Here is a 57,671-nt window from a genome sequence, read left to right on the forward strand (position 1 = left end):
ATAGAAAATCTACGGTTTCACCGATAGGTTATTGTCCGAATGCTTCGCCCCTACAGGACGCGGGCCGATGAAGACGCAAGGTTTTGAACGACGATTCTCTCAAAATCTTGCACCTGTGAGAGCAAAACAGAACCCTAAAACCCTTACCTCGTCTATATTTTACATTTATTCAGCAAGCCCTAAGTAATCAATATCCCCTAGTTTAACTAAAAACTAGGGGAACGTATTTTTTATAGGGAGTTTGCTAATTTTTCGAGATGATGCTCTAAAGGGATATAATCATTTTCCGTCCATTCACATAGGGTTTTCAATGCAGAAATAAATTTACCTTTAATCTCGTTTCTATAAACCTCATCTACGCTTTGATCTAGATTAATCCTTTGAGAATTGCTGCAATAGCTAACCTTGTCTTCAAGATACTTTCTTAATTCCTCGGGATCGGTGAGATAAAGAATCATTTCTTCTTTTTTTACTCCCCGTAAATTGTGCATTAGTTGGTTACGGCGATCAAATTCATGCTCTCTTTTTTCTGTGGATGACCAAATTAATAATTGCCAATAATCATTATCTACAGTTTTCGTAAATTCTTTGAGTAAAGGAAAAAGTTTATGAGAATTCTGAAATTTATGATTGTCACCTTTATCTAATTTAAGTTGCTTAATCACTTCCTGGATTTTTGTTTCTTTTAAGTTAAGTAATAATCCTTTCTCGTTCCATTCTTTAAAACCTCCTGGTATATGTTTTTGTAAATAGAGTGAAATAGAAGCTTTTAAAAACGTTTCTTGAGCGGCAGATAATAGAATAATTGCTTGAAGATAGTTTTCTTGTTTCAAGAAATATTCGATTAAATCTAAGGTTTTACGAACTCTCTTGATCGCTTGTGTCGGCTCGAATTCATCGCCAGTATCTATGGTTTTAATATTAAAAAGATCGATGTAGCTTTCTAGCTCCTTAATTTCTTCTGAGTTATTGTATCCTACCTCTTTTAATAATGCCAATGCCGATCCCGGAAAACCATCTGTGATTAATTTTTTAGCCTTCTGTATTTGTAATTGTTTCCAATAGCTAGAAATCGGAATAATTTCGGGGCTTGTTTTAATCTTATTTTCTTGATAATATCGATTAACTATCAAGAACTTGACGTTAGAGAAGTAACCAATACTGACAAATTGAACGGCCGAGGAAATAGCGGGGGTACTAGCTTGATGACTGATGTAAAAAACATCATCTGGCTGTATTTTTGTTAACTCTTCGGTGACAAGAGTTAACACTTGATCCCAGTGATCTAGTCCTCTATTATTAACAGAAGGCTGTAAAGTGATAAAATCCGGTTTTAGCTTAAGTTTGGTCTGGAAGTACCATTCAAAAAGCGGTTCTAAGGTACAGGTATCTTGCCAGAAAGGACAGGAAGAATTTTTGATGTCCGATGTTTTAAAAAGCTCTTCTTGATCGGTTAGGATGATATAAACTCGATCGGGAGATTTTTTATCTTGAAATGCTTTAATTAAAACATCAAGCAAAGGGAATACTAAATCTGAATAACAATGTTCATGATCTTGATAAACTAATCCCAAAACTCTAGCGGCAACGGGAAAACACTTAGTATCGTTTTCTCGTTTAAGATTGGCAAAATCTTTACCTTCTCCCTGGCAATTACAGAGAGGTTTGTTGTTTTTAGCCTTCTCAAATAATCCCTTCCCTCTCGTCCAATTGGCATCGGTATTTAATTGAATATCGCTGTTTCCCGTTGTGATAATCCAAGTAGTCATGGTTTTACCCGATAAATAGGGTTTGCTGAATAAATGAGCAATATGGACGAGGTAAGGGTTTTAGGGTTCTGTTTTGCTCTCACAGGTGCAAGATTTTGATCATCGTTCAAAACCTTGCGTCTTTATCGGCCCGCGTCCTGTAGGGGCGAAGCATTCGGGCAATAACCTATCGGTGAAACTGTAGATTTTCTATCCGAATGCTTCGCCCGTACTTTTTCAGCATACCCGATAAATATGACAAATATTACCAAATTTTTACAAAGTCCGATCGCTCGTTGAGAAAAGCGATAAAATGAGCGCTACCCTCGGTTGTTTCGGGAAAGAAAGTCAATAGTTCGATCGGTGGTTTCTGTCGTTGCAGTTTACCTTCAGAATTCAAGTGATAATAAGGGTAAATTCGATGCCAAAGTCTTCCAGTTTGCGAGTCCCGTCCGATGCTTCCTTGTAAGTTCCGCAGGGTGTGGGTTCCCTCGTAAGGTTGATGGAACCATTTGATAGCTTTAATCCGATCCTCGACAATTCTTCCCCAGACTTGCACCCCACCTTGATTATCGTAAGGATACCAAGCTTCTCGCCAATCACAGTGTACAGGATTATCAGGATGAATCGTATAGCCTTGTTTAGCTGCGTAATTCTGGAATCGTATCCGAAGGCGATCGATAAATTGCGATAGATCTTGTTGTAAATCGGTGATAGGAAGATAAAGAGATTTTGAAGAGTCTATAAATTCCCAATGACACCCGATCATCGGTTTATTGCCTTTTTTAAAATAGGGACAGAAAAAGAGACGGTGATCCGCTCTTCGCCATGATTTGCCGAATCCACCGAGTAAAAGAGCAAATTGCACTATTGCCTTGGCTAATTGCGCGAGTTCTTGCCGATCTTCCGAGGAAGTGCGACGATTCATACAGGAAATTTGTAAAGTTCCCCGTTTGAGATTGTATAGAGGCATAATTTGCTTGCTTTTACCCGGGGGAGTGTAGGGATGCTCGCCAAATTTTAAATCATCATCATGGTAGGTGAAGCTGATGCCGAGTTGTCCCAGAGTAGCGGCTCCGTCGATACCTCCCCAGAGGATTTGGGTCAGATGTTTAGCGGTCTTTTCATCGGTCATTCCTCCTAGTAAACGTAGGGTATGACCTCGAAGGGCTGCTTTAAACATATTGGGACGGAATTCGGAGGTTTTGTCGAGTAATGTAGCGGTGATTCCCTGTCCTTTGAGATGAACTTGTAAGAGGGTTTCTGGTGAGGGTACATCTTTAAAGCGACCGTATCCGGCGCTAACTCTGGAACCGAGTCCATTGCCGATCGCTTTCTCCCAAATTTGCCAGATCGTTCGCCATTCTTGTTCGTCGAGGGGAATGGTACTGGAAATCCCGAAGTTGAGAGTTACCTCGTGAAAAGATAATAGTACATTAGCATTAGTTTTTCCGTCTTGAATAACTTGTTTTTCCTGCTGGGGATGAGCGATATCGACTAAGTTTCGAGTCCAGTTATTATCCGTAGGATAGCCTCCTAGAAAGCGCAGAATACCTGGTTCGGAACCCTGATCGCCTTGGGAGGGTTTGCCGCAATACTTTAGGGCTTGTTCGGTAGTACAGGCACGACGGAAAGCCCCTTTCATCGATGATCCGGGGTAGTAGGGATAGCCCCGCGCACCGATAGCCGGTCGGATAATGCCATCATCTTGACCTCCATTGGTGACGAGTCGCCAAGTCATAGTATAGGGTCGCGTCTTGGCTTCCCCGCTAAATTGCGGTGGTTCGGGGGAGTTATTTCTGTTGACGGGAGATAAATTTCGTCTCCATTGGTTACTGTTATCGGGTTGCCCGGATCGACCACCGCTATCGTCAGCAGAATGATAAAGTTTAGTCCACTGATCGACCCAATCGTAGGCCCGCGATTTTTGTTTATTTTCTTGTCTTTGTAATTGACATCTTCCCTCGATCTGTGCTTGATAGAGGAGGGGTACATCTGACCAGTCCGGCATTTTATTCTTCCTCCTCGATGTTCGGATTTTGGGGGTTGGTGCTAGGTTGTTTGTATCGTTGCGTCCACCAGACCAAGCTATCACAAAGTTGGGTGAGGACGTAGAGAGCGATTCTCTGATCTTCTAGGGGAAAAGTTTCTTGATTCCAGAACTCTCGGGCGATCGCTTGGATAGCTTTGGTTTGAGCTTCCGGTTTATCTTGAGGATTAATCTTGCCACGGGGAACCCGTAATCCCGCATCTTCTAAGATATCGACGAATTTCTGCCAGACATCTCGCCAGTATCGTCCTTTTTGTCGATCAGTAGCGTCATTTTTGTCGATCAATCTCAGGTGTTCACCCCAAAAACGTTCTAAACCGTAGGCGACGGTGGTTCTCATTTTGTGGGATTCATTCAACACTTTCTCGCTGTCTCGGTATTTTAAGACCAATTCCTGGGCAGCCCGATCGAGGTTATAAGGATTCCATGTCATGAAGCACCTCCCGATGGTTTTTTCAAGGTCATCATGCAGTGGCCGAAGCCGACCGATTCGAGTCCCCCTAGATAAATATCCCCCGTTTTATCTTGTTCCAGTGGTTTCCAGTTGTCCCAAACGTTATCATCGATCGGTTTAAGGGCAAGGGGAAAAGCGAGGACTGTTCCTTCTGGTATTGCCTCGACATTAAAAAACGCTTTATTAGCCGCCACTTTCCGCCCCTCTTCTAACTGCACGCGACTCTGACGATAGAGGGCCATATCGTGGATCATACCCATATCATTGTCATCGACCACCACGGCGGGCAGGTTTTTGAGGGGAAACCAGGGTGTTAGATCCCGATTTGGGTAACTCACCGTGATAAACCCCAAGTTGAAGAAAAGTACGGGGTCAGAGTTGTTTTTGGAACGGGTTTTTAGAGTTTGCGAGCCGGTGTACGCGGGGGGGATGTCTGCCTTGACGTCGGCAATGCGTTGGTAGCGTCGCAGTAAACTCGGACAACTAACCCAAACGATCGGTTGTCCGGGGCAGAAAACTGGCAGCCAGACGATCGAGGCGTGTTCTGGTTTGATAATCGATTCATAATCGTAGTTTTCCTGTCGGTTTTTTTCCGCACCGCGGCCGTACCAGCGTTCCACTTCTTGTAATGCGCTCGTTTTGGCCTGTTCCGGGGGTTGCCCTCGCTTCTTGTATTGGCTTGTTAAACGGGCTAACATATCGGAGCGGAGACGACCGCGTAGGGAACTACTGGGGATTATGCCCGTTTGGGTGAACTGATCGCGAAAGATCAGGTTAAGGTTGCCGCTTTCTTCCCCGGCGGCGGCTCCCAGATGGAGTGGGGCAAGGGTTTCAATGATGCCGTAGGCTTTTAGATACATTCAATTCAATCCTTTTATTGTTAGCGGTAGAGATAGTCCACAGCCGATATGTTTGAGGGGAAACCCCTCTCTAGGAAACCAGTCTTCCGGCCAGTCCCACCACGATCGCCCGATCGGTTCTTCCAGCACATACACGCTTCCCGAAGGAACGGAATACCTACCCCGTCCCAAGCGTCCACCTAAACCGTAACGGTAGGGGATGGGTTTGTCGGTGAGCAGCAGTTGAACTGAGGGGAAATCGGGTTGTTCGGGAATTCGGGAGGAAAATCGTTTCGATCCCCAGATGGCCGGAGTAATCGTCGCAAAGGCCTGTTCGATTGGCTGTCTCAGCAATTGATAGATGGCCCAATCGGGTTTAATCTCAACGCTCTCGATCTCGACTAGATGATTTTCTCCGCCGAATTTATACCATCCCGGATCGAGGGGATGGGTGGCTAGATAGATCAAACAGGTTCCCTCCTTCATCTGCACGGCGTATTCTAAAAACAGACCGTCCTTCTCGACGGTACAGCGTCGATCGATCTCTAGCTTGGGATGTAGGATCGGGGTAAATTCCCACGGCGAGAGTTCCGCAAATCCGTTGTCGGCGATGTATTGCGCCGATTCTGTCCAATCTTCACTAGAAATCCAGGAAAATTCGGGTTCTATTGAGTCATTGTCGCAATCTCGCTCCCAGACGACTTGTCGATCGGGTGCAGGTCGGATTCGCCATTCGTCGGATTTGTTGGTGGCGATTATTTTCGTGCGGGGAATCGGGATATAGACGTTACGAAGACTATTGGTTTCGGCCCAGAAGGGGCCAGCGATGAAGAGGTTGTCTCTTAATTCCCGATGGCTATACTGATGGGTCGTTTTATTGGCGCTGAAAAATAGTCCGGATAGGGTGGCGGCATCGGGGGGAAATTTAGAGCCAGAACGTCCGACAAGGTTTTCTGGGGAGAGGAACGCGCCGGAACTGCCGTACATCATGCCGAGGGGTTTAATGATGATGAGATGGGAAAACATAAGTAGGGTCTGCTGAAAAAGGTTTTCCTGGGGGCAGGGTGTGGGGTGTGGGGTGTGGGGTGTGGGGTTTTAGTGATTTTCATCTGGTCAATTACCTAATTTTCAGGGAAAAAGTCCGGGGATTTTACCCCCGATCACTCCAATGGTTGGCACTTTTTGAGGGAAAAAAAGTCTAAAAGGTTTACCCAACAAGGTTTTTAGATTTATTCAGCAAACCCTAAGTAGTCGTGCAAAATTAATTTCTTGGTTAGGATAGGCAATAGGCAATAGATTCGGATTTAGGATTATTTTTTGATCGTTTCCCCGATCGAGAGATGCCAACCGATCGCGATCAGTTCGTCTATCCAGCGAACGATCGCCCTAGCGTAGTCCTTCGATGGCGCGTCCTTTGGGAGGGAGACGATCTGATCATCTTCTTTTTCTAAAATTTCTTTATAGCCGCTAAAGTATAGATCAAAAAACTGTAGGAGTGTGGAGAGGTTATCGAGGATTTTCGAGTCTGCGCCATCGGAATGGCTTCTAGGGTTATCGAGATAGCCCAGACCAAAAGCGTGACGGGCTTTTAGTCGGGCAAAGTCGCTATAGATATGACCCCAGTTTTTCCCACCGTCCCGATCTCGATAGTGGTTTAGCGTGTTCAAGTATTTCCACTTGGTTGTCCATTGAACATATTGCCCGTTGTTAAATAAAACGCGGATGGTGAGGCGATCGCGTCCTAGTTTTTTCGAGCGCTGTTCTGCTTCCCGACAGTGCTGTAAAACATCTCTCTGGGGAATGCTGTGGGCTGCCCAAACGAAGCCGAGACTTAGAGTCACCCGTTGATTGATTTCTTCAGTTTTTCCAGTTTTCCACTGTTGATCGAGGGTTTGTAGCCAGTGGAAAACTCGATCGATCTCGATCGAGTCGAGTTGTGGATCAGGAAATTGGCTATTATAAACGATGCCCAAAAAATCATCTCCTCCCGCGTAAATTATTCTACCGAGTTCGGTCTGGTTAAAGTCCCTCTGAAATTTTTGTCCCCACTGACGCATAATCTTGCTGAAATCTCGGATTTTTTGGTCTGAGCCGAGGTCTTTCAGGTAATCGCCCACTTTATCGCCATCTCCCATGAACCAGCCCGTTTTTTGTCCCACTGAGGCGGGGTTATCTTGCGGTCTCCTGATCAGGTCTCGAAATCCTCGCTGGCGAAGTTCTTCGGGAAGTTTGATTACTAGAGAGCGGGCGATATGTGGGAGAGTGATCAACCGTTTGGTTAATTCGGGAATATTCAATCTTTCGTTTCCATCGATGTATTTGCCTTCCGGTTGTCTATCTTTGGGTTGGCCGTCAGGATCGTTAACTCCATCGAGTAGGAAGGCTAATCTTCGGTAGAATAGAGCGATATGTCGGTTTTCTTCGCTCCAGTCAAGCGTTTTCATATCTTGGTTTTCCCGATCCATCCCGTACCAAGCGATCGCGTCAGTCCCGGACAGACTAGAGCTTTCCCCGACCCAATTCACCCCTTGCCAATTGCGGGCGAGTTTACGATTTTCTAGATCGACCATGGCGGACTCTAGATCGTCCCCCATGCCCCAGAAAAATTCCCAGGTGCGTCTTTCCCACTTTTTCCAGCTTTTTTGCCAATTCCATTCTGAGGATCGATAGTAAGGCGCGAGGGCGTTTTCGACCCATTTTCTACAGGTTGCGAGAATATTTTTCCAACGATTTAAAAAGGCTCGTTGCAGTTCCGCAATGATTTCCTCGGAGGAGGAGGACTGCATTTCGCTATCGACTTTCAGGAGAACACGGTTGGGCATTCCCTGTTGGGAGTATAGCAGTCCGGGGCTAATTAGGTGGTACTGCTCGGGCCGGTGGGTGACGATTGTACTGGTCAGATCCGAGAGAATCTGAGAGGCTCCGTACAGGTCCCTCAATTTGCGGGATTTTTCAATAAAGCTTTGGACGGGGGAGAAGGTGATGGCTATATATTTGGACATAAAGCTATAGAAAACTCGATTGTTTAAGAGGTATATTCAACAGCCTTGAAAAGATCTAGAAAAGACTTATCTCTGGCTAAAAAAATAGGATTGTTAGATTAATTGGCTCTTTTGTACTTTTATATCTATCACTAAATTTCTAATTATTATGTTAATTTTAAATAATTTTTCTTAAACAATCTTTATTTTTATTGATTTTTCTTAATTAAGTATCGTTTCTATTCAGGCACTTAACTAATTGGAATTAAAAAAATTGTAGGGTCAATTCATGAATTGACCCTACACATTGTTTCCATTCATACGCTTCACGAATTGGAAGCAAGAAAACTCCCAGCAGTCGAGGTGGATTTGAGCAGCCCAGAGGTAAATCGTTTCCATTCATACGCTTCACGAATTGGAAGCAAGTAGGGAAAGAGTGTTGGGTAATTGATTCTTTAGTGTTTCCATTCATACGCTTCACGAATTGGAAGCAAGCAGTCAAGCTCCTTGACGCGTGGGAAATCGTGGAGTTTCCATTCATACGCTTCACGAATTGGAAGCAAGATCGGGTGCAAGTAACGAACAACGGAAGCCGGAAATGTGGTTTCCATTCATACGCTTCACGAATTGGAAGCAAGACTACGGTGGCTAGTCAGGATACGACAGGTCCAATGGTTTCCATTCATACGCTTCACGAATTGGAAGCAAGTATTTCGAGATGGATCACTCCGAACGGCAAGTCTTTTATGGTTTCCATTCATACGCTTCACGAATTGGAAGCAAGTTGCGTCACTATATGATGCAACAGGGGATTGTAGTTTCCATTCATACGCTTCACGAATTGGAAGCAAGCTTCGCTGGATACATGATGATTGCAGCGCCATTTGGGTTAATGTTTCCATTCATACGCTTCACGAATTGGAAGCAAGTTGGTGTTTTTTTCTTTTTTGGTTCTTCCGTTGCTGCACAACGTTTCCATTCATACGCTTCGCGAATTGGAAGCAAGTTGTACATGCAAGCCGCCCAGATGATGCTGGACGAGGAGGTTTCCATTCATACGCTTCACGAATTGGAAGCAAGTACAGAGCAAGTGATGCAGTCTGCTGACGCGAAAAATACGTTTCCATTCATACGCTTCACGAATTGGAAGCAAGAACACCGCATTCAAACGATCAGCGTCTGGTTGTTAGTCTGTTTCCATTCATACGCTTCACGAATTGGAAGCAAGCTTGACGAGCGGCGAAAAACCGCTCTACTGAAGTTGCTTAGTATTGTTTCCATTCATACGCTTCACGAATTGGAAGCAAGAGAGTTACAAGCCGCAACCCGATCGCTTCTTTCCTAGTTTCCATTCATACGCTTCACGAATTGGAAGCAAGAAGAGAAGAACCTTACAATCATTGTAGGTTCCAAGCATACTAAGTGTTTCCATTCATACGCTTCACGAATTGGAAGCAAGAATTTTACGATCTTTGCCATGAACAATTAAAATGCCGTGTTTCCATTCATACGCTTCACGAATTGGAAGCAAGGTTAGTTGATAGGTGCCAATACATTGGCACCTATCAACTAACTGGATTGGTATATCATGTATTTGTGTTTCCATTCATACGCTTCACGAATTGGAAGCAAGATTTAAAATGGAATCTTGACTCTGAAAATAATACAAGTTTCCATTCATACGCTTCACGAATTGGAAGCAAGAAGGAAGCCTACGGTGGCTTAGCCCTCTGTATCCAGAGGTTTCCATTCATACGCTTCACGAATTGGAAGCAAGACACATTAGCAGAAAGCATCGGTTTTCGAGTAGTCTGTGATTAATTGTTTCCATTCATACGCTTCACGAATTGGAAGCAAGCGTTTTCGGCCATTCCCATGAAGGGGGAGAGGCTTGGTGTTTCCATTCATACGCTTCACGAATTGGAAGCAAGACTAGCTTTGCAAAGCTAGGCTGTACAAGGATTGTACAACGATTTTTCGTGGGATATTGAAAAGCATAGACATTATTAATAATAATTGTCAATAGTCACCTCGGTCATCAGGCTCAAAGCCTTACTGGACAAGGCATCGACGCACCTCAACGAAAACTCTAGATTTTCAGCCATTGTGTCTAACCCGCGAAAAATGTTGATAACCGATAACTAATAACTAATAACTGATCACTGTTCCTATGGACTAATACCCGCAGATTTAAGGGCTTTGTCCATTAAAATTACATGGGTACTGCTTTCCTGTCCCTCATTGTCAGCACGACATCGCTTTTTGATGATGAGGAATAGCGATCACTTTTGGGAGAAGCAACTTTTTTGGCGATTTTGATGATGGGGAGTGCGATCGCTTTTGGAAGGAGCAATTTTTTGGAATGGAAGTAATTAAACTAAAACTAATCAGAATAAATATCTCGACGATGACCAACTTGATGAATCGTAATAAAGTCATCATCAAAAGAATATATCACCCTGTAATCGCCAATTCTAAGTTTAAACAAACCGCTTAAATTAGAACTTAAACTTTGATGTCTAATATCATCAAAATTTTCATTTATCCAACGAACTTTTTTAAAAGACACGCTCCCGAACAACTGCTGTAAGCGACTCTAAACCTTCAAAAGCTTTATCGGTAAATTCTATATGGCGAGGCATTACCAATCTAATCCTAATCTTTGAGCTACTTCTTCCGCAGAAATTCCCCGTTCTCCATTTCGAGTTCGCTGTAAAGAGTCAGCTAGAGATTGAGAGACTTCGGTTTTAAGTTGTTTATCAATATCAGGATCATTTAGTAGAGATTGAACTGTTTCTGTAACAGTTTCTTGAATCAAAAACTTAAAATCTTCAACACTTAGGTCTTTAACTTGCATTCTTGTAATTAGAACTCACTATTCTGACTATAGCATCGTTTAAGAATAGCGATCACGTTTTGTGGGGATACAATTGGAGGATGCGATCGCTTTTTGATGATGAGGGATAGCGATCACTTTTGGGAGAAGCAACTTTTTTGGAGATTTTGATGAGGAGGAGTGCGATCGTTTTCTTATCAAAGTCCTATAGAAATGAGATAGGATCAGGAAATTCCTGTAAAGTGTCAAGAATTTATGAAATCCATTAAAATCATTGTGGAAAAACATTCTGATGGCTATATCGCCTATCCATTGGGAATTCAAGGCGTAGTAGTCGGTGAGGGTGATACCCATGAAGATGCTCTTATTGATGTGCAATCGGCGATCGCTTTTCATGTTGAAACCTTTGGGGAATCAGTTCTCGAAGCTGACTCATCTTTATTAGAAGCCTTTGTTGTAGAAGCAATAGTCTAATGGCAAAATTTCCCGCTGATGCCCCTAAAGCCAAAGTGATTAAAGTTCTTGAAAAATTTGGTTTTTCAATTGTTAGATAAAAAGAGCATATTTCTATGATTAGAAAAAATCCAGATGGAACAACAACACTTTTAACGCTACCCAATCACAAGCAAATTAAAAGCTCTACACTAAGGATTATTTGCACTCAAGCGGGTATCTCACGAGATGATTTTATTGCTTCCTAAGTAGCTGGTTATAATTAAATTAAAAATGGATTTTAGGTTCGATCCCCCCTGCCCCCCTTGATAAGGGGGGTGCCGATCCCCCCTTAATCCCCCCTTGATAAGGGGGGTGCCGATCCCCCCTTAATCCCCCCTTAATAAGGGGGGCATCTGACAGCTTTTAACGCCTACCTACTTATGAAAAGATTTAAAGCAAAATCCTTTAAATGTGATTATTTGGTCTTTTGAAAGTGCGATCGCTACTTAGGGTTTGCTGAAAAAGTACGGGCGAAGCATTCGGATAGAAAATCTACGGTTTCACCGATAGGTTACTGCCCGAATGCTTCGCCCCTACAGGACGCGGGCCGATGAAGACGCAAGGTTTTGAAGCACGATTCTCTCAAAATCTTGCACCTGTTTCACGAGAAAAGCCACAAAACCCTGACCTTGCCTACATTTCACATTTATTCAGCAAACCCTACTTATGAGGAGTTTGTAGCCAGTGGAGAACTCAATCGAGATCGATCGAGTTGAGTTGTGGATCGGGAAATTGGCTATTATAAACGATGCCCAAAAAATCATCTCCTCCCGCATAAATTATTCTGCCGAGTTCAGTCTGGTTAAACTTCCTCTGAAATTTTTGTCCCCACTGACGCATAATCTCGCTGAAATCTCGGATTTTTCTTAACCGATGAGATGGGATTGATCCCGGGCATTCTGTTTCCATTCATACGCTTCACGAATTGGAAGCAAGCTTTTGATGTGCCAGATGCGATTCAAAATCCTTTTGGGTTTCCATTCATACGCTTCACGAATCGGAAGCAAGTCAGCTAACTGCTCCCTTTACCCGTGGCCTTAGTGGCACGTTTCCATTCATACGCTTCACGAATTGGAAGCAAGCTATCGTTTTCCCACAGAAGGTCGGGTCGGGCAGCGTTTTTGGTTTCCATTCATACGCTTCACGAATTGGAAGCAAGTTGTACGGAAAATAAAAAGGAATGTTTTAACATTCCTCGTTTCCATTCAGACGCTTCACGAATTGGGTAGAGTCATAAACTCTAGTTAACAAAAGTCCAGCGTCCTTCCACCTGACCGTCAAGGAGTTGATGAGTACTTAAATATTCTTCAAGAACACCTTGGCTTGAAGTAGTAACAACTTTAGCGTTAGCTATTTCTTCAGGCGTGAGATTCAAACTCTTCAGCGAATTTTGATAATGATAATCTTGCACGCAGATTACATATAAACGATCAGCCTCTACAGGTTGTTCATTAATACTGAAAGATTCAATTGCTTTCTTAGTATTGTTATAAACTACTCGAACACCTTTGCTGATTTGATAACATTGACTTTCCCCAGGCTTTCTGTTTTCTGGGCGCAGAAAATGGGTAAATACCTTTGTCAGTTGCGCTCCAGTAACTTTAATTTTATAAAGAGAACCATCATACGGATAAACCTTCTTAAGATCTTCAAGAGTGACCACAGGCCCTAATTCTTTACCTCGTATGGAACCACTACCGACAAGCACGACATCAATCGTATCTATTTCTAAGAAGATATCAGCGATTAAATTACCTAACTCAGTTTCTTGTTCGCGCACGGGATGAGTCAATTTACGATTTAAACGGCTAACAATACGATTGTACTTGCGATCTACTTGTTCTTTGTAGGTATTGATAAAATTTTGCAAATCTACGTCAGGACTAGCTACCTGATCATTAATAGGAATAAGCTCCCATTTCCATTCGACAATGCTGTTCGTATCGTCGTCTACTGTAATATCGAAACGTCCGATCTGATCAGTCCCAACGGCGGCCTGGGTGATTAAAATGTTGTTTACTTGGGCAGGCTGTTCTAAAAGTGTATGAGAATGTCCACCAATGATCATGTCCACCCCCCACTCAGGGTCTAACATAGCCGCTAACTTTTGATCCTCTTCAAAACCAATGTGAGTTAGGAGAATTGTCAAATCAATATCTTCATTTTTGTAGGTATTACAGATCTTACCAACTTCAGCCGCTGCATCTTCTAGTCCAACAAATGTACCAATGCTTTTGTCCAGCTTTAAGGCACTAAGAACCTCTTCGGTGACAATACCAATGAACATAACATCAAATCCATCTACATTGAGGATGATATAGGGGTTCATCAACCTTTTACCGTACTTTTTAATGTACAAGTTGGCATTAACAATAGGAAAGTTTGCCATTTTTTCTAAGAAGAGCAAATGAGGAAAGCCATAGTCTAATTCGTGGTTTCCTAAAGTCACTACATTAGGTGCTAGGTAATTCATGATTTCCATGGTTGATAAGCCTTTAAATTCGGTATCAATCATCGAACCTTGAAGCATATCACCTGAAATAACATAAAGTGTATTTTTTTCCGTTTGACGCACTTGATTGATATAACCAGAAAGCAATGATAACCCGCCGATCAAACCACCTTGTCCAGTTTTAGCCTCCGCTAAAAAGTCGCCGTGCATATCATTGGAATGTAAAATCGTAAACTTTTTGAGTTTTGTTGTAGTTTCAACCATGAGTCTCTCCAGTAGTTTGAGTTGATTAAATGAAAGAGATAGTTTGATTTGGGTACTGCGAACGGTTTAAAGCTTGGCTTTCTCAATACCGTCAGAAGCTTGGTCTGTGATTTCTTCTAGCCGATCCAGAAAAAGTTCAACTTTTAGCAGTTTAGGCTCTTCGGTTTGTGTTATGCAATGGAGGGGGTTATAAAGGATAAAACCCTTACACAGAAAGACATTGCTTCGATTTATGCCCCCTGATCGAATCATGCCAAGTAACGAAGAGCCACAGCCCATAATATAGCATGACTTGCGCCAATGTAAAAACAGGGTGAGAGCATCACTGAGGAGTTCGGGATAGTGACAGTATTCACACTGAAACCTAGCGCGTTGTCGAACAATATGGTGGAGCGATTTAGGAATGACCATTTACTCTGGCGGCAATGACAGCGTTGATGTAGCTGAAAATTTGGTCGAGTTCGCCAATCGCTTCTAGCTCAAGGACTTCCTCTGGGGTGAGATCATCAGCTTTTTTCTTGTCAAGAAGCGTCTGCATCTAATCGCCCAGTTCATCTGTAAATTTGAATAGGCTGAGATTATTAATCTGTTGTACCCGCAATCCTTTGGGAATCAGGCTAGAGGGTTTGACAAGAACGCTCATGGTTGTGGCTGAACGTAAAGATTTTTCGATCCTAACAAATAGTTCCCGTGAAATAAATGAAAGTATTGCCCTGACACCATTCTACACCCCATTTTCTGAGGGGGGGTTAAATTATCTCCGACAAATAAAAATTATTCTCAATAAGTCAGATTATCAAGCCCCGAACTCCAGAAGTAGAAGGGCATCCGAGGGGGTCAACGAGAGAATACTGATAACTGATAACTGATAACTGTTCCTATTGACTAACACCCGCAGATTTAAGGGCTTTTTCCATTAAAATTACATGGGTACTGCTTTCCTGTCCCTCATTGTCAGCACGACGCTGAATATAACTGCCATCGGATTGTAATTCCCATGCTTGCCGGTTATCTGACAACATGATGCCGAGAATTTCTTCCAGTTCCTTGGCGATCGCTGGTTCATCAATGGGTGTCACTGCTTCCACGCGACGAGTCAGGTTCCGCGTCATCCAATCGGCGCTACCAATATAAACCTCCTCCTGACCATCATTGTAAAAGTAAAAAATGCGGGAATGTTCCAAAAAGCGGCCGATAATGCTAATTACTCGGATATTTTCGCTTATTTCTGGCAATCCGGGCCGTAAACAACAGATGCCGCGAATAATTAAGTCAATCTGCACACCGGCACGAGAAGCGGCGTATAAAGCTTCTATAATCGGTTTATCGACAATAGAGTTCATTTTTGCGACAATGCGCCCCGTACCGCCATTTTTACAGTTTTTGGCCTCGCGATCGATCATTGCTAACATCCGTTTTCGCAAACTCACCGGAGCAATTAAAAGTTTGCGATAGGATTGCTGACGAGAGTATCCAGTCAGAAAGTTAAATAAATCGGTGATATCTGCCCCCAAATCCTCACGACAGCTAAGTAAACCCAAATCAGTGTATAATTTAGCCGTTTTTGGGTTATAATTGCCCGTGCCAATATGGAAATAACGACGGATTTTATCCCCTTCCTTTCTGACCACGAGAACCACTTTCGTATGGGTTTTCAGACCAACTAAGCCATAAACAACGTGAACTCCGGCTTGTTCGAGCTTTTTCGCCCAACTAATGTTATTTTCCTCATCAAAGCGAGCTTTTAGTTCCACTAACGCCGCTACCTGTTTGCCATTTTCCGCCGCTGCAATCAGGGAATTGACAATCGGGGAATCTCCGGAAGTACGATACAAAGTCATTTTAATGGCTAAAACATGGGCATCATAGGCCGCCTGGGCGATAAACTGTTGTACTGAGGCACTAAAGGAATGGTATGGGTGATGAACGAGAATATCGTTATTGCGAATTAAAGTAAAAATATCTTCGCCATCCTGTTCTAGGATACCGTCTTCGTTACCGTCAACTATTTCTCGCAATCCCTGTAAAACCGGTGGGGTGACAGGATTCCAAGGGGGATCTTTCAGTTCGGGACAGGGTAAAGACAGAAAATAAAATAAATCTTTGTGTCCCAGCAGTCCATCCACATCGTAAACATCGATCTCCTCAAGTCCCAGATCGCGCATGATCCGGTCTTTAATATTGCTAGGAGTAGAACTGTGGATTTCCAGACGTACTGCCGATTTACCGATGCGGCGCTTGCGTACTTCTTCCTCGATCGCTAATAATAAATCATCGGCCTCATCTTCTTCGACGGAGATATCGGCGTTGCGTGTCACCCGAAAAGGATAACATTCTTGGATGATCATGCCGGGGAAAAGTGCCTCTAAATTGTGCATTACCACCTGTTCAAGGGGTACTCCCGTCCAAATCGAAGCTTTTCCGTCTTGGTGGCGTAATTCCTTGGATAATGCCAGAAAACGGGGGAAAACCTGCGGCACTTTCACCCTGGCAAATAATTCTTTATCGGTGTCGGGATCGCGAACGACTACGGCTAAATTGAGACTAAGATTAGAAATATAGGGAAAAGGATGACTAGGATCCACCGCTAGGGGAGTTAAAACGGGGAAAATATTTTGTTCAAAGTAATCATGGAGATAATTGCGCTGTTCTTGATTTAAATCTACATAGTTAATCAGATGAATTCCCTGTTCTACTAAGAGATTTTTTAGGGTGTGTTCAAAAAGACGATCCTGCTGTTGTACAAGGGGAAGCAGACGTTTACTGATCTCGGTTAGCTGTTCCGAGGCAGTCCGGCCATCGGCACTTAAAACGGCTACATTTGCCTCTACCTGTTGTTTAAGCACTGCCACCCGTACCATAAAAAATTCGTCGAGATTGGCACAAAAAATGGCGGTAAATTTTAATCTTTCCAGTAGGGGAGTCCGAGGATCAAGTGCTTCATAAAGCACGCGACGATTAAATTCTAACCAGCTTAATTCTCGGTTAAAGTAATATTGCGAATCTTTAAGATCGATTTCAGAAGTTACGGTAGAAGCTTTAGCCATAGAGTCTAATACCTAAATAATAGATTAAACAGTTAGTAAGAAGCCACTCAAGTCTAAATTTGACTATTTTTGGCGTTTTTTTAGGCTACATTGCCCCAGATTAACCAAAGTTACCCTGATTATCTTGGATGCTAATCCTACTGATTTTAGCCTGACTGGAGGAAAAATCAATTTATTAAAAGGTTAAGAAATCAGTCCCGACAGATCAAGGTTAAATTAATCTTTCGGTGAAATTAGATTTGTTAAATATCTAGACTTCCCCTTTGACAAAAGGCCATAACCTGTGCTGTGACAGGGATTAAGAGAATTTGTGCCGCTCGCTACTGGCTATAAATTAAGGAAACCCCTAATAAATATAACGCTTTCTGTTGCAGAGAAGTCGGTCGAGTTATCTTAGAAAAACCATAACTTCCCTCTCTAATCCTACATTTTACTATATTCAAGTAAATCGTCCCCAAGTCCTCCAATAGAGTCCGAGTAATATCTCGTTCCCAAGTAGAACCGGGGAACGCTCTCTTTAGGTTCTACCTGAATACTAATGCTATTTTAAGGCAGAGCCTTAGATATTGTGTTCCAAGAAGTTAATTTTGTCCTATTACTTATAAAATGATCTATCAAAACTAAGTTAAAGTAAAATCAATCGAGTGACCGCAAAACTTTTCCCAGAGATTCCCTCTGACAAAAGAAAAATCGACCCTTGTGACAACGGCAAAGAATTTATTGGACATCAAGAGTTGAGTGAGAAACTAGGAGTAGATTTTTATTTTGCTACTCCTGATCATTCTTGGGAGAGGGGATTAAACGAGCCGACTAATGGACTAAGCTAAGACGGATCTAAATCCCTTATTCTTGGATTAGCCGAATCTCCCCCACCCCCCGGAAGTGGGAAAGTTGGGGGGAGTCTTGCCTCTTGCATAAGTACCTCATCTCAACAGGCAATTTAAATTACGAAAAGCTTAACAATCGTCCTCGAAAATCTCTTGACTATCCTAGCCCGAATGAGATATGCTCTGATAGCTCAGACAGTGGTGCAATTCAGGCTTGAATTGGCCTGTACACAGAACCGAGGATTTTAGGCATGAGGACGGAACACAAAAATCCAAAATTAAATTGTCATAAATTAGCAGAAGTCTTTTTATCAAATCCTTTGATTGAAGATTGCTATTTTATGATACGAGAGGGTGAATTAGTCGCCTATATTGTTTCCTCTGGAGCTTGGAATTCTGAACAATTGTCCTCCGATTTACAGTCTCAGTTACCGGACAATCTTCTACCTAATATCTATGTGCAAATTTCCAGTTTACCCTTAACCGATAGCGGTGATGTCGATGAAACTGCATTAAAGAATATTGAAATTATCGATGATCATCAAGTTCAGGAAACAGAAGAAAAACTAGGCTCTTTGTCAGATATCGATCAAGTCGCTGTCGTCATGACTTCTAAAAAGAACAAAATTTTACCCCTACATCTATCGGACTTATTGCCCTTAAAAATAGAGAAAAAAAATGATCATCAAAAATCTGAAACCCCGATTCATCTGGGGATTCACACTTCTAACACTCAAGCTGGAATCAGTCACGGACAGCTTTTAGAAGAATCTGAACTTCAGCCTAAAACCTTGGCAGAAATCCTCCAAAAAGCTGCTGAAAATTATTCAAATAAAGGGATTATTTATATTCAATCTAATGGATCAGAAGTTTTTCAGTCTTATCAACAATTATGGGAAGACGCTCAACAAATACAAGCTGGATTAGAAAAGCAGGGTTTACAAGCTCACGATAAAGTAATTCTTCAGCTATCGGAAAACTATGATATCATTTCCGCATTTTGGGGGTGTCTTTTAGGGCGATTTATTCCTGTTATTATTTCAGTGCCACCCAGCTATAAAGATTTTAATAATGAAATTCATAAAATATGTCAAGTTTGGCAGTTGTTAGATGAGCCTATTATTATCACAAATCAATCCCGTCAGCAAGAGATAAAACATTTAGAACAATGGTTGCCTAATCAAACCTTAAGATTGAGTTTTATTGAAGAATTAAAAACTCATTCTCCCCATCAGCCTCCTATTAGTCAACCGGATGATATCGCGTTCTTTAATCTAACATCAGGCAGTACAGGAATACCGAAATGTATCTCATTAACCCATAAAAATGTGATCTCTCGTGCGCGAGGAACAAACATCATTTGTGAACATCAAAACGACGATATTATTCTTAATTGGCTTCCTTTTGATCATATTGGAAGTATTTCAGACTGGAATATTCGCTGTGTCGAGTTAGGATGCCAAATGGTTTATGTTCAAACTGAATATATATTAGGTCGTCCTTTGAATTGGTTAGATTTAATTGATCAATATCGAATTACCCATAGTTGGGCTCCTAATTTTGCTTATAATTTGATCAATGAAGCTTTAAAAAAAGAACCCGATCAAAATTGGAATTTAGGTTGTGTCAAATTCTTTTTGGCGGCGGGTGAAGCCGTTTCTGGTCAAGCCGTTGGAGAATTTATTAACAAACTTCATCTTCAATATAATCTGAAAAAAACGGCGATGCGTCCTGCTTTTGGGATGGCAGAAATGGGGTCAGGAATTACCTATTATCAGCCGACAGAACAACAGCCATTACTCTTTCATACGGTTGATAAATCCTCCTTGAATTCTTCCTTAAAACGAGTCCATCCTGAACATCCCAATGGTGCAACTTTTACGGATTTAGGATTACCCATTCCGGGGATATCGATTAGAATTGTTAATGCTGATAATTTCCTATTACCAGAAGAAACCATTGGTCATTTACAAGTTAAAGGACATCCAGTTTCACCGGGGTATTATAAAAACCCAGAAGCGAATCAAGACGCTTTCTTAAAAGATGGCTGGTTTAAGACAGGAGATTTCGCATTTATTAGTAACGGTCATTTAGTCATTACTGGAAGAAGTAAAGAAACCATTATTATTAATGGAGTGAATTATTATAGCCATGAAATTGAAACTGTAGTGGAAACTATTGAAGAAGTACAAGCGTCCTACACAGCCGCTTGTCCTGTTTATGATCCTAGGAATAGTACCGATCAATTAGCTTTATTTTTTAGTGCAGAAACCTTTGATCACCAGCATCTAGCGGAACTTCTGAAAAAGATTAGACGAAAAGTAATTAACAGCTTTGGGGTTAATCCTGAATATTTAATCCCCTTAAATAAAACTGAAATTCCTAAAACTTCCATTGGTAAAATTCAGCGATCGCAATTAACAAAACGGTTCGGAAATGGAGAATTTAATTCTATTTTAAAAGAAATAGATCTTTTGTTAGAAAATGCTCAAACCCTTCCTGATTGGTTTTACCAGAAAGTTTGGAAACCTCGATCTCCAGTTAACTTAAAACCCGAACTTTCCAAGTATTGTAGTTTAATTTTTCTGGATTCCTTGGGTTTAGGAGCATCTTTAGCAGAAAAAATCCAAGGGCAAAACTTACCCTGTATCACGGTTTTAGCAGCGGAAGAATTTTCTCAAATCAGTCAAAATTGCTATACCCTAAGACCAGGGACAGCCAATCATTATCAACAGTTAATGGCATCTTTATCCGAGCGAAAAATTATTCTTGGCAATATTATTCATCTGGGGACTTATCAAGACTATCAGGGAGAAATTTCAACAATTGAACAGTTAGAAAAAGCACAAGAAAAAGGGACTTATGATTTATTATTCCTAGTTCAAGCCTTAGCTAAAACTCATGATTTTAACTCAAAAATTCAATTGCTATTTGTTTCTAGTTATAGTCAATTTGTCATAGAAACCGATGAAATTGCCTATGAAAAATCTCCAGTTTTAGGACTGATCAAAACCCTAGCTCAAGAACTTCCTTGGTTAAATACTCGTCATCTGGATTTACCCCTGGATCAAACCGAAATTAATGTCAGTTATCTGCTGCAAGAACTATCCGTTTTATCCAAGGAAAGAGAAATTGCCTATCGCAACGGGAAACGTTTAATTGCAGGTTTGGAAAAAGTCAATTTACTTCAACACAGCCAACAGGAATTACCCTTTAAATCAGGGGGAATTTATCTGATTACTGGAGGACTAGGAGGGATTGGCAGACAAATTGCTCAGTATTTGCTCAAAAATTATCAAGCTCGTTTACTGTTAATTGGAAAAACACCTTTACCAGAAAAACACCTCTGGAGTGAGTACCTCAAAGTCGAAGATCAATTATCCTTAAAAATCAAAAATCTCCAAGCTTTAGAAAACCTTGGGGGAGAAGTCATTTACCAGGCGGTAGATGTGGCTAATTTCACTCAAGTTAAACAGGCTGTAGAACAGGTTAAAAAACAATGGCAAGGAGAACTTAATGGGGTGATTCATCTGGCTGGAATTTACAAAGATTGTTTACTTCTGGACGAAAATCAAGAGGGTTTATCGACAATTCTTCGTCCTAAAGTAATAGGAACTTGGGTTTTACATCAACTTCTCAAAGAATCTCAGGGAATTTTTATTAGTTTTTCTTCCTTGGCTAGTTTTTTTGGAGGAGCGGCTTTGGGTTCCTATGCGGCGGCTAATAGTTTCCTTGAGTCTTTGAACAGCTATCAAAAATCTAAGAATTTGTTCCCCAGTTATTGTTACAGTTGGACAACTTGGCAAGAAACTGGGATTAGCCAAGGTTATCAGATGCAATACATAACCCGATCTCAAGGGTATTATGATATGACAGTACGGCAAGGTTTAGACTCATTTCTAACCAGTTTATATCACAACCAAAGACAATTAATAATCGGTTTAGATGGGAGTAATAGCAAGATTAATCGTTTCACATCTAGGTCGGAAGGATGCCAAAAGTTAACGGCTTATTACACCCGTAAATCTACAGTTCAATCGGTCAATCTACCTAATCATGTTAGTCTAAAAGATCGATTGGGAACGTCCTATCAATGTCCCCTAGTTCTGCGACAATCTCTGCCTATTAAGGATAATGGAGACATTGATAAGCGGCAATTACTCAAGGAACTCCAAGGCAAAGAAAATAACGAATTGATAGCACCCAGAACGGAAGCTGAACGTCAAGTTGCTAAGATTTGGCAAAAGGTGTTAAATCTATCTCAAATTGGAATTCATGACAATTTCTTTGAACTAGGAGGACATTCTTTGCTGGCGAGTCAAGTCATCTCTCGTTTACGCGATGTTTTCTCGGTAGAATTGTCTTTGCACAGTTTATTAGAATATCCAACTGTTGCCAGTTTAACTCAAACGATTGAGGTGCTTAATGTAGCCAACAATAGTCAAAGTGTATCCAAAAGTGGTAAAGTTATGACAACAGCCTCAGAAAATTATGAAGAAGGAGAATTATGAAAATAGCTTAACTAAAATTTAAGCTTTTCAGATCCATTTTGGAAAAAAATGTAAAAAATTGTATCCATCACTAAAATTTATCATCCAGAATATGCTATAAATAGTTTCGGTTTAAAACAGTCTTTTTGTGGAGTATGTAAGCGGTTGCTCCCATAGCAACTGACTTTAACAATAACCACCGACTCCCCGCCATTGATAATTTTTGTTTGGTCTATAGTATTTAGTCTTTGAGGGACTTAAATTTATGAAAACAGTTGAATTTTTATCGGATCTGAATCATTTAGGTGTGACAATTTGGATGGAAGGGGATAAGCTGCGCTATCGTTCTCCTCAAGGTGTTATGACTCCCGATTTACTCGAACAATTGAAAGAGCATAAAGAAGAACTCATCGTTTTATTGCGTGAACAAGCTGACAATTTTAGTTCGGAAACAGACTATGATGTGGCAATTTGTGGCGGTGGATTAGCGGGTTTAACCTTAGGGAGACAGTTAAAACTTCAACAACCTAATCTTTCCGTTGTTGTTCTTGATAAAATGGCTCGTCCTTTACCCGAAGCTGGTTTTAAAGTGGGGGAATCAACCGTTGAAGTTGGTGCTTTTTATTTAGCAAATACGCTGCAGTTAACCGATTATTTTAACAATCAACATTTATCTAAACTGGGATTACGTTATTTTTTCAAACCTCAAGAAACTGAATTTCATAAAAGACCTGAACTGGGATTATCAGAGTTTCATGATCCTAAATCTTATCAAATTGATCGGGGGAAATTAGAAAATGATTTACGCCAATTTAATATTGAAGCTGGAATTGATCTTAAGGAAAGTTGTTCAGTTCAAGACATCGAGTTTGCTGAAGGGCTACAGCAACAGCATAAAATTATTTATACTCAAGGTAGTGGAGCGAATCAAAAAACTCATTGTATTAAATCCCGATGGGTTGTCGATGCGATGGGTCGCCGTCGATTTATACAGAAGAAACTCGGTTTAGCGAAACCTAATCATAATAATTACAGTGCGGTTTGGTTCCGAGTTGAGTGTCGTTTTGATGTCAGCAATTTTGTGCCAGCCAGTGAAGAAAAATGGCATCGGCGTGTTCCTAATAACAACCGTTATTATTCTACAAATCATTTATGCGGTGAAGGATACTGGGTTTGGTTAATTCCTTTATCCACAGGTTATACCAGTATTGGCATTGTGACTCGTCAAGATATTCACCCGTTAAAAAATTATCATAACTATGAATTAGCCTTGCAGTGGTTAAGGGAAAATGAACCCGTTTTAGCGGCTCATTTAGAAGGTAAATCCCCTGAAGACTTTAGAAAGATGCCGAAATATAGTTACTCCTCCAAACAAGTCTTTTCCTTTGATCGTTGGACTTGTGTTGGTGAAGCCGGTTTATTTCCCGATCCTTTTTATTCCCCTGGTTCAGATAGTATTGGTTTTGGCAATTCTTTAACCACCCAAATGATTGAACTTGACCTTAAAGGTCAACTAACTCCCGAAAGAGTTGACGATGCCAATCACTTTTATTTAACCTATCACGATGGGTTAACCTTTAATATCCAAAATTCCTACAACTGTATGGGAAATGGGATAGTGATGGCAACAAAAATGATCTGGGATACGTTAGCTGGATGGACATTTGGTTGCTTAATGATGTTTAATTCCATCTTCCTTGACCCGGAACTTAAGATGAAAGTTCAACAGATTAATGCAGAATTTTTCCCTCTTTCCTATCGAATACAACAACTATTCCGAGATTGGGCAAATCAATCCCTGGGTCGGGTTAGCTTTGAATTTATTGATTACTTAGCAATCCCCTTTGTGAATGAACTGCGAACCAGGAATTTACAATCTAATAAAACCGAAGCTGAAATCATAGAAGCTTATCGAGCCAGCTTAAAATTATTAGAAGAATTTGCTCAAGTCATTTTTCAAATTGCCTTAGAAGATACCAGTCCCGAACTGTTAACTAAAATTAACGAACACCCCTGGTTAAATGCTTGGGCAATTAGTTTGGATGCCAGTAAATGGGAGACTGATGGGCTGTTTTCTCCTAAGAACGAACCTCGTAATTTACACAGCATTAAAAAACAATATTTAGAGGCAATAAACCGATAAAAATAGACGAATCAAGTTGATTGGATTTCTAACAGTAGGTCAAGTTAGGGCTACTGAACCCAGCCAAATATCACCCCCATTCCAAAAATACCAGAACATTAATTAAGGAAAAGGATACTATTAATGAAAGTCGCAGAATTTTTATCTTACTTAAATAGTTTAGACATCAAGCTTTGGCTTGAGGAAGAAAAGTTAAAATATCAAGCTCCCCAAGGGGCGATGACACCAGAAATTAAGCAAGAAATCGGGACAAGAAAACCAGAAATTCTCACTTTTTTAAGAAGTGCAACAACACCATCTAAACCCCTTGAATCCGTAATTAATCCCGTTGCCCGAACTGAAGATTTACCCCTATCTTTTGCTCAACAGAGAATGTGGTTTCTCTATCAGATGGATCAGCAAAATTCGGCTTATAATGAAGCTCTAACCATCCGTTTAACGGGACGCTTAAACATTGATATTTTAGAGCAAACGATTAATGCTATTATTCAACGCCATGAGAGCTTACGGACAACCTTTCCAATGGTTGAAGGAAAACCTATTCAAAAAATTGCTCCATCTCTGAAGATTAAATTATTAGTTGTTAATTTAAAAGATATCCCCCAAGAGCAAATTGACAAACAGATTATTGAAGAACTACAAAAACCCTTTGATTTAACCCAATCTCCCCTATTACGATGTACTCTGTTTGATCTGGGATATGAAAATTATATTTTAGTCAACGTCTTCCATCATATTATTATCGATGGTTGGTCAAAAGGCATTTTATTTAAAGAATTATCTGAATTTTATCAGGCATTTTTATCCAATTCAACCGTAGATTTACCCGAATTACCTATACAGTATGCGGATTTTGCGGTATGGCAAAGACAATGGTTACAAGGTGAAATCTTAGAAAATCAGTTAAATTATTGGAAAAAACAATTAACGGCTGCTCCTCCTTTATTAGAACTTCCAACCGATAAACCCCGTCCAGCTACTGCCAATTTTCGAGGTCATAGTATCTCGTTTCAAATTGACTCAGAACTCACAGAAAAACTGAAACTTTTGAGCCAAAAGTCGGGGGTGACTTTATTTATGACATTACTGGCTGCTTTAAACACTTTACTCTTCCGTTATAGTGGCCAAGATGATATTTTAATCGGGACACCCACCGCCAACCGAAACCGACAAGAAATTGAACCTTTGATTGGTTTTTTTGTCAATACTTTAGTGCTGCGGAATTCCCTAGAAGGAAATCCGACTTTTTCGGGATTATTACAGCAAGCTCGCCATGTTGTTTTAGAAGCTTATGCCAATCAAGATGTACCCTTTGAGCAAGTGGTTGATGGGTTAGAAATAGAACGAAGTTTAAGTTATAATCCCTTATTTCAGGTAATGTTTGCGATGCAAAATGCCCCCCTCAATGCTTTAGAATTACCCAATTTAAAAGCTCAATATCTAGCCGTTGAAAACCAGAGAATTAAATTTGATCTCAGCTTAGTTTTAGAGGAAATTGAAACCGAAAAAGGAGCTTATTTAGAAGGTTTTTGGGAATATGATAGCGACCTATTTACCGCCGAAAGAATTACCCGCATGGTGGGTCATTTCCAAACTTTATTAAAAGGAATTGTAGCCAATCCTCAGCAAACCGTCGGGGAATTACCGTTACTGACTGAATCGGAAAAACAGCAATTATTAGTAGAATGGAATCAAACTCAAACGTCTTATCCTCATCATTACTGTATTCATCAGTTATTTGAAGAACAGGTTGTTAAAACACCTGATGCTATAGCGGTCATCGATGGAGAACAATCCCTCACCTATGAACAGTTAAATCAAAAAGCCAATCAGATTGCCCGTTATTTACAAAAATTAGGGGTTAAACCAGATCAATTAATTGGGATTTGTGTCGAGCGATTGCCCTTAATGATTATTGGATTTTTAGGAATCTTAAAAGCTGGAGGAGCTTATGTACCACTGGACACAAGCTATCCCGAAGAACGACTTGAATCTATCATAAATGATGCTGAAATCAAAATTTTATTAACGCAACAGCACCTCATCAAAAAACTACCAACAACAGTCAATCAATTGATTTGTTTAGAACAAGATGAAGACCCAATTAAACAACAAAGTAAACAGAATCCTCTCAGTCATGTTAACGCTGAGAATTTAGCCTACGTCATCTATACTTCAGGTTCTACAGGTAAACCTAAAGGAGTTGCTATTCCCCATCGAGGAGTGACTCGTTTAGTCTGTAATACTAACTATATATATTTAAAACCAACTGATAGAATGGCTCAGGTTTCTAATCCTTCTTTTGATGCCGCTACTTTTGAAATTTGGGGGGCGCTGATACATGGCGCACAGTTAATAGGAGTAGATAAAGATACAGTTCTTTCTCCTGAAAAATTTGTTCATTTTCTCCAAAAATATCAAATTACTATTTTATTCTTAACGACAGCGTTATTTAATCAGTTAGTTCAGACTATTCCCCATGCTTTTCAAAGCTTAAGATATTTACTTTTTGGTGGCGAAGCAGTTGATCCTCAATGGGTCAAAGAGTCCCTTAATAAAGGAACCGCTCAAAATTTACTTCATGTTTATGGGCCAACAGAAAGCACAACTTTTACCTCTTGGTATTTAATTAAAAATATTCCTTCAGAAGCTACAACTATTCCAATTGGTCGTCCTTTAGCTAATACAGAAATTTATATTCTTGATCCCTATTTGCAACCTGTTCCTATTGGTGTTAAAGGCGAATTGCATATTGGTGGTGATGGTTTAGCCCGTTGTTATCTCAATCGTCCTGACTTAACTGAACAAAAATTTATTCCCAATCCTTTTAGTCAAGATTCGTCAGCACGTCTGTATAAAACAGGTGATATAGTACGCTATTTAGCCGATGGGAATATTGAATTTATTGGACGGATTGATCATCAGGTAAAAATCAGAGGTTTTAGAATTGAATTAGGCGAAATAGAAGCCGTTTTATTTCAGCATCCTCAAGTCAAAGATGGAATTGTTATCGCCAGAGAAGATCTACTTGGAATCAAGCGTTTGTATGCTTATGTTGTTCCGAAAGATAAACAACTCACTCAGCCAGAATTACGAATTTTTCTCCAAGAAAAGCTGCCCAATTATATGATTCCTGCTTTCTTGATTTTCTTAGATGCTTTTACTCTTAATCAGAATGGAAAAATTGATCGCAGTGTTTTACCTAGACCAGAAATTGATGTTAATGAATTAGAAAATTATCTTCTTCCTAGTACCGAGAAAGAAACAATTCTAGCCCAAATTTGGCAGGAAGTTTTAGGTCAAAATCAAATTAGTATTAATGAGAATTTCTTTGAATTAGGAGGCGATTCAATTATCGCCATTCAAATTGTCGCTAAAGCTAATCAAGTGGGATTACAAATTACTCCTAAACAATTATTTAGTCATCAAACTATCGCTCAATTAGCCACCGTAGCGGAGACAACTGCTATCACTGAAATTGACCAGGGATTAGTTACAGGTGAAGTCCCGTTAACGCCGATTCAAAAATGGTTTTTTGAACAAAATTGGCCCGAACGTCATCACTTTAATCAATCTATCTTGTTAGAAGTTCCCAATAATCTACAACCAGATTTATTAAAACAAACTATTTCTAAATTACTCTATCACCATGATGCCTTGCGGTTACGGTTTGTGCAAAAAGGGGAACAATGGCAACAAAATCACAGCGATGATTGCAATAATTTTGCTTTTGAAAAGGTGGATTTATCCCGTCTATCTTGCGATGAACAATTGACCAAGATCGCAGAAATTTCCGAGGTTCAACAACGGGTACTGAATTTAGAGGAAGGCCCCTTAATGGCGGTGGTTTTCTTCGCCTTGGCTGAGAGGGGAAAAATGTTAATTGTAATTCATCATTTAGCAGTAGATGGAATTTCTTGGCGGATTATCATCGAAGATTTCGTCACTATTTACCAGCAATTAGAAACCCAAAAGCCCCTGCAACTTCCTCCTAAAACCAGTTCTTTTAAAACTTGGGCTGAGGAACTGCAAAACTATGCTAAAATCCCAGAATTTTACGCTCAATTCAAGTATTGGCTAAACCGTGATTTTCCCTCAATTTCTCCTCTTCCTTTGGACTGTCAAGGTGAAGCTCAGTCCAACATTGTTGCCCATGCCAAAACGGTTTCTTTCACCTTAACCGAAGAACAAACCCGCTTACTCTTACAGGAGGTTCCGCAAGCTTATAACACCCAAATTAATGATATTCTATTGACCGCTTTAGTCCAAGCTTTTGGCCATTGGACAGGGAGTTATAAGCTTTTGCTTGACATGGAAGGTCATGGAAGAGAGAATGTAATTGAATCCGTGAATTTATCTCGAACTGTGGGTTGGTTTACCAGTATTTTTCCCGTCTTTTTGACCTTAGAAAATCTTCACCATCCGGGTGAATGTCTCAAGTCCATTAAAGAGCAATTACGACAAATTCCGAATCGGGGATTTGATTATGGAATTGGATATTATCTGAGTTCAGATTTAACGATTCAATCCCCGTTAAAAAACTATCCAAAAGCTCAAGTCAGCTTTAATTATTTAGGTCAATTTACAAGCCATCAAATCGGCGAGATAGGCTGGAAATTATCTCAAGAATCCAGTGGTTCCATTCATAGTCCTTTGGGACAACGTTCCCATTTAATTGCGATTCATGGAATTGTGGTTGATGGGCAACTTGACATGGAATGGCAATATAGTGAAAATTTTCATCATCAAACAACGATCAAAAATTTAGCCGCTGCTTATCGAGATTCTTTAGAAAGCCTGATTAACCATTGTTTATCGGCAGAAGGGGGCTATACTCCATCGGATTTTCCCGATGCGGATCTTAATCAGGTAGAACTAGATGAACTGCTTTCAGAACTCGATTTTTAAACTCAATTTAATGTTTAACCCTCATGCTTGATAACAACTATGTCATCTCCTAATCTTCCCAGTGAAATTGAAAATCGTAAAAGCGAACATCTGCGAGTTTGTATCGAAGAAGATGTAGAATTTCAACAACTTACAAGCGATTTAGAAAAATATCGTTTTACCCATTGTTGTCTTCCTGAACTTGACCGTAGCGATATTGAACTGGGGACAACCTTTTTGGGGAAATCTCTAAAAGCTCCAATTCTAATATCTTCCATGACTGGAGGAACAGAATTAGCCCATTTAGTCAATACTCGATTGGCAACGGTCGCTCAACGCTATGGTTTAGCGATGGGGGTGGGTTCTCAACGCATTGCACTCGAACAACCGGAATTAGCGCCGACCTTTGCAGTCCGTTCTCTGGCGCCAGATATTCTCCTGTTAGCGAATTTAGGGGCTGTACAGTTAAATTACGGCTGCGGTTTAGAAGACTGTTTAAAATTGGTGGAATTATTAGAAGCTGATGCCTTAATTCTGCATCTCAATCCTTTACAAGAATGGGTGCAATCGGGAGGCGATTCTAATTTTAAAGGGTTACTCGCTAAAATTCAGCAAATTTGCGCTCAATTACCCGTTCCTGTCATCGCCAAAGAAGTCGGAAATGGCATCTCTGCGGTGATGGCCAAACAATTAATTGAAGCCGGAGTCGCCGCGATTGATGTGGCGGGAGCCGGAGGCACGTCCTGGGCCAAAGTCGAAAGCCAAAGAGCCAAAGACAACAGACAAAGGCATCTCGGACAAGTTTTTGCCGATTGGGGTTTACCTACGGCTGAATGTATTACCGCCATTCGGTCGATGAATTCAACCATTCCTTTAATTGCTTCTGGGGGCTTAAAAAATGGCTTAGATCTTGCCAAATCTATCGCTCTAGGAGCCGATTTAGGAGGGTTGGCTCGTCCGTTTCTCGTAGCAGCGATTGAATCAGAAGCCGCCGTTGATGAGTTGGTAAAATTTTTAATTGCTGAACTTGAAATTGTTTTATTTTGTACCGGAAATCCTAATTTATCCACCCTTAAAAATTCAGGAGCCTTAAAACCATGTTAAAGTTTTCAATGGAATTGTGTTATCCCCAGCTTGATGTCAAAACCTTAAGCGTTGGCACTTTGGGGCCAAAAGAAACCAGTAGTGAACAAACCTTAAATTATCTAATTTCTCAATGGAAATTACAACAGATTTCGGTTAATAGTCATTTATTTGATAGCTTTACAGATTTAAAAGAATCTTTACTCGAAAATCAGATAGATTTGGCGTTAGTCCCCCATGCCTATGAAAAAATTAATGATTTCTATATGGAACCGAGGTTTAAACTAGGTTTTATCTTCACCTATCCCACACCCGTTTACGGATTAGCCAAGCGAAAAAATGAAGAAATCGTTTTAGAAAATTGTACCCTGGTCACTCATCCCGCTCCTCTTCCTTTACTTCCTTATTTATTACCTGGCGACCTGAATCAAAATAAGATTAAAATCAAATTTGTCAATTCTACCAGTGTGGCCGCTATTCAAGTTAAACAAGGGTTGGCAGATTTAGCCATTACCAATGAAAATGCCCTCCGAGAATATGATTTAGAATTTATTTCACAATATGGTAAAATTGAGATGAGTTGGTCTTTATTTCACAAAAAGGAAAACACCATGATTCAAAGTATTTATTTACCAGTGCATACCTAAAAAAGCTACCTATCCGCTCAAAATAGTTGCCTTCATCACATAAAAATAATTGAGATTTAACCTCTCAATTTCATTTTGAACCTGTACCCTAAAATCATGTCTGAATTTTTCCCAATTCCCGATCCTCTTAAACTCAATCCTCATGTAGAATTAGAGGTTTTTCAATGCCAAAATACCATTTTTCAATTATCCGCTGTAGCTCCTAATGCTAAACTTGAATCCCACCAACATCCTGAAAGTCAAATTGGCATGGTACTCTCAGGAGAACTGGAACTGTATATTAAAGATTTGATTAAACCCTTAAGACCTTTGCAAGATGTTTATATAGCTGATGGCAATATTCCTCATGGTGCTTTTAATCCTTTATCAGAACCGATGATTGGATTTGATCTTAAACGGATTACCTCTGCTTTACCGTCAGAAGATGTTTTATTAACACTATCCAACAACCAAGATAAAATCACTCATTTACCTTGTCAATCTGTTAAGGGTTCTTGGTTTGAAATTGTCATGATGAAAATCCCTTCTGGTTATTCCATTCCCCCACATCAAGGTGAGCAAGAAGAAATCGGATTTATTTTGAATGGAAAATTAGAAATCTCCATAGAAAATGAAGAACAGTGTTTAGAATATGGTCAAATTTATTATGCTCCTTCAAAAGTTTTAAAAAAGGGATATAATTCATCGAAACAAGATATTAATTTGATTAAAATTTTAATTTAGTTCGTTTTATGATTTTAAGTTTAACCTCAAAATGCTAGGACAAAGTTTATGGATTTAGGATTAAAAGATAAAGTGGCTTTGATTACGGGAAGTAGTGCGGGAATTGGGTTTACCATTGCTGAAAAATTAGCAGAAGAAGGCTGTCACTTAATTATTTGTGGTCGCAATTCCCAACGCTTAGAACAAGCTTATCAATCTCTGGCTCAAGCTTATCCTGTCCAAGAAATTCTGAGTTTAGTGGCTGATGTCCATCAAGCTCAAGATTCTGAACAATTAATACAGGACTCTTTAAATCAATATGGCAAAATTGACATTTTAGTAAATAATTCTGAAGGAGCTAACTTTGCTGATAATTTAATTGAAAACCTTTCCGATGAAGATTGGTTAAACGTTTTTCAAGGAAAATTAATGGGTTATATTCGCTTAACCAATTTAGTGTTACCGATTATGAAAAAACAACATTGGGGAAGAATTGTTAATATCATTGGGACATCGGGAAAAGAGCCATCTCCTCGTTTAGTTAAATCGGGTGTTGTCAATGCAGCTTTAATGAATTTTACCAAATCAGTAGCTAGACAAACCGCCCCCTATAATGTTTTAATTAATAGTGTTAACCCCGGCGTTATTGATACCCCTAGACATCGAGAATATTTAGAAATTTATGCCAAAAAGCAAGGAACAACCCCAGATTTAATCCGAGAAGGAATTCTAAAAACAATTCCCATGAATCGAATTGGTACGACTGAAGAATTTGCTAATCTCGTTGTATTTTTAGCTTCAGAATGTGCGAGTTATATAACGGGAATTACTATTCCCATCGATGGTGGTTTATCCTCGTCAGCATTTTAAATTCAACCCTCCAGCATCATCAACAAGCATCATGAACACACAAACTAAACTCTCAAACCAAGCTCTTAACTATTATCCCATCGCAGATAAACAGTTTTTTCCCGTGTATTCCTATATGAATAATAGGATTAATATGTGGAATACAGAAAGAAAATTAAAACAAGAACTTCTCAATAATTCTTCAGTCATATTTGTTTATCAAATGGGGAAAGTCGGTTCAATGAGTACCTATTTGACCCTAAAAAAACATCTGCAAAATCAAGCTATTTATCATATTCATAATCTGAATTCAGAACATTTCTCAAAAATTTGGGAAACAATGCAACTGGAGAAACATTATCATGCTTTTACCTTTGGGCATTCCTGTATGACCAAATATTTAAGCGAACACATTGAGGAAATTAAAAATCAAAAAAATATTAAAATTATTACTGGAGTCCGAGAACCCATCGCCCGTAATATTTCTTGGTTTTTTCAAGTCATTCATTGTCAATCTGTTTTTCCTGAATTTTTCATAAAATATCAAGAAGGATTAATCACAATGGATGAAATTATTAAAAAATTTTGGTCTCAAAAATTTGTTTATGGAAAGCAGTTTGACTGGTTTGAAGAAGAATTGCAACCAGTTTTCGGCATTGATATCGCTTCCATTGATTTTCCGAAAGAAAAAGGTTATGCGATTGCGAATTTCCCAGACAGAAATATTGACTTATTAGTCTTAAAATTAGAAAAACTTGATTCTTGCTTAAAAGAAGCCCTAGAAACTTTTTTAGGTGTTGAAAATTTAGATTGTGAACGACTTGACCGAGCAGACTTTTTAGAAGCGGATGACTATCTCATCTATGATAATTTAAGAAAGAGTCTGACCTTTAGTGATGAATATTTAGAAGAGATTTATGATCAACCATTAGTGCGTCATTTTTACACCGATGAAGAAATTAACAAATTTAAACTCAAGTGGTCTAGTCAACGTTAAAGGTAATTCGTTCTAATTTTATCAGGTTTCTTGAATAAAATTTGATTCAAGAAACTCACGCATATTTTTATTTAATCTATTGGGAAAAACAATGGTAACACCTCAAAAATCTAAGGTTAGTAAAAAAGATATTGAATCCATTTATCCCCTTTCTCCCATGCAGCAGGGGATGCTGTTTCATTCTTTATATAATCCAGAATCAAAGACCTATTTATCACAAATTCAAATCACCTTGCAAGGTAATTTAGATATTAATGCATTCCAACAAGCTTGGCAAAAAGTAGTAGATAGACATAGTATTTTACGGACTTGTTTTGCTTGGAAAAAAACCAAACAGCCTTTACAAGTGGTTAGAAAAAATGTCACCTTACCTTGGTTTAATTATGATTGGCGAGCGCATTCTCTCGCCGAACAAGAAACTAAATTTCAGGAATTATTAATCTCTGATAAAGAGCAATATTTTGAATTAGATAAAGTCCCCTTACTTCGATGTCATTTAATTCAAGTCGAAGATCAAAAATATGAATTTATCCATACTGGACATCATATTTTATTAGATGGTTGGGCAACAGCAATTCTGTTGAAAGAAGTTTTCGAGTTTTACGCTGGACTCATCAACTATCGACCCGTCAATTTACCCACACCCCGCCCTTACCAAGACTATATTAATTGGGTACAACAGCAAGATCAAACTGAAGCCGAACGATTTTGGCGACAAAATCTTCAAGGTTTTACCTCTCCAACTCCATTAGTCGTTGATAAACCGTTAAATTCTCTGGTTACTCAAAGTAAAAATTATCTTCATCAAAAATCAAAACTTTCTCCAGAAATTACCAGTCGTCTGAAATTACTCGCCCAAGAATATCGCCTTACTCTTTCTACCCTAATTCAAGGAGCTTGGGCTTTATTATTACATCATTATAGTAGTGAATCTGATATTGTATTTGGGGCAACCGTTTCGGGACGACCGCCTAATTTTACAGGGATTGAATCGATGGTGGGGATGTTTTTAAATACCTTACCCGTTCGCATCCAAATTGAGTCTCAACTTGAATTATTAACTTGGTTTCAACAATTACAACAAGAGCATTTAGAACGAGAGCAATATAGTTATAGTTCTCTAATTGATATTCAAAAATGGAGTGAAATTCCGTCCCCTCATTCAGTTTTTGAAAGTTTTGTTGTCTTTGAAAATTTACCCTTTAGCGAAAATGATAGTGAGAATTTAGGCGGTTTACAAGTCGGTGAAATGCAAGATTATGGCAATGCTGATTACCCCTTAACGGTTATTGTCACCCCTGGAGAAGCCTTAAGTATTAAAATTATTTATCCTCAAGAACGATTTGAAAATGACACCATTGAACGGATGTTAGGTCATTTTAAAACCTTATTAGAAGGAATCGCTATTAATCCCCATCGTCGGATTCAAGACTTACCTTTATTAACGGAAGCTGAACGTCAATTATTATTAATTGAATGGAATCAAACTGCACCCGAAAAACTCCTAAAACAGTGCGTTCATGAATTATTTGAACAACAAACCCTCAAAACCCCTTCAGCCATCGCCGTTGTTTTTCAAGAGCAAGAATTAACCTATCAAGAACTCAATGAGTCTGCCAATCAACTCGCCCATTATTTACAAAAAATTGGGGTGAGTTCTCAATCTTTGGTCGGGATTTGTTTAGAACGATCTCTTAATATGGTAATTGCCGTTTTAGCAGTGTTAAAAGTAGGCTGTGTTTGTGTTCCCCTAGACCCAACCTATCCTCAAGAAAGACTTTCTTACATCCTGCAAGACACCCAAATCAAAACCTTATTAACCCAAAAAGATTGTCAATTTCTTTTAAACAGTGAAACCATTTCTCAACGGATTTTATTGGATGAACAAGGGTCAGAAATTGCCTTAGAACCCAAGACTAATCTTGACAACCCCGTGAGTTTAAAGGATTTGGCCTATATTATTTATAGTTCAGGCTCTACGGGTGTGCCAAAAGGGATTATGATCCTGCATCAATCCTTAACCAATATTATTGAGCATCATCAGGCAAAAATGTCACCGGAGAGAAATTTCTTACAATTTGCTCCCTTCAATTTCGATGTTAGCTATCACGAAATGTTTGCAGCCTGGTGTTTAGGGGGAAGCTTATTTATTGTTCCAGAAGATGCCCGCTTAGACCTTGCTAAAATAAGTCAATTATTGGCAAATAACCCTATTCATAAAGCGATTTTGCCCGTTACTTTGTTACAACAATTAATTGAAACCTATAGTGAGGAAACCTACTTATTTGCTAACTTGCGTGAAATTATTTCAGCTGGAGAGCAATTACAAATTACTCCAGCGATGATTTCTGCATTCAAGAAACTCGAACATTGTACGCTTTACAATTTTTATGGCCCGACAGAAGCGGATATCGTTACCAGTTATACCTTTGACCCTAATCCTGAGCTTTGGCCGAAGTATATTCCCATTGGTAAACCCGCGATTAATGTGCAAGTTTATATTTTAAATTCCCATCTTCAACCTGTACCCATCGGAGTCACTGGCGAGTTATATGTTGCGGGTGGCGGTTTAGCGCGGGGTTATTTCAACAATCCCCAATTAACCAAAGAAAAATTTATTCCTAATCCCTTTAGCGATAATTCATTGCTGTATAAAACTGGAGATTTAGCTCGTTATTTACCCAATGGAGACATTGAATATTTAGGAAGAATTGATGATGTGGTCAAAGTTAGAGGTTATAGAATTGAATTAGGGGAAGTAGAAACTATTTTAAATCAACATCCTCAAATTGCTCAAGCTGTTGCTACAGTTCAGGGAGAAACCGCCAGAGAAAAATATTTAGCCGCTTATTTTATTCCCCGTCTAGGTGAAACCATAAACCAAGTTGAATTACGTCATTTCCTTGAAAACTGGCTACCCGATTATATGATTCCCTCTGCTTTTGTTGTGATGGAATCTTTTCAACTCAGTCCTAATGGTAAAGTTAATCGAAAAGTCTTACCAATACCCGATAAAAACCCCTTATCGTTAACTCAAAATTATGTCGCTCCTCGAACTGCAATTGAAGAAGTTTTAGCAGAAATTTGGGCAGAAATTTTAGAAGTAGAACGAGTTGGGATTGAAGACGATTTCTTTCTGTTAGGTGGGCATTCTTTAAAAGCGATTCAACTGATTAGTAAAATCCGTCAAACCTTAGAAATTGAAATTTCTGTGCGTCAACTTTTTAATCACTCAACTATCAGCCAATTAACTCAAGTCATGATTGAATTAGTGGGGCATGAAGGTTTACTGAATGAAATTGCCGTAACAGTTCAAGAAATTTCCAAACTTTCACCAGAAGAAGTTCAAGCTTTATTATCTCAAAGCTGAACCTAAATGAATTAAACTTTACTATAATGGACATTGATTTAAACTGAAGGAAAAAAATGACAAATCATCTCTTTGATTTAACAGGTAAGGTTGCAATTATCACGGGTGCTGCCCGAGGAATTGGTCGGGTATTAGCCCAAGGATTAGCACAAGCTGGAGCTAAGGTGGTAATTGGTGATATTAATCAAGTTGGTGCTGAACAAACGGTTCAACTGATTCAAGAAGCAGGAGGCGAAGCCATCGCAATTGAGACCGATGTTCGTCAACGTCAAGCTTGTCAGAATTTAATTAACCAGGCGGTTGCTCATTATGGTCAACTCGATATTATGGTCTGTAATGCAGGAGTTGAAATTCTCAAAAACACTGATGAATTAGAAGAATTTGAATGGGATCAGGTTATTAATGTTGACTTAAAAGGTTATTTTAATTGCGCTCAACTCGCAACCAAACAAATGATCAAACAAGGAACAGCCGGTTCAATTATTATGAATTCTTCTATCTGTGCTTTCGTTGCTGTTCCCAAATCTTCAGGAGCATATAGCGCCGCAAAAGGTGGTGTCAATCAATTAGTAAAATCCCTAGCGGTCGAATTAGCTAGTCACAAAATTCGAGTCAATGCTTTTGCACCGGGGTATATGAATAATATGATGGAAGGAACAGAAGGTTTACGTTCAACTTCGGATGAAATGGACGAATTATATACTAGAATCCCCATGAAACGAACTGGAGATTTAGAAGAGTTAATTGGTCCTGTCGTGTTTTTAGCATCCGAAGCTTCCTCTTATGTAACTGGAGCAATTTTAATGGTAGATGGAGGTTATACCGCTATTTAGCATCAATAATTAAACAATTTTTAGGTTGATTTGTATCCATTAAACCAACCTAAAATCACTAAATTAAATAAATCCTATTAACTCATGTCAAAAATGAACGATAATTCTCAAGACAAACAAAAATTACTGAAGCTATTACTACAAAAAAAAGGAATCGGTTTAAAAACGAATACAATACCGACTAGAAATCCGTCTCAACTTGTACCGCTTTCTTTTTCCCAAGAACGACTTTGGTTTTTGTACCAATTAGAAGCTCAAGGCTATACCTATAATATGCCGTTTCGCTTTCAAATTGAAGGCAATTTAGATATTGATATCTTTAGAAAAGCTTTGGAAACTATTAAGCAACGTCATGAAGTGTTGCAGACCTGTTTTCAAGAAGTTGACGAAATTCCCAGACAAATTATTAACCCTAAAATTCATTTAAATTTTACCTTGCTGGATTTACAGTCTTTATCTTCTGCGGAAAAAACCAAAGAATTAGAGCGATTAACCGAACAAGAAATTTATACTCCCTTTGACTTAACCAAAGCTCCCTTAATGCGGACTTTTTTGGTTAAATTAAAAGCTGATTCTTATCTTTTGTTTTTGAGTTTACACCATTCTATTTTTGATGGCTGGTCAATGAAAGTTTTCCTCGAAGAACTTTCTAGTTTATATCAAGCTTTTTTACAAAAACAATCTAATCCTTTACCCGATTTGCCTATTCAATATGGTGATTTTGCCGTTTGGCAAAGACAACAGTTACAAGGAGATAAACTCACCCAGGAAGTTAATTATTGGAAACAAAAATTAACGGGAATTCCACCCTTATTGGAAATTCCCACTGATCATCCTCGTCCTCCCATACAAACGTTTAAAGGCAATAATTGTACATTTAAAATAAGTCCAGAATTAAGCCAAAACCTGAAAAATATTAGCCAAACGTTAACCGCTACTTTGAATATGACGCTGTTAACGGCTTTTAATATTTTATTATATCGTTATAGCAGTCAAGAAGATATTGTGATTGGAATTCCTAGTGGAAATCGACAATTTCCTGAAATTGAACCCTTAATTGGTTGCTTTATTAATACCTTACCCATTCGGACTCAGTTTAAAGAAAATCTCTCGTTTAAAGCTTTATTAAATCAAGTCAAACAAGTAGTTTTAGAAGCTTATGAACACCAAGATTTACCCTTAGAGAAGGTGGTAGAAGCGGTAAATCCTCAACGAAACATAAGTTATAGTCCTTTATTCCAAGTGATGTTTTCTTGGGAAGATATGCTGCACATTAATCATTTTTCGATGGCGGATTTAAAATTAACTCCCGTCACGATGAATGCTTTAATTGCTCAATTTGATTTAACCTTAGCCATGCAAGAAACGACTGAGGGTTTAGTTGGATCGTTTGATTATAATTGCGCGTTGTTTAATCAAGACACAATTGAGCGCATGATTACCCACTTTAAAACTTTATTAGAAGGAATTGCCATTAATCCTGAACAATCGATTGAATTATTACCTATTTTACCTTTATCAGAACAAAAGTTATTAGCTCAATGGAATCAGACTAATATTGCTGAAAATCCAAAGGTTTGTATTCATGAATTATTTGAACATCAAGTTTTAAAAAATCCAAATGGGATCGCAATAGAATGGTGCGGGGAAAAAATCACCTATCAAGACTTAAATCATCGTGCCAATCAATTAGCTCATTATCTCCAATCTAAGGGGGTTAAAGTTGAATCGTTAGTGGGAATTTGTTTAGAACAATCTGTGTCTATTATTATCAGTTTTTTGGCAATTCTTAAAACCGGTGCTGCTTATCTTGTTCTAGCTCCCAATTATCCCCAAGAGCGTTTAAACTATATCTTAAATGATGCTCAAGTCTCGGTATTAATTACTCAAAATACCTTGGTTAATTTATTCCGTGATCATCAAGCAGAAGTGGTTTGTCTGGATACTGAAGAAAACTTAATTGTTAGTCAAAGCCAAAACAATTTATTTAACCCTATTGAGCCAAATAATTTAGCTTATATTATTTATACCTCTGGTTCAACAGGCACTCCTAAAGGGGTTATGATTGAACATCAAAGTTTAGTTAATCATAGTTTAGGAATCATTAAATTCTATGATTTAACAAATCGTGATCGAATTTTACAATTTGCTTCTTTTACCTTTGATGTAGCTGCTGAAGAAATTTATCCAACTTTTTTAACGGGTGCAACTTTAGTTATGCGTCCTGCATTAATGTTCCCTTCTTTAGCTGATTTTACTCAATTTATTCAGCAAAAGTGTTTAACAGTCATTAATCTTCCGGCTACTTATTGGCATGAATGGGTATTAGATTTATCTCAAACTTTAATAACCTTACCTGAAACCCTACGCTTAGTGATTACAGGAAGTGAAGAAGTATTACCAGAGCGATTAATATTATGGCAAAAAATACTATCAAATAGTCAACGAGAAGATATCACTTGGTTGAATGCTTATGGTCCGACAGAAGCGACGATAACCAGCACAGTTTTTAATCCCAATTTCATTCATAAAATTGCTCAAATTCATTCTGTTGCCATTGGTAAACCGATTACAAATACACAGGTTTATATTTGCGATCGCCATCTGCAACAACTTCCGATAGGAATACCCGGAGAATTGTTAATTGGAGGTTTAGGTTTAGCGAAAGGTTATCTCAATCAAGATGATTTAACCCGTGAAAAATTTATTACTCATGCTTTTAATTCATCTGAAGATCAACGTTTTTATAAAACTGGAGATTTAGCTCGTTATTTACCTGATGGAAATATAGAGTTTTTAGGACGAATTGATAATCAAGTTAAAATTCGAGGGTTTCGTATTGAAATTGGCGAAATTGAAGCCGTATTAACTGAATACCCGGATGTCAGAGCAACGGCTGTAATTGTTCGAGAAGATCAAACGAATCATAAACAATTAGTAGCTTATATTGTCCCTAAAGCGCAATCCATCGATCCTGCAAAATTACGGAGTTTTCTGAAACAGAAATTACCCGATTATATGATTCCGGCTTTCTTTGTAGAGCTTCAAGAATTGCCCTTAATGAGTAGTGGAAAAATTGATCGCAACGCTTTACCTGCACCTACCGAAAGTCAGGATAAAAAAACGATTATTGCACCCCGAACAGCTACAGAAAAAATTGTTGCTGAGATTTGGCAAGATGTTTTAGGGTTAAAACAAATTAGTATTTTCGATAATTTCTTTGATTTAGGCGGACATTCTTTAAAAGCCGCTCAAGTGATTTCTCGACTGCGAGAACAATTATCTATTAATATTCCTTTAAATTATCTTTTTTCAGAACCAACGGTGGCGGGATTATCCTCTAATTTAGATTTTAATTTATCTGATGCAATTGGGAGTGATCAAAGCCCAGATTGGCTAGTTGAAATCACCTTAGATCCGACTATTCAACCGCTGAATATTCTGACTTTCTTTCCTCAGAAACCTGCTCATATTTTGCTAACAGGAGCTACGGGTTTTCTCGGAATTCATTTATTAGCTGAATTATTAGACAAAACAGAAGCTAATATTTATTGTTTAATTCGAGACAAAAGTTTAGAAAAAGCTCAAGCCAAAATTTACCAAAAATTAAAAACCTTTCAATTATGGGATGAACACAAAAGCTCTCGGATTATTCCTGTTATTGGTGATTTATCCCAAAAACGTTTAGGAATGTGTGAACCTGATTTTCTGGAATTAGCCGAACAAATTGATGTAATTTATCATAATGGAGCTTGGGTGAATGCCATTTATCCCTATTCAATACTGAAACCCACTAATGTTTTAGGAACAGCAGAAATCTTGAGATTAGCCTGCTTAATTAAAACCAAACCTGTCCATTTTGTCTCGACGATTTCTGTTTTTTCCCCCAGTTATGCTCAAGGAAACTTAATTCAAGAATCTGATCCCCTGGGTATAAATCATGGACTCAATGCCGGTTATACTCAAAGTAAATGGGTCGCTGAAAAATTAATCATGGAAGCTGGAAAACGGGGACTTCCGATGACAATTTTCAGAGCATCTCGAATTATTGGACATAGTAAAACTGGAATTTGTAATAGAGAAGATTTGTTTTGTCGTATGATTAAAGGCTGTATTCAATTAGGAATGATTCCTGATTTTGGTGATAGTACAGAAGACCTCACTCCTGTGGATTATGTGAGTGGTGCAATTATACATTTAGCCAGTCAAGAAAGCTCTTTAGGGAAAGCATTTCATTTGTTGAATTCTCAGCCAACCTTAAATCGTGACTTATTTGATTGTGTTCGGGAAATGGGTTATCCGTTGCAGTGTGTTTCCTTTGAAAAATGGCGATCACATTTAACAGAACAATGTAAAATTAATACAGATAATGCTTTATCTCCGGTGTTAGATAACTTTTCAGATGAAAATTTATCCGCAGGTTATCCCTCCCAGTTTGATGATCAAAATACGATGATGGGGTTAAAGGGTACAGCGTTTAATTTTCCCCCGATTGATCAAAAATTGTTAAAAACTTATTTTGAATATTTTACTAAAAGTGGGTTTTTAACAAAATAAATGATCGATTTAATCAGACCCCATAAGCTGAATTGCGCAGCTTATCTCATCCCTAGATTCAAAAAAGTCAGATCATCAATTCCACGAGGAAAATATTATGTTTAACTTAAACAATAAATTATATTTATTAATTTCCAAATTCTTAGAAGAACAACAAAAAATCGAAAAACTCCAAAAACTGGCTGAAAGTGCAACGTTCGATAGTTCCGTAAAATTTTACGGAAATTGTGTAAATCATCAGAATGATAAAAGTTTAATTAAAATTGGAGAAAATAGAGTAATTCTCGGAGAATTAGCTATATTTGCTTATGGCGGAAAAATAGAAATCGGTAAAGATTGTTATATGGGTGAAGGAACTCGAATTAGATCAGCTAATTCTATCAAAATTGGTAACGAAGTTATGATTTCCGATGATGTCAATATTTATGACACTGATGCTCATTCATTAAATTATGTTTTAAGACATAAACATTTTGTGGAAGTAGCAATTTTAAATAATCTGATTAAGGATACTAAGGATCTTGATATAAATATCTGCACCTGTGGTGATAGAAGATCATGTTTGGATTGGATTTAATGTTGGAATTCTTAAAGGAGTTACGATTGGGAAAGGAGCAATTATTGGAGCAGGTTCGGTTCTAACAGAAGATGTAGAACCTTTTACTGTTGTTGCTGGTAATCCTGCCAAAATTATCAAACGATTATGAATCTGCTCCAATGCCTAAACAATAGGTTAATATTGATTCCTGATATGTAAAAAATCTAGAAAATAGTAGTAATAGAATTTGTGATAATAATGCAGATTTTTATGGTATGCTGAATTAGTGTCTAACTCAATAGATAGACATTAAAAGTTCTAATGTCCCCCATTTTAGCGCGAGAAGAATTCCATGAATGTTGCAGAAAAAGCCTCAGATACTATAAATCTCAAAGAAGATACCCGAACTTTCAATCAATCTCTTCAAGAATTTTTAAGATTTATTCAAGTTTATTGGTATCCGAAAGAACACCAGGATAGAGCTTTTTCGCAGATTATTCGTTCCTGGGGAATGCTCGTTTTATTGTTTTTATTATTAGTGGGAGTAGTAGGTCTTAATGCGTTTAATAGTTTCGTTTTTAGAGACTTAATTAGCGTCACAGAAGCTAGGGATGCAGAAAAATTAACTCATTTTGTCATTATTTATGGGATTACTCTAGGCAGTATGACGTTTTTCACAGGATTGTCTAGGTTTCTTAAAAAACTAATTGCGCTGGATTGGTATCAATGGATCAATAGTAGTATCTTGCAAAAATATTTTAAAAATCGTGCTTATTATCAAATTAATTTTAAAGGGGATATTGAAAATCCAGATCAACGTTTATCCCAAGAAATTCAACCCATTGCCAGAACAACGATGGACTTTTTAACAACCTGTGTTGAAAAAGTTATGGAGATGCTGGTTTTTATTGTCATCCTTTGGTCAATTTCTAAAACCATTTCTATTGTGCTTCTGGTTTATACGATTATTGGAAATATTCTTGCCACCTATATTACTCAACAACTAAATAAAGTCAATAAACAACAATTAGAAATCGAAGGAACCTATAAATACGCCATTACTCATGTTCGGACACACGCCGAATCAATTGCATTTTTTAGAGGGGAAGAAAAAGAGTTAAATATTATTCAAAGAAAGTTCAATCAGGTGATTAAAATCATGATTGAAAGAATTAATTGGGAAAGAACCCAGGAATTTTTTAACCGAGGCTATCAATCCATTGTTCAAATCTTCCCCTTCTTAATTGTTTCCCCATTATATATTAGTGGTGAAATTGAGTTTGGACAAGTTAACCAAGCCAGCTATTGTTGCTATTTCTTTTCCACAGCTTTATCCGTGTTAGTGGATGAATTTGGACGCTCCGGTGAGTTTATTAATTATATTGAACGTTTAGAAGAGTTTTACCAAGCTTTAGAGGGTGTAAGCGAACAAACCAACCCAGTTAATACCATTAAAGTCATTGAAGATAACAATCTAGCTTTTGATGATGTCACCTTACAAACTCCCGATGCCGCTAAAGTGATTGTCGAACATTTATCACTGTCCGTTGAACCAGGGGAAGGTTTATTAATTGTTGGGCCAAGTGGTCGAGGAAAAAGTTCTCTTTTACGCGCTATTTCTGGGTTATGGAATACAGGTACAGGTCATTTGGTGCGACCTCCCCTCGACGATTTATTATTTTTACCCCAACGTCCTTATATCATTTTAGGAAACTTGCGCGAACAGCTAATTTATCCTCAAACGACAACGGAGATGAGTGAATCCCAATTAAAAGAAATCTTACAAGAAGTTAACCTGCAAGATGTTCTTAATCGCATCAAAAATTTTGATGAGGAAGTGGATTGGGAAAATATTTTATCCTTAGGAGAACAACAACGTCTAGCCTTTGCGCGACTATTCGTTAATCAGCCAGATTTTGTGATTTTAGATGAAGCCACCAGTGCTTTAGATTTAAAAAATGAAGATCATTTATATAAACAGTTACAACAAACTGGCAAGACCTTTATTAGTGTCGGACATCGAGAAAGTTTGTTTAACTACCATCAAAAGGTTTTGGAACTTTCCGAGGATTCTACTTGGCGATTAATGAGAATGGAAGACTATCATCCATCAGCAGTGATTGCAACTCATTCTAACAATGACCAAACCGTTGATGAAACGATAGAAATTGTCTCTGAAATGAACAATCAAGACAATTTTACCCATCAAGAAATGCAAAAACTGACCAACTATAGCTTAAGTACGATCAAAAATAAAGCCAGTCGAGGTCAAATGATTGTTGCCAATGATGGCATGAGCTATCGTTATGACAAAACTCTTGATATTGCCAAATGGGTGAGAGTTTAGCTTCTCAGGGAGCTTCGATCGAACTTAAAAAGGCATATTGCCGCAGTTCGGGAACCTTCAAAGAAGATTCTCGACCCATTACATTGTTCGTCAATTCCGAGTTGAATTGGCGAATTAAAAGCCGCCTGGACTTAAATAACTGGGATTTTCCTGTAGGGAAGTATCGAAGGGATTGGGTAAATCTTGGGTGCGAATTAAAGGCCCAGACTGTTGCTGTTGCATGACATCATAGTATAAAGTTTCGACCAATTTCGCATCCCGGGTAATCATATTATCGAAATAGGAACCTTGCATAAAAGTACGCCAACCCTCCCGAGAGTTGAACTGTCCTAAAATGCTGGTGTAGTCGTAGAAACGACCCGTATTGTTATTAACAGCGCGGTTAAACAAACCGGGGATATTATTAAATCCCACCGCCGTATCGGGAGAGGGGACAAGTTGCAATTGTTGGGTTTTTACCGGTGCCGGAGTGGTGGCGGGGGAACGTTGAGCGATCGCACTAGGCGAACTCAACCAGACTAAACTGGTTAAACAAAACAGGGAAGGGAGTAAAAATTGAGCGCGCATGGCTAAAAATCTCCTCGCGGGGGTAGGGTTAATTAAAAAATTGCTTCAATGGGATGAGAAAGAAATCAATACTAGAGATCGAGTCAATATATAATGACTTTTGGCTCAATTGTAACCGAAATTTTGGAGTCAGTCAGGCTCCCAATCCTGAAAATATGACTAATTCCTCGGTAGCGAATCTCGACACTGCTTCCCTGCGTCAATTTCTCCTCGATGCTCTTGTCCGTCTTGCCTATCGAGAGGGGGATTTCACCCTGTCTTCAGGACAAAAAAGCAGCTACTATATCAACGGCAAACAAGTTACCCTCACTGCGGAGGGAGCTTTAGCCGTGGGGCGTTTATTGCTGTCTCTACTGCCTCCAGATACCCAAGCGGTGGCAGGATTAACCCTAGGGGCGGATCCGATTGTCAGCGCCGTTAGTGTGGTATCTGCCTACGAAAATCGCCCAATTCCAGCTTTAATTGTCCGCAAAGAGGCAAAAGGTCACGGAACCATGGCTTATATCGAGGGGCCGACTTTAAACCCCGGTGCCGCGGTGGTTGTCCTCGAAGATGTGGTGACAACGGGGAAAAGTGCTATGGTAGCGGTAGAAAGATTACGCGATGCGGGTTATCAAGTAGATTTAATTATTGCTTTGGTGGATAGAGAGCAAGGAGGCGCGGAATTTTACCAATCTCAGGGAATACAGTTTCAAGCTTTGTTTTCGATTCAGGATCTACAGGCGGCTTATCAGACTAAATAGCGGGGAGTGGCCAGAAACGCTCGATAACTGGGTTTTAACAGTCGGATTGGCTCTGGGGATCAACCACAAAGGCACAAAGAACACAAAGAGTAAGACAGATTCGAGCGGGCTGCTTTCATTGCCTAAACGATAAGTTAAGTAGGTAGGCGTTAAAAATTATCAGATACCCCCCTTATCAAGGGGGGATCGGCACCCCCCTTATCAAGGGGGGCAGGGGGGATCGAACCTAAAATCCATTTTTAATTTAATTATAACCAGCTACTTAACTAGATTTTTTTCCTGTGAATAATTGGTAACTAGCTGAGGTTGTCGGCGCTAAGAAACGGATGGGAACATTGATAGATTCAGAGTCTAACTATTGACTAATACCTATTCTCGGCGGGGGAATCAAGATTGCTTGACTCTCTTGGCTGCTAATGAGTTGAAGCCTTTGTCACTTTACTGATAACCCTCAGACCGACTAACTGTATACTAGGCTATAAGATTTGCTTAAAAATCTTCAAACCATGCCGAACTATCGACAGTACAGCGATCGCCAAATATGAATCAAGGCATAGATTTACAAGAAAGTTTCATTAAATCCCTAACAGACTTGGGATTAAGTGGAGGACTGGCTAAAGCGATTTGGATGCCTTTACCCATGTTCCTGATGATTATAGCCGCCACAGTGGGGGTTTTAGTCTGCGTCTGGTTAGAAAGAAAAATTTCCGCCGCCGTCCAACAGCGTATCGGGCCGGAATACGCAGGACCCTTGGGCGTTTTACAACCGGTCGCCGACGGTCTCAAATTAGTCTTTAAAGAAGATGTCGTCCCCGCTAAGGCTGACCCCTGGTTATTCCTCTTTGGGCCGATTTTGGTGGTGATGCCGGTGTTTGTCTCCTACCTCATCGTCCCCTTCGGTCAAAATCTGGTGATTACTGACCTAAACGTGGGTATCTTTTTATGGATTTCCTTGTCCAGTATTGCCCCCATTGGTTTATTAATGGCGGGTTATGCCTCGAATAATAAGTATTCCTTGTTGGGAGGCCTGCGGGCCGCGGCGCAATCGATTAGTTATGAAATTCCCTTGGCTTTATCGGTATTAGCGATTGTGATGATGTCTAATAGTCTCAGTACCATTGATATTGTCGAACAACAATCCGGTTATGGCATTTTAGGCTGGAATATCTGGCGCCAACCGGTGGGTTTTCTGATTTTCTGGATTGCCGCTTTAGCTGAGTGTGAACGTCTGCCTTTCGATTTACCGGAAGCGGAGGAGGAATTAGTCGCCGGTTATCAAACCGAATACGCGGGGATGAAATTCGCTCTTTTTTATGTGGGTTCCTACGTTAACCTCGTGCTGTCGGCCCTAGTTTTCGCGGTCCTCTATCTTGGTGGTTGGGAATTTCCTATCCCCGTCAATGCTGTGGCCGGCTGGTTGGGAGTGAGTGAAACCAATCCCTGGCTACAAATTATCACCGCTTCCCTAGGGATTACGATGACGGTATTAAAAGCCTATTTTCTCATCTTCATCGCTATTCTCTTGCGTTGGACTGTACCCCGGGTTCGCATTGACCAATTACTCGATTTAGGCTGGAAATTCCTCTTACCGGTATCTTTAGTTAACCTACTACTTACCGCCGCCCTAAAACTAGCTTTTCCCTTTGCTTTTGGCGGTTAATTCCCATTTTTGCCCTGTTAACCTACTATACCTCTGACCATCATGTTTAACATCCTCAAACAAGTCAGCGATTACGCCAAAGGTAGCATTCAAGCGGCGAAATACATCGGCGAAGGTTTATCCGTTACCTTCGATCATATGCGTCGTCGTCCGATTACCGTCCAGTATCCCTACGAAAAGTTAATTCCCTCGGAACGTTATCGGGGTAGAATTCACTTTGAGTTCGATAAATGTATCGCTTGTGAAGTTTGTGTGCGAGTTTGTCCGATTAATTTACCGGTAGTGGATTGGACTTTTAACAAGGAAATTAAAAAGAAAGAACTCAAACACTACAGTATCGATTTTGGGGTCTGCATTTTCTGCGGTAATTGTGTGGAATACTGTCCGACTAATTGCCTATCGATGACCGAAGAATACGAACTAGCGACCTATGATCGTCATGAATTAAACTATGATAACGTCGCCCTAGGCCGTTTACCCTACAAAGTTACCCAAGATCCGATGGTAACACCTCTGAGGGAATTAGGTTATTTGCCTAAAGGTGTTATCGAACCCCACGATTTACCCGCCGGTAGTCAACGCGCCGGTAAACGTCCGGAAGAAATTACTGATTAATTAGCAGTTAGCTATCAGCCGTCAGCCGTCAGCCTTCAGAAGCTGATAACTAATAATTAATAACTCTCAAACATAAAAGGAGATGAAACTACTGTGAATTTAGCCGAGGGCGTTCAAATAGTATCTTTTGGCATTTTAGCAGCCCTAGTAATCGGGACAGCTTTAGGCGTGGTACTATTATCTAATATCGTTTATTCCGCCTTTTTATTGGGCGGTGTTTTTATCAGCATTTCCGGTTTATATCTCTTACTAAATGCTGATTTTGTAGCGGCGGCACAAATTCTAATTTATGTGGGTGCAATTAACGTTTTAATTCTCTTTGCCATTATGCTTGTTAACAAGCAAGAGGACTTTTCTGATATTCCTAAACGTTGGATTCGTAAGGCATCTACTGCTTTAGTTTGTGTTGGTTTATTTGTGCTGTTATCGACCATGGTTTTAATCACACCTTGGTCAATTTCTAGCACTTCTCCGGCCGTGGTGACTAACACTTTAGTAGAAATCGGTAAGCATTTCTTTAGTGATTTCTTGCTACCCTTTGAATTAGCTTCCGTGCTATTATTAATGGCCATGGTAGGAGCAATTATTTTAGCTCGTCGTGACCTTATCCCCACCCTAAAAGCTGAAGAACCTACGGCCACAGCCTTAACATTGCCAGAACGACCTAGAGAATTAACCGCCCCTAAATAGGACAAAAGAAAGAGGTATCATGCAGATTCAGTTAGAGTATTATTTGTTATTAGCGGCGGCTTTGTTTTGTATCGGAATTTACGGTTTAGTCACCAGTCGCAATGCCGTCCGGGTTTTAATGTCGATCGAATTGATGCTCAATTCTGTTAACATTAACTTAATGGGTTTTTCCAACTATCTTGACCCCGCTAATATCCGAGGCCAAATTTTTACTATTTTCGTGATTACCGTAGCGGCAGCCGAGGCAGCCGTGGGTTTAGCGATTATCCTGACTATCTATCGTAACCGCGACACCATCGATATGGAACAGTTTAACCTGCTCAAATGGTAAGCTTTTAAATATTTACCCCCCCTCTCCCTTTTTTGGGGAGAGTTTTTTTTGGCTAATTTTTCCTGTTAACGGGGATAAATCTCGGTGACAACTCGATCGGGGGAACTACTGGTAACAACAATGTTATTATCTTCTAAAGTGCCGATCGCTTTATCGCCAGTAAGATTAAATTTTGGTTCCTGTTGTTCATAGATAATATTCCCCTCGGCCTCGACAATTTTTTCCGACATTTTCCAAGTTAAGATCTGACTATACAATTGCGCCCCAGTTTTCTGATTAATTCCCTTAACCCCATCCTTGAGATAAGCGATGCGATTGCCTAATTCCACCACCACACGATTACCGGTAATAGTGATTTGATCTTGATATTGAAAAATTTCCGTGGGGCGATCGGAAGTTAGGGTACGATTTTGATAGTTCCAAATTGCCTGAGAACCAGAAATCTGTAAAGGTGGTTCTAAAGAGCGATATTCGAGGTTTTCTTGCAGGATAACCTGATTATTTTTTCTTTCCCAACGACCGCCGATAGCAGTCAGGCGATCGATAATAGTTTTATCAATATAGCGATCAAAAGCTACTTTTTGATCGGTACTAATGACTTGTTGAGGAATTTCCCAGTACAGGCGCTCGGTTTGCAGGACGACACGAGATTCCTTGGCGGTGGCCACCACTTGACCTTGTAATTCTAGTTTTTCTTGGCGCGTGTCGTAGCGTCCTTGGCGGGCCTTAGCTTCTAGTTGTAGATGACTACCTTTGATCCCTTTCGGGGAGATTAAAACACCTTCCTTGGGTAGCCAACGCAATTCCGGCGCGTTAATAATGGCCTTATTGCGGGGATCCACAGCCACAATATTATCTTTGAGGAGAATTTCCTGGCCTTCCTTGTAAACTTCACCGCGGTCAGCACTAACCTGTAAAACTACTTTCCCCTCTTGATAGATATTACCCTTGATATTTTCCAGACGGGCAATTTTTTGGTCTTGGGTGTAGGTAGCTTTTTTGACCTGAATTTTCCAGAGGGGTTGTCCCGAGGGGTTAGCCTGTTCTAAGGTGGCATTATTGAGAATTAAGCGGCCAGTTTCCTCGATTTTAGGCGATTCCGTCGGCGAAATTTTCGGCGGATCAGGAGGTTGACAGGCCGTTAATCCCAGCAAACCGATTAGAAGGGCAGCCCCGCGCCCAATTGATAGTTTTAAGTGTAACCGCTGCCTCAATTTCGATCGCTCCGCTGCTATTTTATTAGGGGTCGAGAATAGAGTCGCCTCCATCCCCTCCCATCCAGAACCGTACATGAGAGTTTTACCTCATACGGCTCCTCGTTTGACTGTTCCCTTGTTAAGGATACAGCCTGACATTCATTGGCTGTCTATATATCATTGTAGTTGACTCAAGGTCAAGTTAACTACGGATGATTCTAGGCTTCCATTGGCTGCCGTTTGATCACTGAAGACCTGACTAGGCCGTTATTTCAGGCATTTCAGCCTTATTTCATGCCTAAACGTTTCGCACATCTTTAGTTATTTTATCTTGACCAAATTTCAATAGCCAGATCAGCTAGATAATTAGCTCGCTTTTCAATTTCTTCCTTATTCCAGACATTTTTGTCAGAAAAGTATTTGTTCAAAGAAACATTACTGTCTTTAAACAAAATAACTTTGTCCGAAAATGGTTTATTAGATAAGCCTGAATTGTCGGCCGTCAAAGTCAGATTACCTAAAGTATGTAGCCAAGTTTTATGTATTTGTTCGTGATTATCACCAAGCATATCTTGCCAGTGCGCTGTTAAGTTCTGGGGCATTATATGCTCTATTGTCAGGTTCTTAGTATTAACCATCTCTTTGGTCATGCGGCGTTCTATGGTTTCCAGAATAAGCTTAACTCTATCATTTGTTTTGGCATTTTTACTATAGATGTCTTTTTTGATTAGTCCTTCACGAAATTCATCGTCTGATGGCCATGACTTTTCTCCTTGATAATCTCTCAGAACTTTTTTTAGATTAAACAGTGTATTATTAGAGTTAGATTGTTTTTTTATGTCTTCATATAAATTTTCAAAAATTTTCCCTAAAATTCTTGTAGATTTATTAACAAAGGATCGTCGAATAAAGTATGATTCTAAACAATCAACAATTTGAAGGAAATCCTGAATAGATAAATGCTTGTCTTGAAAATCTTTATAGATATTGAGAAGAAAAATATGACAAGTACCAAAATCTAGGCGATTTAATCGAATAAACCGATCTTTTAGTTCGTCTTTGTTTTCACTTTCTTGGGGAAAAACAAGACACTGATAATATTCAGCAAAGTTAATCAACTCATCTAGTTTATCTTTAATGTTAAAACTATTGTTTTCCGCATTTTTGTCTAGGCGTTTTTTAATTTCTTTATAAACTTCTTTTTGACTAATTGATTCACCGTCTTTGCGAAGATAGAACCAAAAAGAATTAGTCAATAATTCAGCATATTTTTCCTCTTTTTTTATTGGCTCTGTAGTAGCTAGTCTTTTAAAAGATGCTTCAAGAGGTTGCCACTTTTGTTTGTATATATCTTCTCGTTGTTCACTAGGTAACTTCATAAAAACATAGTTGCGGACTAAATCGGCTTGGGTAAGTTCTTGTCCTTTTGTATTGAGACTTTCAAAAATAAGATAAGGATTTTCTTCGCTATCAGAAGTAATATTGACTAAAATTAAACGCTCTAAAAGAATATTTTTGAAGAGTTTATGTTCTCCCTCTGCAAAATTCTTCTTTTTAAGACGTTCCTTAAAGTATTGATATGCCTTATATATTATTTTGTTATCAAATTCTCTGCTATTTTGGTTTTTTATGATACTTTTGTAAGCTTCACGATCACCTTGAGTTGGCAAGATTTTATAAAAATCATCATCTTTTTTAAACTTATTTATCAGATAGTATTCATATAATTCTTCCGCCAACTCTGTATGGTTTTTCTCTTGTAAATAATTTCGCAAAGCCGCTATGATGATGGCAAGAGTAGTAAGACGTTGTTGTCCATCTATTACGACATACGGAGATATACCTTCGGCTGTTCCAGGAATTGACTGGGTGACAATAGAACCAAGAAAATGAGGTTCTTGCTCCTTATCATAGAGACTCATTAGATCTTCCCATAAAGTCTCCCATTTTGACTTGTCCCAAGAATAAGGTCTTTGAAATAGAGGGATTTGAAATTGTTTAGTACCCTCAAGTAAATTACGAAGACTGGTTTCTGATGCTTTCATGATTTGATTTGCTCCTGCAATCGTTTTGTCTTTGGTAAAAGTGGTAAAAATTGTCTCAATTTGATTAGCCCATAAACGCCGAGCTTAGGGAACCGTCCGAAACCTTCCACGGCAAACTAAGGAAATCAACTAACTAAATAAAATCGCCCAGTTAACGGGAGAATGACCCCCACCGAGGCGGTTTATCCTCCTTCAAGGTGACATCTTTCACCCAGTTTAACTGATTTTCAATACTCCAATGCCCCTGAATTGGCTTCAAAAAGGCTTTCGCAGACAATCTTTCACTACTGATGAAATAAGTCTTCTCCTCAAAGTTTTTTCCTTCCCGTTTGCCTTGACGTTTCACGAGGACAAAGCTTTGTCAACCTTTCCATCCTGCTCATGGTTATATACTGAAACGATGCTGACTCACATCTTGCTCGCAAGTCTAGCCACCTTCTACCGTACACTTAATACTTTTTGCCCCAGTTGCCAGGATGGTCTGGTATTTGCTTTAATCGCTAGTTTTGCTGGGAAAAACCCCCGGTTGAACGGTGAGAGTTTGTTGTTTACCCCTGCGGTTAATCTCGATTTCCAGATTACCACCGATCGCACTGGTTTCCACACCTTGCTGCACATCGGCGGCGGTTTTAACGGGATTTCCTGCCACAGTTTCGATGATATCACCCGGTTGCATTCCGGCTTTTTGAGCGGGGGAATTTTCCACCACTCGCAGGACGATTACCCCTTCATTTTGGTCAATATTAAAGTTTAATTCTTTAGTTTCGTTCAATTGCTGCCGTAATTCTGGGTTTAGCGTCACCATGTGGATACCGATGTAGGGATGTTCCGCTTTACCCTTGCTAGATAGCTGTCCCGCCACTTTTTGGGCGGTTTCGATGGGAATAGCAAACCCTAAACCCTGGGCATCGGCCCGAATTGCCGTATTAATGCCGATAACTTCCCCCTTGGCGTTCAGCAACGGGCCGCCGGAATTGCCGGGGTTAATAGCGGCATCGGTTTGGATAAAACGAACCCGTTTATCGGGAACCCCCACTTCGCTGCTAGTCCGGCCCAAGGCACTAATAATGCCCACTGTCACCGTATTATCTAAGCCTAGGGGATTGCCAATTGCGATCGCCCACTCTCCGGGGGTTAAAGTTTCGGCCTTGCCAAAAGTCACCGTCGGTAAATTTTCCGCCTCGATTTTCACCAGGGCCACATCGGTCATATTGTCAACCCCCAGGACTTTACCCTGATAGGTTTGACCGTTTTTCAGAGTCACTTTTACTTGGGTTGTCCCTTCCACCACATGGGCATTAGTCAAAAGTAGTCCATCTGTACTAATGATAAACCCAGAACCGGTTCCCCGTTCCAAATGCTCCCTGGGAATCGGCACTTCATTACCAAAAAAGCGCCGAAAAAAGGGCTGTTTAAATTCTTCGGGAATTTGGTCGGCCACTTCCCGGGCCGAGTCAATCCGCACCACCGCCGGCCCGACTTTCTGCACGGCCTGGGCGATAAAATTAACATTACCGTCGTTTTGGGGAATAACAGGGAGAGAGAGGGAAGCGGGGAGGATTGCCGGCGGTTTATTTACCTCTAGGGGCGCTTTTCTGCTTAAATACTGATTTCCTAGCACACCCACAGTACCACCTAGGGCGATTAATCCCAGTGAAATCCCCAATCTTGTCAATAAACCCATAAGCTCTAGCCCTAAAATGTCGTGTGCGGTAGAATCGGCCCCAAACTTACCTATATTATAGGCTGTCTTTTTCAAAGACGAACCGCCGGGGCAGATAAAGGCTTTTTGTATTTGATGGCAGTGGCAATCACTGTGATGAAGCGTTTCTCATAAAGGTAAAGTGTAACGTATACTTGGCATCGTCTCCGCTCTCAGGTCTGCTGACTCCCCAAAAAGAAAATTTCGCACTCTACTACTAAGATAACCGCTGTAAGAATACTTCCCTGTAATCAAGTAGCTAAAACTTAACTCAGGTGCTACATTTTATAGAAATCTATTGGCTTTAAATATTGACAAAATTCTCGAAGCGGAATATGATGGTTTCAAATATTTCAAGGCTGAGTTTATGAATGATAATTTGAGGCTGGTTAATACACCTGAAGGTAAATTTTATTGTCTCGATCAGAAGATGGCTAACTTATTAGAAAATCTGCAAAATTTGGAGAGTGCTTATCCCGGAATCGACGATAAAATGATTCATCCGGGGGATGTTTGCTTTGATATTGGTGCCAATATTGGCACTTTTTCAACTTTAGCAGCCCGTTTATCATCCCCTGAAGGACGGGTATTTGCCTTTGAGCCTTGTCCAGAAACTCATCAAATTCTCTTGGAAAACCTGCGATTGAATAATGTTTCACATTTAGTACAAGTACAAACTGATGTTATTAGTGATACTCAAAAAAAATTTTCTATAAAAAAAGCCCCTAAAAACATGGGAGCTACCCGCTTTATTGAATCATCAGAGGTGGAGGGAGAACTATTTACTTCCACAACCTTAGATTTTTGGATAGAAAATAATTTGCATCTGAAACAATGTGATTTTATTAAAATAGATGTGGAAGGAATGGAGATTAAAGTTCTTCAGGGAGCTAGGAAGACCTTAAAACAGTATCACCCCATGTTATATATTGAAGTTTGTTCACCCCATTACGAAAAATATGGATTTAAAATTGAGCAATTGCAAGAATTTTTAGCAGAAATTGGCTACCATTTCTTTCGTTATTTCGCTCCTGCGCCTTTTCTCACTAGCGATCTACGTCGCCTCCATTCTCTTAACCAAGGTTCTTATTTTTATAATTTAATCGCCATTCACCCTAGCAGTCCTCGCTATCCTCAAAAATACAATTCTACACAAGAAGCTTTCCTGTTTATGATTGAGGAAAAATCAACAATTACTTATAGTGAATTACGCAGAAAATTTCCGATCAGAACTACAATTAAAAAACTTGTTAGGGGAGAAAAAAAGCCAGAATAAACTGAGATTTACCCCCACTGGGAGACTAATTAGGGAACTTACCCCGTTTACCGGTCTTCTTTTAGGGGTAAAATCACGAAACAGCTATAAAAATCTCACTTCATGCAATTGTTTGATCGCATCCGTTTAGGGATAGCCGTAGCGGTGGCTAAAACCGTTACTGCTGTGGTTAAAGGACTCCGTTTAGGGGCTGCCAGCGTCTTGCCGGGGGAAATTGCCCGTCGTCTCCATCCCCGTTTGTTACCCCTACTTTGTGGGCAAGTCCGAAGGGGGGTAATCTTGGTGGTTGGCACGAATGGAAAAACTACCACTTCCCTACTGCTAAGAACTATTCTAGAGCGTCAGGGGGCAAAAGTCACCCATAACACCACTGGGGCGAATTTAATTAATGGTTTAATCACTGCTTTATTAGCCGATGCCAATTTATTCGGCACTTTAAAGGCTGATTATGCCATTTTAGAAGTGGATGAAAATATTCTCCCTTTGGTTTTAAAAGATTGTCGTCCTCGCGCTATTTTAGCTCTTAATTTGTTTCGCGATCAACTCGATCGCTATGGGGAAGTGGATACGATTAGTCGCCGTTGGCAAGGGGCCATATCTCCCCTACCCACCGATACTTTAGTGATTCTCAATGCTGATGATCCGACTCTTTCCCATTTGGGTCAACAACTGCCCCAAAGAGTTGTATATTTTGGCTTAAGTGAGCCGGAATTATATCTAGAAGAAATTCCCCACGCTGTCGATTCTATTTACTGTCCTAAATGTGGTGCTTCTTTGGATTATCGCGGGGTTTATCTCTCCCATTTAGGGGATTTTAGTTGTCCTAGTTGCGGCTTTAAAAAGAGTAATCCTGCTTTTCATAGTCACGATTGGCCGCAGATTTTAATCGGTGTTTATAATAAATATAATACTTTAGCAGCGGGTTTAGTAGCCCAGGAATTGGGTATTAAAGATCGAGAAATTTTTGAGACAGTTCAGGGTTTTAAAGCGGCTTTTGGTCGAGCGGAAGAATTAGAAATTGAGGGTAAAAAAGTTAGAATTTTACTGTCTAAAAATCCCGTGGGTATGAATGAAACAATTCGCGCAGTGGCTGATATTTTACAGAAAGAAAAGTCTTCTACTACTCTCTTAGTTCTCAATGATCGCATCCCCGACGGGACGGATGTTTCTTGGATTTGGGATGTGGATACGGAAAAATTAACCCGTTTGGGAACAACTTTAGTGGTAACGGGCGATCGACTTTATGACATGGCTTTACGCTTACAATATAGTCAAGATAGTCTCGCTTATCCCGTTAATTTAATTGTTGAATCCGATCTGAAAAAAGCGATCCAAATTGCCCTTAATAACACCAAAAATGAGGAAACTTTACATATTTTACCCACCTATTCTGCTATGTTAGAAGTACGA

The 57,671-nt window shown here is 39.5% G+C and carries 36 protein-coding genes, 3 pseudogenes and 1 CRISPR repeat array (1 of these 40 running past the window's edge); of the genes and pseudogenes, 22 read left to right on the forward strand and 17 right to left on the reverse strand.

The genetic code is table 11. The features are described 5' to 3' along the window. Nucleotides 1–230: 230 nt before the first annotated feature. The 8 genes from ACOCD9_RS17425 to ACOCD9_RS17460 form a co-directional block, all read right to left on the reverse strand. Entirely contained in the window at nt 231–1,769 is a 1,539-nt protein-coding gene (locus tag ACOCD9_RS17425) for a hypothetical protein (RefSeq protein ID WP_419548054.1), read from the reverse strand. A gap of 244 nt (nt 1,770–2,013) precedes the next feature. Beyond that, nucleotides 2,014–3,759, reverse strand: coding sequence for an RAMP superfamily protein (locus tag ACOCD9_RS17430; RefSeq protein WP_419548055.1), 1,746 nt, complete (start codon nt 3,757–3,759; stop codon nt 2,014–2,016). Nucleotide 3,760: 1 nt separating this feature from the next. After that, nucleotides 3,761–4,231 (reverse strand): hypothetical protein, encoded by a 471-nt coding sequence (locus ACOCD9_RS17435; RefSeq protein ID WP_419548056.1) that lies wholly within the window; start codon nt 4,229–4,231, stop codon nt 3,761–3,763. Next, nucleotides 4,228–5,112: an RAMP superfamily CRISPR-associated protein gene (locus ACOCD9_RS17440; RefSeq protein ID WP_419548057.1), complete on the reverse strand. Its 885-nt coding sequence runs from the start codon at nt 5,110–5,112 to the stop codon at nt 4,228–4,230. The genes ACOCD9_RS17435 and ACOCD9_RS17440 overlap by 4 nt, the downstream gene beginning before the upstream one ends. Next, entirely contained in the window at nt 5,113–6,117 is a 1,005-nt protein-coding gene (locus ACOCD9_RS17445; protein ID WP_419548058.1) for a CRISPR-associated protein, read from the reverse strand. 284 nt (nt 6,118–6,401) lie between these two features. After that, on the reverse strand, nt 6,402–8,093 hold the full coding sequence (locus ACOCD9_RS17450; protein ID WP_419548059.1) for a Cas10/Cmr2 second palm domain-containing protein: 1,692 nt from the start codon (nt 8,091–8,093) through the stop codon (nt 6,402–6,404). 288 nt (nt 8,094–8,381) lie between these two features. Further along, a CRISPR array of direct repeats spans nt 8,382–10,003; the repeat unit is 35 nt; unit sequence GTTTCCATTCATACGCTTCACGAATTGGAAGCAAG. Between the two features lie 452 nt (nt 10,004–10,455). After that, nucleotides 10,456–10,641 carry a type II toxin-antitoxin system RelE family toxin gene (locus ACOCD9_RS17455; protein WP_223210821.1) on the reverse strand — a complete coding sequence of 62 codons (186 nt, stop codon included), beginning with the start codon at nt 10,639–10,641 and terminating at the stop codon, nt 10,456–10,458. Nucleotides 10,642–10,713: 72 nt separating this feature from the next. Further along, nucleotides 10,714–10,929, reverse strand: coding sequence for a hypothetical protein (locus ACOCD9_RS17460; RefSeq protein WP_002732549.1), 216 nt, complete (start codon nt 10,927–10,929; stop codon nt 10,714–10,716). 234 nt (nt 10,930–11,163) lie between these two features. On the opposite strand from ACOCD9_RS17460, the gene ACOCD9_RS17465 reads away from it, so the two are divergent. Then, entirely contained in the window at nt 11,164–11,382 is a 219-nt protein-coding gene (locus ACOCD9_RS17465) for a type II toxin-antitoxin system HicB family antitoxin (protein WP_002741155.1), read from the forward strand. 714 nt (nt 11,383–12,096) lie between these two features. On the opposite strand, the gene ACOCD9_RS17470 is transcribed toward ACOCD9_RS17465, so the two are convergent. The 4 genes from ACOCD9_RS17470 to ppk1 all read right to left on the reverse strand — a co-directional run bounded on the left by ACOCD9_RS17470 (nt 12,097) and on the right by ppk1 (nt 17,166). Continuing rightward, complete coding sequence (locus tag ACOCD9_RS17470; RefSeq protein ID WP_419548060.1) at nt 12,097–12,312, reverse strand: hypothetical protein; 216 nt, start codon at nt 12,310–12,312, stop codon at nt 12,097–12,099. Nucleotides 12,313–12,643: 331 nt separating this feature from the next. After that, nucleotides 12,644–14,119 (reverse strand): bifunctional metallophosphatase/5'-nucleotidase, encoded by a 1,476-nt coding sequence (locus ACOCD9_RS17475; protein ID WP_002786872.1) that lies wholly within the window; start codon nt 14,117–14,119, stop codon nt 12,644–12,646. A gap of 397 nt (nt 14,120–14,516) precedes the next feature. Next, nucleotides 14,517–14,657, reverse strand: a complete 141-nt coding sequence (locus ACOCD9_RS17480; protein WP_002786871.1) for a hypothetical protein — start codon at nt 14,655–14,657, stop codon at nt 14,517–14,519. Nucleotides 14,658–14,997: 340 nt separating this feature from the next. After that, a complete protein-coding gene (ppk1, locus tag ACOCD9_RS17485) occupies nt 14,998–17,166 on the reverse strand; it encodes a polyphosphate kinase 1 (RefSeq protein WP_419548061.1) in 2,169 nt (722 codons plus the stop codon). A gap of 629 nt (nt 17,167–17,795) precedes the next feature. On the opposite strand from ppk1, the pseudogene ACOCD9_RS17490 reads away from it, so the two are divergent. The 14 genes and pseudogenes from ACOCD9_RS17490 to ACOCD9_RS17555 all read left to right on the forward strand — a co-directional run. Continuing rightward, nucleotides 17,796–17,997, forward strand: a pseudogene (locus ACOCD9_RS17490) (IS30 family transposase); the annotation flags it as partial. A gap of 247 nt (nt 17,998–18,244) precedes the next feature. Beyond that, complete coding sequence (locus ACOCD9_RS17495) at nt 18,245–22,504, forward strand: SDR family NAD(P)-dependent oxidoreductase (protein WP_419548062.1); 4,260 nt, start codon at nt 18,245–18,247, stop codon at nt 22,502–22,504. A gap of 244 nt (nt 22,505–22,748) precedes the next feature. Continuing rightward, nucleotides 22,749–24,626: an FAD-dependent monooxygenase gene (locus tag ACOCD9_RS17500; RefSeq protein WP_419548063.1), complete on the forward strand. Its 1,878-nt coding sequence runs from the start codon at nt 22,749–22,751 to the stop codon at nt 24,624–24,626. Nucleotides 24,627–24,749: 123 nt separating this feature from the next. Further along, nucleotides 24,750–29,534 carry an amino acid adenylation domain-containing protein gene (locus ACOCD9_RS17505; protein WP_419548064.1) on the forward strand — a complete coding sequence of 1,595 codons (4,785 nt, stop codon included), beginning with the start codon at nt 24,750–24,752 and terminating at the stop codon, nt 29,532–29,534. Between the two features lie 39 nt (nt 29,535–29,573). Next, nucleotides 29,574–30,617, forward strand: coding sequence for a type 2 isopentenyl-diphosphate Delta-isomerase (fni, locus tag ACOCD9_RS17510; protein WP_287742775.1), 1,044 nt, complete (start codon nt 29,574–29,576; stop codon nt 30,615–30,617). Further along, nucleotides 30,611–31,243, forward strand: coding sequence for a LysR family transcriptional regulator (locus tag ACOCD9_RS17515; RefSeq protein WP_012267922.1), 633 nt, complete (start codon nt 30,611–30,613; stop codon nt 31,241–31,243). Before fni ends, ACOCD9_RS17515 begins: the two co-directional genes overlap by 7 nt. A 96-nt stretch (nt 31,244–31,339) precedes the next feature. Continuing rightward, nucleotides 31,340–31,966: a cupin domain-containing protein gene (locus ACOCD9_RS17520; RefSeq protein ID WP_419548065.1), complete on the forward strand. Its 627-nt coding sequence runs from the start codon at nt 31,340–31,342 to the stop codon at nt 31,964–31,966. Between the two features lie 48 nt (nt 31,967–32,014). Next, the gene (locus ACOCD9_RS17525) at nt 32,015–32,815 is read left to right on the forward strand and encodes an SDR family oxidoreductase (protein WP_419548066.1); all 801 of its coding nucleotides are present in this window, start codon (nt 32,015–32,017) and stop codon (nt 32,813–32,815) included. Beyond that, nucleotides 32,787–33,791, forward strand: a complete 1,005-nt coding sequence (locus ACOCD9_RS17530) for a putative capsular polysaccharide synthesis family protein (RefSeq protein ID WP_233256357.1) — start codon at nt 32,787–32,789, stop codon at nt 33,789–33,791. Before ACOCD9_RS17525 ends, ACOCD9_RS17530 begins: the two co-directional genes overlap by 29 nt. Nucleotides 33,792–33,882: 91 nt before the next feature. Continuing rightward, a complete protein-coding gene (locus tag ACOCD9_RS17535; protein ID WP_419548067.1) occupies nt 33,883–37,161 on the forward strand; it encodes an amino acid adenylation domain-containing protein in 3,279 nt (1,092 codons plus the stop codon). Between the two features lie 56 nt (nt 37,162–37,217). Continuing rightward, nucleotides 37,218–37,994, forward strand: a complete 777-nt coding sequence (locus tag ACOCD9_RS17540) for an SDR family NAD(P)-dependent oxidoreductase (RefSeq protein WP_287700091.1) — start codon at nt 37,218–37,220, stop codon at nt 37,992–37,994. An 84-nt stretch (nt 37,995–38,078) separates the two neighbouring features. Next, complete coding sequence (locus ACOCD9_RS17545) at nt 38,079–42,551, forward strand: amino acid adenylation domain-containing protein (RefSeq protein WP_419548068.1); 4,473 nt, start codon at nt 38,079–38,081, stop codon at nt 42,549–42,551. Nucleotides 42,552–42,648: 97 nt separating this feature from the next. After that, a pseudogene (locus ACOCD9_RS17550) lies at nt 42,649–43,258 on the forward strand (acyltransferase). A gap of 183 nt (nt 43,259–43,441) precedes the next feature. After that, a complete protein-coding gene (locus tag ACOCD9_RS17555; protein WP_419548069.1) occupies nt 43,442–45,436 on the forward strand; it encodes an ABC transporter ATP-binding protein/permease in 1,995 nt (664 codons plus the stop codon). Nucleotides 45,437–45,550: 114 nt separating this feature from the next. Here ACOCD9_RS17555 and ACOCD9_RS17560 read toward each other — a convergent pair whose 3' ends face one another. Then, nucleotides 45,551–46,003 carry a porin gene (locus ACOCD9_RS17560; protein WP_287700088.1) on the reverse strand — a complete coding sequence of 151 codons (453 nt, stop codon included), beginning with the start codon at nt 46,001–46,003 and terminating at the stop codon, nt 45,551–45,553. A 53-nt stretch (nt 46,004–46,056) separates the two neighbouring features. Between ACOCD9_RS17560 and pyrE the strand changes: the two genes are divergently transcribed. From pyrE to nuoK, 5 genes are all read left to right on the forward strand, one after another. Beyond that, nucleotides 46,057–46,746 (forward strand): orotate phosphoribosyltransferase, encoded by a 690-nt coding sequence (gene pyrE / locus ACOCD9_RS17565; protein ID WP_287700087.1) that lies wholly within the window; start codon nt 46,057–46,059, stop codon nt 46,744–46,746. 541 nt (nt 46,747–47,287) lie between these two features. Continuing rightward, entirely contained in the window at nt 47,288–48,406 is a 1,119-nt protein-coding gene (nuoH, locus tag ACOCD9_RS17570) for an NADH-quinone oxidoreductase subunit NuoH (RefSeq protein WP_272104777.1), read from the forward strand. A 42-nt stretch (nt 48,407–48,448) separates the two neighbouring features. Further along, nucleotides 48,449–49,021 carry an NAD(P)H-quinone oxidoreductase subunit I gene (gene ndhI, locus ACOCD9_RS17575; protein ID WP_002733194.1) on the forward strand — a complete coding sequence of 191 codons (573 nt, stop codon included), beginning with the start codon at nt 48,449–48,451 and terminating at the stop codon, nt 49,019–49,021. A 93-nt stretch (nt 49,022–49,114) separates the two neighbouring features. Further along, complete coding sequence (locus tag ACOCD9_RS17580) at nt 49,115–49,711, forward strand: NADH-quinone oxidoreductase subunit J (RefSeq protein ID WP_002775036.1); 597 nt, start codon at nt 49,115–49,117, stop codon at nt 49,709–49,711. Nucleotides 49,712–49,736: 25 nt separating this feature from the next. After that, the gene (gene nuoK / locus ACOCD9_RS17585) at nt 49,737–50,042 is read left to right on the forward strand and encodes an NADH-quinone oxidoreductase subunit NuoK (RefSeq protein WP_197533180.1); all 306 of its coding nucleotides are present in this window, start codon (nt 49,737–49,739) and stop codon (nt 50,040–50,042) included. 65 nt (nt 50,043–50,107) lie between these two features. On the opposite strand, the gene lptC is transcribed toward nuoK, so the two are convergent. The 4 genes and pseudogenes from lptC to ACOCD9_RS17605 all read right to left on the reverse strand — a co-directional run bounded on the left by lptC (nt 50,108) and on the right by ACOCD9_RS17605 (nt 54,967). Next, nucleotides 50,108–51,256 carry an LPS export ABC transporter periplasmic protein LptC gene (lptC, locus tag ACOCD9_RS17590; protein ID WP_419548075.1) on the reverse strand — a complete coding sequence of 383 codons (1,149 nt, stop codon included), beginning with the start codon at nt 51,254–51,256 and terminating at the stop codon, nt 50,108–50,110. A 308-nt stretch (nt 51,257–51,564) separates the two neighbouring features. Then, complete coding sequence (locus ACOCD9_RS17595; protein WP_419548070.1) at nt 51,565–53,283, reverse strand: DUF262 domain-containing protein; 1,719 nt, start codon at nt 53,281–53,283, stop codon at nt 51,565–51,567. 138 nt (nt 53,284–53,421) lie between these two features. Continuing rightward, nucleotides 53,422–53,584 (reverse strand): annotated as a pseudogene (locus tag ACOCD9_RS17600) (ISAs1 family transposase); the annotation flags it as partial. A 192-nt stretch (nt 53,585–53,776) separates the two neighbouring features. Then, nucleotides 53,777–54,967, reverse strand: a complete 1,191-nt coding sequence (locus tag ACOCD9_RS17605; protein ID WP_002800269.1) for an HhoA/HhoB/HtrA family serine endopeptidase — start codon at nt 54,965–54,967, stop codon at nt 53,777–53,779. Between the two features lie 316 nt (nt 54,968–55,283). Here ACOCD9_RS17605 and ACOCD9_RS17610 point away from each other — a divergent pair, with 316 nt between their 5' ends. Further along, a complete protein-coding gene (locus ACOCD9_RS17610; protein WP_287700085.1) occupies nt 55,284–56,261 on the forward strand; it encodes an FkbM family methyltransferase in 978 nt (325 codons plus the stop codon). A 102-nt stretch (nt 56,262–56,363) separates the two neighbouring features. Further along, nucleotides 56,364–57,671: the 5' portion of a Mur ligase family protein gene (locus ACOCD9_RS17615; protein ID WP_002776995.1), read on the forward strand. 30 nt of this gene lie beyond the right edge of the window; only the first 1,308 of its 1,338 coding nucleotides appear in the window; the start codon lies at nt 56,364–56,366; the stop codon falls past the right edge of the window.

It is taken from the genome of Microcystis sp., assembly GCF_048564745.1.
In the GTDB taxonomy this organism is placed as follows: domain Bacteria; phylum Cyanobacteriota; class Cyanobacteriia; order Cyanobacteriales; family Microcystaceae; genus Microcystis; species Microcystis ichthyoblabe_A.

Excerpts from the sequence above, each read along its gene's own strand:
- ACOCD9_RS17475 (WP_002786872.1), bottom strand. The coding sequence starts at position 14,119 with ATGGTTGAAACTACAACAAAACTCAAAAAGTTTACGATTTTACATTCC.
- ACOCD9_RS17430 (WP_419548055.1), bottom strand. The coding sequence starts at position 3,759 with ATGCCGGACTGGTCAGATGTACCCCTCCTCTATCAAGCACAGATCGAG.
- ACOCD9_RS17495 (WP_419548062.1), top strand. The coding sequence starts at position 18,245 with ATGAGGACGGAACACAAAAATCCAAAATTAAATTGTCATAAATTAGCA.
- ACOCD9_RS17435 (WP_419548056.1), bottom strand. The coding sequence starts at position 4,231 with ATGACATGGAATCCTTATAACCTCGATCGGGCTGCCCAGGAATTGGTC.
- ACOCD9_RS17445 (WP_419548058.1), bottom strand. The coding sequence starts at position 6,117 with ATGTTTTCCCATCTCATCATCATTAAACCCCTCGGCATGATGTACGGC.
- ACOCD9_RS17425 (WP_419548054.1), bottom strand. The coding sequence starts at position 1,769 with ATGACTACTTGGATTATCACAACGGGAAACAGCGATATTCAATTAAAT.
- pyrE (WP_287700087.1), top strand. The coding sequence starts at position 46,057 with ATGAGAAAGAAATCAATACTAGAGATCGAGTCAATATATAATGACTTT.
- ACOCD9_RS17525 (WP_419548066.1), top strand. The coding sequence starts at position 32,015 with ATGGATTTAGGATTAAAAGATAAAGTGGCTTTGATTACGGGAAGTAGT.
- ACOCD9_RS17560 (WP_287700088.1), bottom strand. The coding sequence starts at position 46,003 with ATGCGCGCTCAATTTTTACTCCCTTCCCTGTTTTGTTTAACCAGTTTA.
- ACOCD9_RS17530 (WP_233256357.1), top strand. The coding sequence starts at position 32,787 with ATGGTGGTTTATCCTCGTCAGCATTTTAAATTCAACCCTCCAGCATCA.
- ACOCD9_RS17465 (WP_002741155.1), top strand. The coding sequence starts at position 11,164 with ATGAAATCCATTAAAATCATTGTGGAAAAACATTCTGATGGCTATATC.
- ACOCD9_RS17515 (WP_012267922.1), top strand. The coding sequence starts at position 30,611 with ATGTTAAAGTTTTCAATGGAATTGTGTTATCCCCAGCTTGATGTCAAA.
- ACOCD9_RS17470 (WP_419548060.1), bottom strand. The coding sequence starts at position 12,312 with ATGGAAACAGAATGCCCGGGATCAATCCCATCTCATCGGTTAAGAAAA.
- ACOCD9_RS17505 (WP_419548064.1), top strand. The coding sequence starts at position 24,750 with ATGAAAGTCGCAGAATTTTTATCTTACTTAAATAGTTTAGACATCAAG.
- fni (WP_287742775.1), top strand. The coding sequence starts at position 29,574 with ATGTCATCTCCTAATCTTCCCAGTGAAATTGAAAATCGTAAAAGCGAA.
- ACOCD9_RS17520 (WP_419548065.1), top strand. The coding sequence starts at position 31,340 with ATGTCTGAATTTTTCCCAATTCCCGATCCTCTTAAACTCAATCCTCAT.
- ppk1 (WP_419548061.1), bottom strand. The coding sequence starts at position 17,166 with ATGGCTAAAGCTTCTACCGTAACTTCTGAAATCGATCTTAAAGATTCG.
- ACOCD9_RS17500 (WP_419548063.1), top strand. The coding sequence starts at position 22,749 with ATGAAAACAGTTGAATTTTTATCGGATCTGAATCATTTAGGTGTGACA.
- ACOCD9_RS17440 (WP_419548057.1), bottom strand. The coding sequence starts at position 5,112 with ATGTATCTAAAAGCCTACGGCATCATTGAAACCCTTGCCCCACTCCAT.
- ACOCD9_RS17605 (WP_002800269.1), bottom strand. The coding sequence starts at position 54,967 with ATGGGTTTATTGACAAGATTGGGGATTTCACTGGGATTAATCGCCCTA.
- ndhI (WP_002733194.1), top strand. The coding sequence starts at position 48,449 with ATGTTTAACATCCTCAAACAAGTCAGCGATTACGCCAAAGGTAGCATT.
- ACOCD9_RS17545 (WP_419548068.1), top strand. The coding sequence starts at position 38,079 with ATGTCAAAAATGAACGATAATTCTCAAGACAAACAAAAATTACTGAAG.
- ACOCD9_RS17450 (WP_419548059.1), bottom strand. The coding sequence starts at position 8,093 with ATGTCCAAATATATAGCCATCACCTTCTCCCCCGTCCAAAGCTTTATT.
- ACOCD9_RS17540 (WP_287700091.1), top strand. The coding sequence starts at position 37,218 with ATGACAAATCATCTCTTTGATTTAACAGGTAAGGTTGCAATTATCACG.
- ACOCD9_RS17555 (WP_419548069.1), top strand. The coding sequence starts at position 43,442 with ATGAATGTTGCAGAAAAAGCCTCAGATACTATAAATCTCAAAGAAGAT.
- ACOCD9_RS17480 (WP_002786871.1), bottom strand. The coding sequence starts at position 14,657 with ATGCAGACGCTTCTTGACAAGAAAAAAGCTGATGATCTCACCCCAGAG.
- ACOCD9_RS17535 (WP_419548067.1), top strand. The coding sequence starts at position 33,883 with ATGGTAACACCTCAAAAATCTAAGGTTAGTAAAAAAGATATTGAATCC.
- ACOCD9_RS17595 (WP_419548070.1), bottom strand. The coding sequence starts at position 53,283 with ATGAAAGCATCAGAAACCAGTCTTCGTAATTTACTTGAGGGTACTAAA.
- ACOCD9_RS17460 (WP_002732549.1), bottom strand. The coding sequence starts at position 10,929 with ATGCAAGTTAAAGACCTAAGTGTTGAAGATTTTAAGTTTTTGATTCAA.
- nuoH (WP_272104777.1), top strand. The coding sequence starts at position 47,288 with ATGAATCAAGGCATAGATTTACAAGAAAGTTTCATTAAATCCCTAACA.